Source organism: Enterobacter cloacae complex sp.6700776 (genome assembly GCF_048284255.1).
GTDB classification, from domain to species: Bacteria; Pseudomonadota; Gammaproteobacteria; order Enterobacterales; family Enterobacteriaceae; genus Enterobacter; species Enterobacter intestinihominis.
The window spans coordinates 586,533-643,146 of the sequence record NZ_JBLVYK010000001.1 but is presented as its reverse complement, the minus strand read 5'-3'; the positions used below and the strand labels follow the sequence as shown (position 1 = coordinate 643,146).

General features: G+C 53.3%; 53 protein-coding genes and 4 pseudogenes (2 of these 57 only partly in view). 30 read left to right on the top strand and 27 right to left on the bottom strand.

Annotated features, from left to right (window positions below):
* Positions 1 to 914, top strand: partial view of a bestrophin family protein gene (locus ACNQ0T_RS03215; protein ID WP_003857155.1) — the 3' portion only. Its footprint begins 1 nt before the window's first position; 914 of the gene's 915 nt are visible here — the last part of the coding sequence; the start codon is cut by the window's left edge — 2 of its three bases fall inside, at positions 1 to 2; it ends in the stop codon at positions 912 to 914.
* Here ACNQ0T_RS03215 and ACNQ0T_RS03210 read toward each other — a convergent pair.
* Positions 902 to 1,450 (bottom strand): GNAT family N-acetyltransferase, encoded by a 549-nt coding sequence (locus ACNQ0T_RS03210; protein ID WP_154051264.1) that lies wholly within the window; start codon positions 1,448 to 1,450, stop codon positions 902 to 904. The genes ACNQ0T_RS03215 and ACNQ0T_RS03210 overlap by 13 nt on opposite strands.
* A 444-nt stretch (positions 1,451 to 1,894) precedes the next feature.
* Here ACNQ0T_RS03210 and ACNQ0T_RS03205 point away from each other — a divergent pair, with 444 nt between their 5' ends.
* The 9 genes from ACNQ0T_RS03205 (at position 1,895) to ACNQ0T_RS03165 (ending at position 11,616) form a co-directional block, all read left to right on the top strand.
* The gene (locus ACNQ0T_RS03205) at positions 1,895 to 2,227 is read left to right on the top strand and encodes a hypothetical protein (RefSeq protein ID WP_074134676.1); all 333 of its coding nucleotides are present in this window, start codon (positions 1,895 to 1,897) and stop codon (positions 2,225 to 2,227) included.
* Positions 2,228 to 2,724: 497 nt separating this feature from the next.
* A complete protein-coding gene (locus ACNQ0T_RS03200; protein WP_417929553.1) occupies positions 2,725 to 3,369 on the top strand; it encodes a CPBP family intramembrane glutamic endopeptidase in 645 nt (214 codons plus the stop codon).
* Between the two features lie 14 nt (positions 3,370 to 3,383).
* Entirely contained in the window at positions 3,384 to 4,637 is a 1,254-nt protein-coding gene (locus ACNQ0T_RS03195) for an HlyD family secretion protein (RefSeq protein ID WP_032624257.1), read from the top strand.
* Positions 4,637 to 6,844 (top strand): peptidase domain-containing ABC transporter, encoded by a 2,208-nt coding sequence (locus ACNQ0T_RS03190; RefSeq protein ID WP_417929551.1) that lies wholly within the window; start codon positions 4,637 to 4,639, stop codon positions 6,842 to 6,844. Before ACNQ0T_RS03195 ends, ACNQ0T_RS03190 begins: the two co-directional genes overlap by 1 nt.
* Positions 6,845 to 6,855: 11 nt before the next feature.
* On the top strand, positions 6,856 to 7,083 hold the full coding sequence (locus ACNQ0T_RS03185; protein WP_254909581.1) for a GNAT family N-acetyltransferase: 228 nt from the start codon (positions 6,856 to 6,858) through the stop codon (positions 7,081 to 7,083).
* 134 nt (positions 7,084 to 7,217) lie between these two features.
* On the top strand, positions 7,218 to 8,213 hold the full coding sequence (locus ACNQ0T_RS03180; protein ID WP_417929549.1) for an alpha/beta fold hydrolase: 996 nt from the start codon (positions 7,218 to 7,220) through the stop codon (positions 8,211 to 8,213).
* A 44-nt stretch (positions 8,214 to 8,257) separates the two neighbouring features.
* On the top strand, positions 8,258 to 8,998 hold the full coding sequence (locus ACNQ0T_RS03175) for a response regulator (RefSeq protein WP_022648124.1): 741 nt from the start codon (positions 8,258 to 8,260) through the stop codon (positions 8,996 to 8,998).
* A complete protein-coding gene (locus tag ACNQ0T_RS03170) occupies positions 8,995 to 10,290 on the top strand; it encodes an ATP-binding protein (protein ID WP_417929547.1) in 1,296 nt (431 codons plus the stop codon). The genes ACNQ0T_RS03175 and ACNQ0T_RS03170 overlap by 4 nt, the downstream gene beginning before the upstream one ends.
* A 135-nt stretch (positions 10,291 to 10,425) precedes the next feature.
* The gene (locus ACNQ0T_RS03165) at positions 10,426 to 11,616 is read left to right on the top strand and encodes a cytochrome c biogenesis protein/redoxin (protein WP_417929546.1); all 1,191 of its coding nucleotides are present in this window, start codon (positions 10,426 to 10,428) and stop codon (positions 11,614 to 11,616) included.
* A gap of 6 nt (positions 11,617 to 11,622) precedes the next feature.
* On the opposite strand, the gene tam is transcribed toward ACNQ0T_RS03165, so the two are convergent.
* A complete protein-coding gene (tam, locus tag ACNQ0T_RS03160) occupies positions 11,623 to 12,381 on the bottom strand; it encodes a trans-aconitate 2-methyltransferase (protein ID WP_276170223.1) in 759 nt (252 codons plus the stop codon).
* An 84-nt stretch (positions 12,382 to 12,465) separates the two neighbouring features.
* On the bottom strand, positions 12,466 to 13,050 hold the full coding sequence (locus ACNQ0T_RS03155; RefSeq protein WP_058676643.1) for an NUDIX domain-containing protein: 585 nt from the start codon (positions 13,048 to 13,050) through the stop codon (positions 12,466 to 12,468).
* 86 nt (positions 13,051 to 13,136) lie between these two features.
* Between ACNQ0T_RS03155 and ACNQ0T_RS03150 the strand changes: the two genes are divergently transcribed.
* Together ACNQ0T_RS03150 and ACNQ0T_RS03145 are read left to right on the top strand one after the other, a co-directional pair.
* Entirely contained in the window at positions 13,137 to 13,895 is a 759-nt protein-coding gene (locus ACNQ0T_RS03150) for a DeoR/GlpR family DNA-binding transcription regulator (RefSeq protein ID WP_022648129.1), read from the top strand.
* Between the two features lie 104 nt (positions 13,896 to 13,999).
* Positions 14,000 to 15,290, top strand: a pseudogene (locus tag ACNQ0T_RS03145) (glycoside hydrolase family 28 protein).
* A gap of 367 nt (positions 15,291 to 15,657) precedes the next feature.
* Here ACNQ0T_RS03145 and ACNQ0T_RS03140 read toward each other — a convergent pair.
* Together ACNQ0T_RS03140 and ACNQ0T_RS03135 are read right to left on the bottom strand one after the other, a co-directional pair.
* Positions 15,658 to 16,422 carry an SDR family NAD(P)-dependent oxidoreductase gene (locus tag ACNQ0T_RS03140; protein WP_045308118.1) on the bottom strand — a complete coding sequence of 255 codons (765 nt, stop codon included), beginning with the start codon at positions 16,420 to 16,422 and terminating at the stop codon, positions 15,658 to 15,660.
* Positions 16,423 to 16,517: 95 nt separating this feature from the next.
* Positions 16,518 to 17,540 carry an alpha/beta hydrolase gene (locus ACNQ0T_RS03135; protein ID WP_417929544.1) on the bottom strand — a complete coding sequence of 341 codons (1,023 nt, stop codon included), beginning with the start codon at positions 17,538 to 17,540 and terminating at the stop codon, positions 16,518 to 16,520.
* 340 nt (positions 17,541 to 17,880) lie between these two features.
* On the opposite strand from ACNQ0T_RS03135, the gene ACNQ0T_RS03130 reads away from it, so the two are divergent.
* The 3 genes and pseudogenes from ACNQ0T_RS03130 (at position 17,881) to ACNQ0T_RS03120 (ending at position 19,772) form a co-directional block, all read left to right on the top strand.
* Complete coding sequence (locus ACNQ0T_RS03130; RefSeq protein ID WP_125392124.1) at positions 17,881 to 18,780, top strand: LysR family transcriptional regulator; 900 nt, start codon at positions 17,881 to 17,883, stop codon at positions 18,778 to 18,780.
* Positions 18,781 to 18,872: 92 nt separating this feature from the next.
* Positions 18,873 to 19,055, top strand: a pseudogene (locus ACNQ0T_RS03125) (helix-turn-helix domain-containing protein); the annotation flags it as partial.
* A 15-nt stretch (positions 19,056 to 19,070) separates the two neighbouring features.
* Positions 19,071 to 19,772: a LysR substrate-binding domain-containing protein gene (locus tag ACNQ0T_RS03120; protein ID WP_417929631.1), complete on the top strand. Its 702-nt coding sequence runs from the start codon at positions 19,071 to 19,073 to the stop codon at positions 19,770 to 19,772.
* 230 nt (positions 19,773 to 20,002) lie between these two features.
* Here ACNQ0T_RS03120 and ACNQ0T_RS03115 read toward each other — a convergent pair.
* Positions 20,003 to 20,990 (bottom strand): annotated as a pseudogene (locus tag ACNQ0T_RS03115) (ISNCY family transposase).
* 461 nt (positions 20,991 to 21,451) lie between these two features.
* Here ACNQ0T_RS03115 and ACNQ0T_RS03110 point away from each other — a divergent pair.
* The gene (locus ACNQ0T_RS03110) at positions 21,452 to 21,637 is read left to right on the top strand and encodes a DUF4225 domain-containing protein (protein WP_417929542.1); all 186 of its coding nucleotides are present in this window, start codon (positions 21,452 to 21,454) and stop codon (positions 21,635 to 21,637) included.
* Between the two features lie 51 nt (positions 21,638 to 21,688).
* Here ACNQ0T_RS03110 and ACNQ0T_RS03105 read toward each other — a convergent pair whose 3' ends face one another.
* Positions 21,689 to 22,018 carry a hypothetical protein gene (locus ACNQ0T_RS03105; protein WP_417929541.1) on the bottom strand — a complete coding sequence of 110 codons (330 nt, stop codon included), beginning with the start codon at positions 22,016 to 22,018 and terminating at the stop codon, positions 21,689 to 21,691.
* A gap of 132 nt (positions 22,019 to 22,150) precedes the next feature.
* On the opposite strand from ACNQ0T_RS03105, the gene ACNQ0T_RS03100 reads away from it, so the two are divergent.
* The gene (locus ACNQ0T_RS03100; protein ID WP_063149949.1) at positions 22,151 to 22,720 is read left to right on the top strand and encodes a hypothetical protein; all 570 of its coding nucleotides are present in this window, start codon (positions 22,151 to 22,153) and stop codon (positions 22,718 to 22,720) included.
* Positions 22,721 to 22,745: 25 nt separating this feature from the next.
* Here ACNQ0T_RS03100 and ACNQ0T_RS03095 read toward each other — a convergent pair whose 3' ends face one another.
* From ACNQ0T_RS03095 to ACNQ0T_RS03085, 3 genes are all read right to left on the bottom strand, one after another.
* Positions 22,746 to 23,231, bottom strand: a complete 486-nt coding sequence (locus ACNQ0T_RS03095) for a GNAT family N-acetyltransferase (protein ID WP_063137753.1) — start codon at positions 23,229 to 23,231, stop codon at positions 22,746 to 22,748.
* The gene (locus ACNQ0T_RS03090) at positions 23,219 to 23,485 is read right to left on the bottom strand and encodes a DUF1778 domain-containing protein (protein ID WP_003857131.1); all 267 of its coding nucleotides are present in this window, start codon (positions 23,483 to 23,485) and stop codon (positions 23,219 to 23,221) included. The genes ACNQ0T_RS03095 and ACNQ0T_RS03090 overlap by 13 nt, the downstream gene beginning before the upstream one ends.
* Before the next feature lie 63 nt (positions 23,486 to 23,548).
* Entirely contained in the window at positions 23,549 to 24,478 is a 930-nt protein-coding gene (locus tag ACNQ0T_RS03085) for a LysR family transcriptional regulator (RefSeq protein ID WP_417929539.1), read from the bottom strand.
* 129 nt (positions 24,479 to 24,607) lie between these two features.
* Here ACNQ0T_RS03085 and ACNQ0T_RS03080 point away from each other — a divergent pair.
* Positions 24,608 to 25,302, top strand: a pseudogene (locus ACNQ0T_RS03080) (MFS transporter).
* Here ACNQ0T_RS03080 and ACNQ0T_RS03075 read toward each other — a convergent pair.
* The 6 genes from ACNQ0T_RS03075 to ACNQ0T_RS03050 all read right to left on the bottom strand — a co-directional run bounded on the left by ACNQ0T_RS03075 (position 25,281) and on the right by ACNQ0T_RS03050 (position 31,573).
* A complete protein-coding gene (locus tag ACNQ0T_RS03075; RefSeq protein WP_417929537.1) occupies positions 25,281 to 25,838 on the bottom strand; it encodes a hypothetical protein in 558 nt (185 codons plus the stop codon). The pseudogene ACNQ0T_RS03080 and the gene ACNQ0T_RS03075 sit on opposite strands and share 22 nt — an antisense overlap.
* 120 nt (positions 25,839 to 25,958) lie before the next feature.
* Positions 25,959 to 27,095, bottom strand: a complete 1,137-nt coding sequence (locus ACNQ0T_RS03070) for a type 1 fimbrial protein (protein ID WP_063149945.1) — start codon at positions 27,093 to 27,095, stop codon at positions 25,959 to 25,961.
* A 23-nt stretch (positions 27,096 to 27,118) separates the two neighbouring features.
* Positions 27,119 to 27,697 (bottom strand): fimbrial protein, encoded by a 579-nt coding sequence (locus ACNQ0T_RS03065; RefSeq protein ID WP_063849052.1) that lies wholly within the window; start codon positions 27,695 to 27,697, stop codon positions 27,119 to 27,121.
* On the bottom strand, positions 27,697 to 30,279 hold the full coding sequence (locus tag ACNQ0T_RS03060) for a fimbria/pilus outer membrane usher protein (protein WP_417929536.1): 2,583 nt from the start codon (positions 30,277 to 30,279) through the stop codon (positions 27,697 to 27,699). The genes ACNQ0T_RS03065 and ACNQ0T_RS03060 overlap by 1 nt, the downstream gene beginning before the upstream one ends.
* Before the next feature lie 38 nt (positions 30,280 to 30,317).
* Positions 30,318 to 31,001 carry a fimbria/pilus periplasmic chaperone gene (locus tag ACNQ0T_RS03055; protein ID WP_022648148.1) on the bottom strand — a complete coding sequence of 228 codons (684 nt, stop codon included), beginning with the start codon at positions 30,999 to 31,001 and terminating at the stop codon, positions 30,318 to 30,320.
* A 44-nt stretch (positions 31,002 to 31,045) separates the two neighbouring features.
* The gene (locus tag ACNQ0T_RS03050) at positions 31,046 to 31,573 is read right to left on the bottom strand and encodes a fimbrial protein (protein ID WP_022648149.1); all 528 of its coding nucleotides are present in this window, start codon (positions 31,571 to 31,573) and stop codon (positions 31,046 to 31,048) included.
* A 367-nt stretch (positions 31,574 to 31,940) separates the two neighbouring features.
* Between ACNQ0T_RS03050 and ACNQ0T_RS03045 the strand changes: the two genes are divergently transcribed.
* The 4 genes from ACNQ0T_RS03045 to ACNQ0T_RS03030 are packed head-to-tail and all read left to right on the top strand — an operon-like array spanning position 31,941 to position 36,918.
* Positions 31,941 to 32,552 carry a fimbrial protein gene (locus ACNQ0T_RS03045; protein ID WP_417929534.1) on the top strand — a complete coding sequence of 204 codons (612 nt, stop codon included), beginning with the start codon at positions 31,941 to 31,943 and terminating at the stop codon, positions 32,550 to 32,552.
* Between the two features lie 59 nt (positions 32,553 to 32,611).
* Entirely contained in the window at positions 32,612 to 33,280 is a 669-nt protein-coding gene (locus ACNQ0T_RS03040; protein ID WP_023300135.1) for a molecular chaperone, read from the top strand.
* Between the two features lie 44 nt (positions 33,281 to 33,324).
* A complete protein-coding gene (locus tag ACNQ0T_RS03035; RefSeq protein ID WP_417929533.1) occupies positions 33,325 to 35,829 on the top strand; it encodes a fimbria/pilus outer membrane usher protein in 2,505 nt (834 codons plus the stop codon).
* Positions 35,830 to 35,844: 15 nt separating this feature from the next.
* Complete coding sequence (locus ACNQ0T_RS03030) at positions 35,845 to 36,918, top strand: fimbrial protein (protein WP_276349542.1); 1,074 nt, start codon at positions 35,845 to 35,847, stop codon at positions 36,916 to 36,918.
* Positions 36,919 to 36,921: 3 nt separating this feature from the next.
* On the opposite strand, the gene ACNQ0T_RS03025 is transcribed toward ACNQ0T_RS03030, so the two are convergent.
* From ACNQ0T_RS03025 to ACNQ0T_RS03015, 3 genes are read right to left on the bottom strand one after another with little or no spacing between them, the layout of a single operon-like run.
* On the bottom strand, positions 36,922 to 37,917 hold the full coding sequence (locus ACNQ0T_RS03025; RefSeq protein WP_417929532.1) for a DUF2891 domain-containing protein: 996 nt from the start codon (positions 37,915 to 37,917) through the stop codon (positions 36,922 to 36,924).
* Positions 37,918 to 37,926: 9 nt separating this feature from the next.
* The gene (locus ACNQ0T_RS03020; protein WP_038416071.1) at positions 37,927 to 38,913 is read right to left on the bottom strand and encodes a DUF979 domain-containing protein; all 987 of its coding nucleotides are present in this window, start codon (positions 38,911 to 38,913) and stop codon (positions 37,927 to 37,929) included.
* The gene (locus tag ACNQ0T_RS03015) at positions 38,910 to 39,632 is read right to left on the bottom strand and encodes a DUF969 domain-containing protein (RefSeq protein ID WP_022648156.1); all 723 of its coding nucleotides are present in this window, start codon (positions 39,630 to 39,632) and stop codon (positions 38,910 to 38,912) included. Before ACNQ0T_RS03015 ends, ACNQ0T_RS03020 begins: the two co-directional genes overlap by 4 nt.
* Positions 39,633 to 39,856: 224 nt before the next feature.
* Between ACNQ0T_RS03015 and ACNQ0T_RS03010 the strand changes: the two genes are divergently transcribed.
* Complete coding sequence (locus tag ACNQ0T_RS03010) at positions 39,857 to 40,405, top strand: winged helix DNA-binding protein (RefSeq protein WP_022648157.1); 549 nt, start codon at positions 39,857 to 39,859, stop codon at positions 40,403 to 40,405.
* Here ACNQ0T_RS03010 and glgX read toward each other — a convergent pair.
* The 3 genes from glgX to treZ are packed head-to-tail and all read right to left on the bottom strand — an operon-like array spanning position 40,402 to position 46,745.
* The gene (gene glgX, locus ACNQ0T_RS03005; protein WP_417929530.1) at positions 40,402 to 42,477 is read right to left on the bottom strand and encodes a glycogen debranching protein GlgX; all 2,076 of its coding nucleotides are present in this window, start codon (positions 42,475 to 42,477) and stop codon (positions 40,402 to 40,404) included. The two genes, ACNQ0T_RS03010 and glgX, sit on opposite strands and share 4 nt — an antisense overlap.
* A gap of 15 nt (positions 42,478 to 42,492) precedes the next feature.
* Entirely contained in the window at positions 42,493 to 44,961 is a 2,469-nt protein-coding gene (treY, locus tag ACNQ0T_RS03000; RefSeq protein ID WP_417929529.1) for a malto-oligosyltrehalose synthase, read from the bottom strand.
* Entirely contained in the window at positions 44,958 to 46,745 is a 1,788-nt protein-coding gene (gene treZ, locus ACNQ0T_RS02995; RefSeq protein WP_417929528.1) for a malto-oligosyltrehalose trehalohydrolase, read from the bottom strand. Before treZ ends, treY begins: the two co-directional genes overlap by 4 nt.
* 131 nt (positions 46,746 to 46,876) lie before the next feature.
* Between treZ and ACNQ0T_RS02990 the strand changes: the two genes are divergently transcribed.
* The 4 genes from ACNQ0T_RS02990 (at position 46,877) to ACNQ0T_RS02975 (ending at position 50,395) form a co-directional block, all read left to right on the top strand.
* Complete coding sequence (locus tag ACNQ0T_RS02990) at positions 46,877 to 47,404, top strand: GNAT family N-acetyltransferase (RefSeq protein WP_022648161.1); 528 nt, start codon at positions 46,877 to 46,879, stop codon at positions 47,402 to 47,404.
* A gap of 111 nt (positions 47,405 to 47,515) precedes the next feature.
* Entirely contained in the window at positions 47,516 to 48,400 is an 885-nt protein-coding gene (locus tag ACNQ0T_RS02985) for an SDR family oxidoreductase (protein WP_022648162.1), read from the top strand.
* A gap of 107 nt (positions 48,401 to 48,507) precedes the next feature.
* Positions 48,508 to 49,485, top strand: coding sequence for an MBL fold metallo-hydrolase (locus ACNQ0T_RS02980; RefSeq protein ID WP_417929526.1), 978 nt, complete (start codon positions 48,508 to 48,510; stop codon positions 49,483 to 49,485).
* Position 49,486: 1 nt separating this feature from the next.
* Positions 49,487 to 50,395 (top strand): LysR family transcriptional regulator, encoded by a 909-nt coding sequence (locus ACNQ0T_RS02975; RefSeq protein ID WP_045622684.1) that lies wholly within the window; start codon positions 49,487 to 49,489, stop codon positions 50,393 to 50,395.
* Here the strand turns inward: ACNQ0T_RS02975 and ACNQ0T_RS02970 are convergent.
* Positions 50,386 to 51,270, bottom strand: a complete 885-nt coding sequence (locus ACNQ0T_RS02970; protein ID WP_154051282.1) for a LysR substrate-binding domain-containing protein — start codon at positions 51,268 to 51,270, stop codon at positions 50,386 to 50,388. The genes ACNQ0T_RS02975 and ACNQ0T_RS02970 overlap by 10 nt on opposite strands.
* Positions 51,271 to 51,381: 111 nt before the next feature.
* Between ACNQ0T_RS02970 and ACNQ0T_RS02965 the strand changes: the two genes are divergently transcribed.
* The 3 genes from ACNQ0T_RS02965 to ACNQ0T_RS02955 all read left to right on the top strand — a co-directional run bounded on the left by ACNQ0T_RS02965 (position 51,382) and on the right by ACNQ0T_RS02955 (position 54,577).
* Positions 51,382 to 52,863, top strand: a complete 1,482-nt coding sequence (locus ACNQ0T_RS02965; RefSeq protein ID WP_063200225.1) for a UbiD family decarboxylase — start codon at positions 51,382 to 51,384, stop codon at positions 52,861 to 52,863.
* Between the two features lie 129 nt (positions 52,864 to 52,992).
* Positions 52,993 to 53,280, top strand: coding sequence for a VF530 family DNA-binding protein (locus ACNQ0T_RS02960; protein ID WP_417929524.1), 288 nt, complete (start codon positions 52,993 to 52,995; stop codon positions 53,278 to 53,280).
* 7 nt (positions 53,281 to 53,287) lie between these two features.
* A complete protein-coding gene (locus tag ACNQ0T_RS02955; protein WP_022648168.1) occupies positions 53,288 to 54,577 on the top strand; it encodes a glycoside hydrolase family 10 protein in 1,290 nt (429 codons plus the stop codon).
* Positions 54,578 to 54,615: 38 nt separating this feature from the next.
* On the opposite strand, the gene dsbG is transcribed toward ACNQ0T_RS02955, so the two are convergent.
* The 4 genes from dsbG to ACNQ0T_RS02935 form a co-directional block, all read right to left on the bottom strand.
* Entirely contained in the window at positions 54,616 to 55,392 is a 777-nt protein-coding gene (dsbG, locus tag ACNQ0T_RS02950; protein WP_045308134.1) for a thiol:disulfide interchange protein DsbG, read from the bottom strand.
* Positions 55,393 to 55,433: 41 nt separating this feature from the next.
* Positions 55,434 to 55,991 (bottom strand): RNA polymerase sigma factor, encoded by a 558-nt coding sequence (locus tag ACNQ0T_RS02945; RefSeq protein ID WP_173651615.1) that lies wholly within the window; start codon positions 55,989 to 55,991, stop codon positions 55,434 to 55,436.
* A gap of 5 nt (positions 55,992 to 55,996) precedes the next feature.
* Positions 55,997 to 56,410, bottom strand: a complete 414-nt coding sequence (locus ACNQ0T_RS02940) for a hypothetical protein (protein WP_045622692.1) — start codon at positions 56,408 to 56,410, stop codon at positions 55,997 to 55,999.
* Positions 56,411 to 56,601: 191 nt separating this feature from the next.
* Positions 56,602 to 56,614 carry the end of a methyl-accepting chemotaxis protein gene (locus tag ACNQ0T_RS02935; protein WP_417929523.1) on the bottom strand. The gene runs 1,538 nt beyond the window's last position, so the window shows 13 of its 1,551 coding nt (coding positions 1,539–1,551); its start codon lies beyond the right edge, outside the window; it ends in the stop codon at positions 56,602 to 56,604.

Here is a 56,614-nt window from a genome sequence, read left to right as displayed (position 1 = left end):
TGATTGTTCGTCCTCAACAGCACTGGCTGCAACTGATTTTTGTCTGGCATGGTTCGGTACTTCCCAAAATTTATACCCGACTGCTGCTTAACTTCCTGCTTTCCATCGCCGTGATTGTCATGCTGCCGTGGTACACCTCGCTGGGTATCCGGTTTACCGTCGCGCCGTTCAGCATTCTGGGTGTGGCTATCGCCATCTTCCTGGGGTTTCGCAATAACGCCTGTTATTCGCGCTACGTTGAGGCGCGTCTGCTTTGGGGGCAGTTGATGATAGCGGCGCGCTCGCTGTTTCGCGAGGTAAAAAACACCTTGCCGGATGATAAACATCTTGGTGAGTTTGTCCGCCTGCAAATCGCGTTTGCTAACTGTCTGCGAATGACCCTGCGCAGAGAAACCAATGCCGATCAGCTGTCCCGCTATCTGGCTCCAGACGATTTACGCAAAGTGATGGACGCCAACTCGCCGGCGAACCGTATCCTGCTGATCATGGGGGAGTGGCTGGCCGTGCGGCGGCGTAGCGGGCACCTTTCAGACATTCTGTTTCACAGCCTCAACAACCGCCTGAATGATATGTCCATCGTGCTGGCTGGCTGTGAGCGTATCGCCAATACGCCAGTCCCGTTTGCCTATACGCTGATCCTGCACCGGACGGTGTATCTGTTCTGCATCATGCTGCCGTTTGCGCTGGTCGTTGATCTGCATTACATGACGCCCTTTGTCTCTGCGCTGATTTCCTACACCTTTATCTCGCTGGACACGCTGGCGGAAGAGCTGGAAGATCCGTTTGGGACGGAAGATAACGATCTGCCGCTGGACGCCATCTGCAACATGATGGAGCGCGATCTGTTGCAGATGAACGATGAAGAGAACATCCCTGAAAGGCTAATGCCGGATAAGCATTATCAGCTGACCTGACGGGCATTCCACTCGTCGCGGGTGATTTCCCACAGCTCCGAATCCAGCAGGCCGCTGACATAGGCTTTCTTCTCTGTCCTGATGAGTCGCATGCCGCTGCTGTCTGAAATACGTCGGGAGCGGCTGTTGGCCGCCGCTTTCGGCGCGCGTAACACCGCTTTGTTAAGCGTATTGAACCAGTAATCCGTTGCCGCGATACTCGCCTCACGCATATATCCCTGGCCCTGAAATTCCGGCGCGAGCCAGAACCCCCTGTTGTTGTCCTCCACGTCATACAGGCAAATCAACCCCATCAGTTCGTCAGGCGCTTCGCGACGGCGAATCGTCCAGAACCACGCAATCCCTTTGGCCATGTCGGGCAGTGCAACGTTGTTGACATAATTTTCTGCACCGTTTTCCGGGTAGGGCCAGGGGACTGAAGCCACCATATAGCGGACAATTTCCCAGCGCGGATAGCGTTGCTGGATCTGGACGGCATCGGCGGCAACAAGGGGTTTAAGTAATAAGCGTTCTGTCGTAAACGTGGGTATCGTCATCCGGTGATCTCCATATTTGAGCGTTATCATTTGTTTGGGTTCTGATATTTCATCAATATCACATTCCAGTTGGTCGTGCTTTTGTTATTCAGATTTATCCATAAAGGAGTATGTAATGCCAAGAAAAGCCAGGCCCGAAGAAGCCGAAACACTCTGGCACGTCCGTAACGAAGCGATGCGCCATGGCTGTAAAATCTGTTACGACGCAGAAGTGATTGCGCGCTGGACGTCAGAAAAGATGCCTGAACATTACCGTACCTCCAGGTCGATTTCGTGTTATAGGCCTGCCCATGCAGGAGCTGAACTGCTCCCAAATGGAGCTACGGTTTACGAAGTTCAATAGCTTATTTACATTTGCTTACATAAATACACTTTCTTTACATTAAGTAATGTAAGATATTTTTTTAGCACAAAATGCAAAACTAAATTAAATGGAGATGATTTATGTCGAATATAAGAGCAATAAGCCTTAATGAGATAGCATTAGTAAGTGGCGGCAATGGAAGCGGTAATTATGAAGGTGCCGGTAGTCGTAACACCAGCTCTAAATCTGGTAATTCAAAAGGAAACAATGGCTCTATTTACAAGGGCGTTGACTCATGCGGCGCAGGAATCATCGGTGGTCTAATCGCCGGCTCTCCTGGGGGGCCAGTGGGTATGACCGCTGGGGTAATTGGTGGAGCTATAGCTGGCCAGTGCACAAAAGATAGTTTTTCAGATCGTGGTAGTAAAGATAAAAGTAATAATTACAACGGCCCCGGACAATGCCGTTGGTAAGTAATTTGAGTTGTGTGTGATAATAATTTAAAAGCTCATTATAACTGAATGTTATTCTAGGTGTTTCGATATTTAATGATTATTCGAAGTAGTCATGATTAGCTATTATTTTTGATAAAGTTAATGTAATCACAAGTATCGGGTTAAGCATGAAACAATTTTTAAATTTCCTAATTTACTTATTTTTTTTCATTATCGCATTTACCCTTTTGAAATACGCTGAAGTTCTTGAGTTTGACGAAGTATCACGGCCAGGGATTATATCAAGGTTTCTTATTGCGTTGATTGTATTAATAGCAGTAACTCGATGGGGCGTTAACTTGATGAATAGGTTTAAAAGTAAATAAAGTACACTCCGATAAAAATTGTTGTGTTGCAGAATGGAATCATTACAAATGTTCACTGAAGTTAAAGTGCATGATATCAAAAAATGATTACGATATCATAACCATATTTGTTGATTCTTATATAAAATATGAATTAATAATAGGTTGAACATGATAATCTTTAGGCATGTCTATCCATTCATTTATAGTAAGAAAAACGTAATTGTTCTTTTTATTGCGTCTGTTATCTCAATAATAATTACGTTATCGCCATCCATAACCCTCCGCTATCTTACTCTCGATGTGTCATTTTTCTTATTGTTTATTGCGGAATTTTCAATTGCATTTTTCTTGTATATTTTTTACTTAAGGAAGTTGGATGGTTTTAAATTACGCCCAAGTAGAGATTTAACTTCAATAAAATTTTCTATTGTTGTGTTGTTTGTCATTTTGCTGGTTCAGTATAATGTTTATCTTTACAGGGATAATTTATATCATTATGGACCTTCCCATATTAGTTTTATAGCATTTATAATAGCCACCTTCGTAGTCCCATATTATGAGGAGATTATATACAGGGGCTGTATCTTCGGTGTTTTCCACTCAATTTTTAATAAAAAGTATATTATCCCATGTATATTGACTTCATTGTCTTTTTGTCTGATGCATGGACAGTATTATAACATTTTAGATCAATCCATTCTTTTTTTGGTGTCAATATTGCTATTAATAGTTAGAATAAGAAGCAAAGGGCTTTTTTATCCTATTATAATTCATTCGTGCATGAATGCTTTTGTTTTGTCGTTAAATTTTTGAAGGGTATTTGGGATATGAATATCTTCAGGGAAGAGGCTTTAAATCATCAAACAGATTCTGATTATGGTGAGATTGTCTTACCTGCGTCATTCGGTTTATCAGTAAGCGCACTCACAACGTTATTCATATTTCTGTGCCTGATACTCTTTATTCTTTATGGTAGCTATACACGTAAGGCTCACCTTTCCGGAATCGTTATGCCCTCATCCGGGCTGGTAAAAATCACTCCTCAATATGCTGGCTACGTAACCAAATTGACCGCCTCAGAAGGTCAACACATTATTGCCGGTGAGACTCTTTATCATATCAGCGGTGAACATTTCAACGAACAGGGGGCAGGTACACTCGCTGCTATAAGACTTTCCCTACAAACTCAGTTTACAATGCTGACTTCTCAACAGACCCTGGAATTGCGTGACAACAGTCAGCAGCAGCATGCCATACAACAGCGAATAGTTTCCCTGAAACCTCAGGTTAAAAGTGCAGAAAAGCGTCTGTCACTTGCCGTGCATCAGGCTGCGCTGGCCGTGTCTGTTATGGAGCGCTATAAGAAACTTGCTGATACGCATTACGTATCAGATATCGAATACCAGCAGAAGCAGATTGACGTTTCAACGTCACAGCAAAACGTTGAGGATCAGCGTCAGGGGCTTCTGCAACTGCACACCGCGATGGAGGCTGCTAAAGACGACCTTGACCATCTCATCGTTCAGGGTGAAAGCCGGAAGGCTGAAATGGACAGGCAGTTGCAGGTGATCAGGCAACAGCAGGACGAACTGGCAGGTAAGGAAAATTTCACGCTGACTTCACCGGTATCCGGAACCGTTGCTGCCGTGCTGGTCAGACAGGGACAGTCTGTCAGGGCATCTGAACCTGTCATGACCCTCATTCCCGACAATGCCCGTTTGCAGATAGAACTCTATGCTACCAGTCAGAATGCTGGCTTTATTCAGGCGGGGCAGCGTGTTGCCCTGCGGTTCTCTGCCTTCCCCTATCAGAAGTTTGGTGTGCAGTACGGGACTATCCGTGAAATAAGCCATACAACGCTGACATCTTCTGATTTACTCTCCGTATCTCCTGTGACCTGGAAGGAGAATGAAGGTCATTACCGCGTCATCGTTGAACCTGAAAATACTTTTATTCTGGCTTATGGGAAACAGGAAGCCCTGCGCCCCGGCATGGTTCTTGAGGGGGATGTCAGCCTGGATACCCGCAATTTGTGGGAGTGGCTGACTGAGCCGCTCTGGAGCCTGAAAGGAAAGCTGTGATGGATACACTCAAATGGACCGGGAGAAAACAGCTTCCTCTCACCCGACAGACAGAGTCAGCGGAATGTGGTCTGGCATGCCTGGTCATGATGGCCTGCTGGCATGGTCTGCAAACAGACTTACCCACACTGCGCGAACGTTTCAGTATCAGCTCACAAGGGATGACCCTGCAGAGACTGACTGAATGTGCGGCCGGTATCGGATTATCCAGCCGGGCAGTTCGGCTGGAGCTTGAGGACCTAAGATCCCTTTATCTCCCGTGTATTCTCCACTGGAACATGAATCATTTTGTTGTGCTACATAAAGTTCGCGGAAGCAGGCTGGTTATTCATGATCCGGAAAAGGGAAAAGTAACGCTCTCCCTACAGGATGCTGGAAAACATTTCACCGGCGTCGCGCTGGAGCTGATGCCAGCCAGTGATTTTACCGCTCGGGATGAAAGGAAAAAAATCCATCTGCGCCAACTGACAGGTAAAACACCGGGTCTGTTGTCGGCAATGTCGCGAATTATCGTTTTTGCCGTGGCACTCGAAATCCTGACACTGGGAAGCCCGCTTCTCAACCAGCTGGTGATTGATGAAGTCCTGGTGGCTGCCGACCAGAGTTTGTTGACCGTCATTATTATTGCGCTTCTGCTGATGTCACTGACCCAGATGCTGCTGTCACTGGCCCGCCAGTGGGCGAGTATTACACTGTCCGTCAATTTTAACATGCAGTGGACAGCACGGGTTTTCCATCATCTGGTCCATCTTCCTCTGGCCTGGTTTGATGCACGCAGTAAGGGGAGTATTAATGCTCGTTTTGAGGCGGTAGATACCATCCAGCAGGCGCTGACTACGCAAGTGCTGGAAGGTATTCTGGATGTGTTGCTCGTGGTGACTGCGCTTTGCATGATGCTGCTGTACAGTCCTGAAATGACATTGATCGCCGTACTTGCAGCCATTTTCTATGGTGTGTTGAGGGCACTGTGGTATCCGTCCCTTCGACAGTCGGCAGAAGATGCCTGGGATGCAGGTGCCAAGGAGTCCGGGCATTTTCTTGAAACACTCAACGGGATCCTCAGCCTGAGAATTAACGGTGTGACGGCACATCGTGAGGCCGCCTGGCTGAATCTCAACGTTGCCCGCAGAAATACGCAGTTGCGTCAGAGCCGTCTGCTGATGTGCTATGACATTGCTCACACTCTTACCGGCAGCGTGGTATCAGCAATCATTTTGTGGAAAGGCGCCGGGGAGGTATTGAATGGTACCTTCACCGTCGGCATGCTGGTTGCTTATTTATCCTTTCAGACGCGTTTTTCTTCCAGTATCAGTAGCCTGACTGATAAGTTTTTTTCCTGGCGTATGCTCGATGTTTACAACGAACGACTGGCTGATATTGTACTGACCCCGACAGAAGGCCTTCAGCAACAGCCTTTTCGTGAGCATAACAACGCTTCGCACATTCCTTCTGTATCCCGCAGGGAGATGGATGAATATGCTCATGCTCCTCTAGTACTTGAGCACATCATCTTCAGCCACAAGGGAGGGGAAAATCCGATAATCGGCGGGGTGTCGCTGACACTCAATCCCGGAGAAGTCGTTGCCATTACAGGTAAATCCGGATGCGGGAAAACGACACTGGTGAAGCTTATCCTTGGGATCCACATCCCTGATGAGGGCAGGATCAGGGCATTTGGCATATTGCATACGCATCCGGATTATTTTCAGGTTCGTCAGCGTATCGGTACCGTACTGCAGGATGACCATCTTTTCAAAGGTTCTGTAGCAGATAACATTATTTTTTTCAGTGATGACCGAAATTATGAACGAATGATCCAGTGCGCAAGACTGGCACTTATCGACAGCGATGTTATGGCAATGCCGATGGGGTATCAGACGCTGATTGGTGAAACCGGCGGAGGGCTTTCCGGAGGACAAAAACAACGCATTCTGCTGGCAAGGGCGTTGTACAAGAAACCGGGATTCCTGTTACTGGATGAAGCGACCAGCCACCTTGATGTTGAGAGTGAAATCCGGATAAGCCAGACCTTACGTCAACTGGGGCTTCCTGTTCTGCTGATAGCCCATCGCCCGGAAACCATAGCCTCTGCAGACCGGGTTTTGTATCTGGCAGACGGCTACTTAACGGAGCTGAATCTCCAGCATACAGTCAATAATGGCGAGTCTGTTTGTGAATATACTAATGACGTGATGGCAAAAAATTAACCTTAACGTACATAATTTTCGATATCCAAACTTACCCCTATCTGGAAGATCTATTTGTTGACGCTGCCGAACGTGGCGCAGGGGCGGGTAAAGCGCTTATCGACGCCCTGATCGATGAGGGTAAGCGGGAAGGGTGGTCAAAACTCTACTGGGTAACCCGCATGCACAATCCGGCGCGTAAGCTGTATGACCACTATGGTGAAGCCGACGATTACGTCCGGTACCGAATCACCCCTTAACCGGGTTTGTATCACACTGTATCTGCGTCTGTGATACATACACAGGTATGCAATAAAACCGCATCCGCACACATCCTTTATACAAACGCATGGTGTTATATCTCCGTCAACTGAACTTACCCGGAGATAACATCATGTTTAATAAACTCGCATACTCAGCCGTCGCCCTGACCGTATCACTTGGCACTGTGATGTCCTGCCAGGCAGAAGCGACGGGTAAGGATTACGCGTCGGCCTTTAACCAGGTTAAACAGATTAACGCTGGCGATTTGAACGTCGGTTACGTCGATATCGGGCCGAAAGACGGGCAACCGGTGATCCTGCTGCATGGCTGGCCGTACGACATTCACAGTTATGCAGAAGTGGCCCCCGCGCTGGCCGCGAAGGGGTATCGTGTCATTGTGCCATCCCTGCGCGGGTACGGCACCACGCGCTTTATTTCTGATAAAACGCCGCGAAACGGCCAGCCTTCGGCAATGGCGAAAGACATCGTCAACCTGATGGACGCCCTGAATATCAAACAGGCGGTGTTTGCCGGTTATGACTGGGGGGCGCGTACGGCGGATATCGTTGCGGCGCTCTGGCCGGATCGAGTGAAATCGCTGGTCTCGGTAAGTGGCTACCTGATCAGCAGCCAGGCGATTGGCAAACAGCCTTTACCGCCGAAGGCAGAGGTTCAGTGGTGGTATCAGTTCTATTTCGCCACGCCGCGCGGTGCGGAAGGCTATGCTAAAAATACGCACGATTTTGCCCGGCTGATCTGGTCCCAGGCTTCGCCGGACTGGAAATTCAGCGATGCCACCTTCAATGCCAGCGCCAAATCCCTCGATAACCCGGACCACGTTGCCGTCACGCTCAGTAATTACCGCTGGCGTCTGGGTCTGGAAAAAGGGGAGCCTAAATATGACGCCTATGAACAAAAACTGGCGACGCTGCCGAACATTACGGTGCCGACCATCACCATCGAAGGCGGTAATAACGGGGCGCCACACCCTGCACCTGCGGCCTATGCCGGGAAATTTACCGGAAAATATGAGCACCGTACTTTCGGCGCAACGGTGGGCCACAACCCGCCGCAAGAAGATCCGCAGGACTTTGTTAAAGCAGTTGTCGACGCGGATAAGCTCTGATATGTGCTATTTTCAATCCGTTACCTCTTAATCAGGAGCCTGCGGTGGAGCATATTGATCACATCCTTGTCGTCGATGACGACAGGGATATTCGTGAACTGATTGTCGATTACCTCGTGAAATCCGGCTATCACGCCTCTGGTGCGGCGAACGGAAAAGAGATGCGCATGGTGCTCGACAAACAGCATATCGACCTGGTGGTGCTGGACGTGATGATGCCCGGTGATGATGGCCTGACGGTGTGTCGACAGCTGCGCAGCAGCAGGCATAAGGATCTGCCGATCCTGATGCTCACCGCGCGCAACGAGGACATGGACCGGATCCTGGGGCTGGAGATGGGCGCCGACGATTATGTGGTAAAACCGTTTGTGGCCCGCGAACTGCTGGCGCGTATCAAAACTATCCTGCGCCGTTTTCGTACTATGCCGCCTAATCTTCAGGTGACCGAGGCAGGGCGCCTGGTGGTGTTCGGTGAATGGCAGCTGGATACCGTGGCGCGTCATCTGATTGATAACGAGGGGATGGTTGTGGCGCTCAGCGGGGCGGAATATCGCCTTCTGCGTGTATTTCTCGATCATCCTCAACGGGTGCTGACCCGCGATCAACTGCTGAACCTGACGCAGGGACGTGATGCCGAGCTGTTTGAGCGTTCGATTGATCTCCTGGTGAGCCGCGTGCGACAGCGCCTGAATGAAGATGCCCGCTCGCCAGCCTACATTAAAACCGTTCGCAGCGAAGGCTACGTTTTTACTATGCCGGTGACCATCGTCGAGGCCAATGAATGACGCTGTGGCCCCGCACCTTACTGGCCCGGCTGCTGATCATTGTGCTGCTTGGACTCTTGCTGGCTAACGCGCTCAGCCTGACGCTGGTCATGGTTGAGCGAATGCACAGCGCGCGCACGGTTATGCTGGGCAATCTTGAGAATGACGTGGCGACCAGCGTGGCCATTCTCGACCGGCTTCCGGCCAAAGAGCGGCCAGAGTGGCTGGAACGGCTCGGTCGCGGTAATTATCGTTATATCCTTGGTCCCGGCGAGGCAGGCGCTGCGCCAACGGACAAGCGCTCGCGGGATGCGATTCGCACCCTGAAAGAGACGCTTTCAGTTCAATATCCGCTCCAGTTTACGGCAGTGCCGGGGCCTGTTTCCCACATTCAGGCCCATCTGACGCTCCGCGACGGCGCACCGCTCACTATCGATCTGATCCCGCGCATGCCGCCAGTCGCCAGCTGGTTACCCGTGGTGCTGGTTCTTCAGTTGTTACTTGTCGCGCTCTGCTCCTGGATTGCCGTGCGCCAGGTTGTCCGGCCTTTCCTGCAATTCACGCGCGCGGTTGATTCCCTCGATCCTGCGGCCCATTCTCCTATGACTGAAAAAGGTCCGGTTGAGGTGCGACAGGCGGCGCAGGCTTTTAATGAGATGCAGTCGCGGATACAAACTTATCTGCGTGAACGCGCGCAGATTCTGGCGTCCATTTCTCACGATCTTCAGACGCCCATCACGCGTATGAAGCTGCGGGTCGAAATGGCGGATCAGCCCGAGCTCCACGATAAGTTGTTGAGCGACCTGGATAATATGTCGCGCCTGGTACGGGAGGGGATTGCCTATGCCCGGTCATCAGAATCACTGGAAGAGACCACGCTGAAGCTGGAGCTGAACGCGTGGGTTAACAGCATCGCCAGTGATTATCAGGACATTGGTAAAAACGTGCAGTTTCATGCACGCAATGCGCGTCTGCCGATCGTTACTCGTCCACAGGCATTACGCAGGGTAATGACCAACCTGCTGGATAATGCGCTGAAGTTTGGCGATAGCGCGGTAATAGAGATTGATGAAGATGAAAGGCAGGTCGCGATCCACATTATGGATAACGGCCCCGGCATCCCGGAGGCAGAACTGGAGGCGGTGTTACAGCCGTTCTACCGGGTTGAAACGTCGCGCAACCGCGAAACGGGCGGCACCGGGTTAGGCCTCGCCATTGCCGCGCAGCTCACCGCCCAGCTTGACGGGAAATTGCATCTTGCAAACCGGGCAGAGGGCGGGCTGGCCGTAAGCGTGACTCTTCCGCGCGGTTAATTGTACGCCTGTGTATCTGCACCCCGTGCCGATACGCAGGCAGACAAAATTCAGCTTTTCGCACACGGCCTGAACACATTCGTACGTTGAAATGACCTCACTGCACCTTCGCAGCAACCGTATCGTGAGGTCGTTATGTTTCTGATAATCGCTTTTTTAGGCGGCATGATTAGCCTGGTCAGTCCGTGCACGCTTCCCGTCATTCCTCTGCTGTTCGCTGGCTTTCAGGGGCAGCGCAAACACATTCTGGCGCTTCTGGCGGGAATGATTGTGATGTTCACGTTGGTGGCGATGGTAGTAACGGTTGCCAGCGAGTGGATCGCTGACGCCACCGTTATCGGTCGCTGGATTGCGCTGCTGATACTGAGCATTGCCGCCCTGGCCCTGATCTTCCCGCAGTTCGCTCAGCGCATTGCCCGCCCGGCGGTCAGCGCGGGAAATGTTCTCAACACCCACAGCATGCAGCGACACGGCCTGGTTTCGGCTTTTCTGGCAGGGCTGGCCGTTGGGCTGCTGTGGTCCCCCTGTGCCGGACCGATTCTCGGGGCGATCTTCAGCATTAATATTGCGGGCCACTCGGCTATCGCAACCGGAGCGCTGTTAGCCGCTTACGGCAGTGGGTGCGCGTTGATGCTGGGGCTGCTTGTCGCGGGGGGCCGTAAGCTGATAACCCCTCTGAGAGCCAAATCCGCATTGATGGCGCGTTTGCGTCAGGGAGCGGGAGTGATGATGTTAGCTGCCGTTGCGTTCAACGCCAGCGGGATGACCTCAGCCCTGAAAGGTGCCAACGGTATTGCCGACCAGCTGGAAAACGCTCTGTTGAGCTTTGCGCAACCATCCTCCACGCAGGTGAAACTGCGACCGATCGCTGACGCAATGCCGAGCAGCCAGCTACCGACATTAAGCGGCGGTACGGGCTGGGTAAACGGTGACCCTGTCACGTCTAAGGCGTTGCGGGGGAAAGTTGTGCTTATCGATTTCTGGACCTGGGACTGTATCAACTGCCAGCATACCCTTCCGCATGTTCGAGACTGGGCGAAGAAATATGAGTCACAAGGTCTGGTGGTGATTGGCGTCCACACCCCTGAATACCCCTGGGAAAAGCCGTTATCATCGGTGAAAAACGCGGTCAACGAATGGCAGTTGCCGTACCGCGTAGTGACGGATAATAACTACAAAATCTGGAGCGCGTTCGGTAATCAGTACTGGCCAGCACATTACTATTTCGATGCGAAAGGGCAACTGCGTTACACCTCGTTTGGCGAAGGCAACTACGACAAGCAGGAGGCTGTAATTCAGCATTTGCTCAAGGAAGCGCGTTCCTGATTCGGCTTACGGAACCCGCTGAGCAACCATAAACAGGCGCGGAAAAGCCAGCAGTATCTGCCCGTTCTCCTGGAGCGGATACTGCTCTTCCAGCAGCTCGAGGTAGCGTTTCAGAAAGTTTTGCTGCTCGCTCTCGTTGAGATCCTGTAGCCACGGCCGTAACCCCGTCGCGCTGACCCAGTCAATAATCGCCTGATGAGAGCTCATCTGATGAAAGTAGGTGGTGCGCCAGATATCCACGTCGCATCCCGCGTCCGTCAGAATATCATAGTAGGCATGAATACCCGGCAGTTGCTCGCGGCCACGATCGGGGTAGCCCTGTTCCCAGGCAACTTCACGCATCAGGGCATGCGTCGGTTCAAGCCAGTTGTCAGGCATTTGTATCGCCAGCACGCCGTTTAACTGGAGCAGTGAAACCAGATGCGGCAGAAGGTGGTAATGGTCCGGGATCCATTGCAGGGAAGCATTGGCGTAGATCAGGCTGAGAGGCTGGTCAGGTTTGTAGCAACGGATATCCGCCTCAACAAAGTGGCAGTCTGGCAGGGCCTGTCGGGCTTCCTCCAGCATCGCCGGGGAGTTATCCACACCGGCTATCTGCGCTGAAGGCCAGCGTTGTTTCAGCAGCGCGGTGCTGTTGCCTGGCCCGCAGCCCAAATCCACGCCAGAGGTTATGTCAGCAAGCGGCACCCGGGCCAGTAACTCAGCGGCGGGACGTGTGCGTTCTGCGCTGTATTGTAGATATAGAGAAGGATCCCAGTCGGCCATTTTCGCATCTCCATGTTGAGGTGTTCAGCAAGAATAGCACAGGCAAATACCTGCGCAGGGGCAGGTATCCGGATAAACGTGAGATTATAAAATGCCTTTCAGGGCCACGTGATAAAGCAGCATGATGGTTTTACCGTCGACGATCTGGCCATTCTCGATGCCACGAAGCGCGTCGTCCAGCGTCATTTCCAGCACGTCGATATCTTCCCCCTCTGCTTTAACGCCGCCGCCCGCGCTGGTCCGATCCTGCGGGTGATATTCCGCCAGATAGAAGTAGAGTTTTTCGGTAACGGAGCCCGGGCTCATATAGGCCTCAAAAATTTTCTCTATGCGCGTCACCTTATACCCGGTTTCCTCTTCCGCTTCGGCCTTAATCCGGCTTTCCGGGTCAAGGTTATCGAGCAACCCGGCAGCCGCCTCAATGAGATCCTCTTCGTGACCATTGATAAACACAGGGAAACGAAACTGACGTGTAAGAATGACTGTTTTGCTGTCGCGATTATAGAGCAGGATCGTCGCGCCATTCCCGCGGTCATACACTTCACGCTCTTGCCGCTGCCAGTCACCATCGCTGCGCTGGAGGTCAAAAGTGTATTTTTTCAGGTTATACCAGTTGTCGGACAACGTTTCGCTGTTGATGATGCGTATATCTGCACGTTTTGATTGCACGTTTGGCTCTCCTCTCGTAGAGTATGCATCATAAACAGCATTTTCGTGTAATTACAATAATTATCGTGCAACATCAGGAATAATTCATGCTCACAAGTCAGCGTAAACAGTTGATTCTGGAAAAGCTGGAAGCGGAAGGCCAGGTCCAGTCAACTGCGCTCAGCCTCTTTTTCTCGGTGTCTGAGGACACTATCCGCCGGGATCTACGTGAACTGGCGGCAGAAGGGCGTTTGCAGCGTGTCCACGGCGGCGCGCTTCCGGCATCTTCAGCGATTGCGCCTTTTGCCGAGCGTCAGTCCGTTAAAATGGATGCAAAAAAACGCGTGGCACGTCGGGGCGCGCAGCTCATTTCACCGGGGCAGGTGGTGATCATTGATGGCGGGACGACCACCTCAGAACTTATTACCTTCTTGCCGCCAGATTTGCGGGTAACCGTGGTGACGCACAGCCCGGGTATTGCATTGGGGCTGGTCAACCATCCGTGCATAGAGGTGATCCTGATTGGCGGTCGTTTGTATAAACACTCCATCGTCACGGTCGGCGCGGCCGCTATTGAAGGCATCAACAATATTCATGCGGATCTGTTTTTCATGGGTGTCACCGGCGTGCATCCTGAGGCCGGGCTGACCACCGGAGATTATGAAGAAGCATGCATCAAACGTGCATTTTCCGGCAGAGCGGCGGAAACGGTGGTATTGGCCTCACCGGAAAAGATCAACACGGCCTCGGCGTTTGTGATTGGCGATTTGTCGCTGGTGAATACGCTCGTTGTTGAAAACACAACGGATGAACGCTGGGTCAACGCTATGAAAGAAAAGGGCGTTGCGGTGATCGCCAGCCAGTAAATATCCGCTTTTTTGCCAGCCTGACTGCGTGGCTGTCAAACAGACAAAGGTTATCCATCACGCGGATTCCTAGACTAAGGCTTTCATCTGTTTAAGGAAAAGCCATGAAAGCGATCTCCATTCTGGCGTATGGCGCGGACCCAACCGCGCAACGCCTGGTAACATCCGCCATTCAGCAGGCCATAAATAGTGCTCAACAGAACGATGTCATCGTTATTCCGCAAGGCCGTTTTCTGACCGGAGCGTTGTTTCTGAAAAGCGGTGTTTCACTTCGCCTGGACGCTGGCGCACAGCTCGTTGGAAGCCAGGATCTGGCTGATTATCCCCTGATAAATACCCGGGTGGCCGGCATTGATATGCGATGGCCGGCAGGCATTATTAATATCATCGATTGTGAAAACGTCAGCATTACCGGTACAGGCACGATAGACGGGCAGGGTGCAATTTGGTGGCAACGCTACTGGGGCGATGACGAGCGCAGCGGCATGGTCGGCGATTACAGCGCAAGAGGATTGCGCTGGGTTGTTGATTATGACTCAGCGCCCGCGCAATATTCTGGTCTTTGAAAGCCAGAGTATTCTGCTGCGTGATTTTACCAGTCGGGAGTCCGGATTCTGGAACATGCACCTCTGTTATTCGCGCCATATCGCGGTTGAGGGCGTGCAAATCAGCAATTCTGCGGGGCCGAGCACCGACGGGATTGACGTCGACTCCTGCGAACAGGTGCGGATTGAACGCTGCATTGTGTCCTGCAATGACGACAATATCTGCATCAAATCAGGACGAGGACGCGAAGCGGCGCAAAAAGCTCGTGCCGCGCGGGATATAGTGATTCGAGGATGTACGCTGAATAAGGGATCCGGGATCACACTGGGGAGTGAAACTTCAGGTGGCATTGAACGCGTCCTGATAGAAGATAACGCGTTTAACGGAACGGGCGTCGGGTTTCGCATTAAATCTGCTCGCAACCGGGGTGGATTTATCCGTGATATCACCGTACAAAATCTACGGCTTACGGACGTGCGTTTTCCGGTGCTGATCCAACTGAACTGGTTTCCGCAGTATAGCTATGGCGACCAGAGCAATTTATCTGATAAACCAGAACACTGGCGCAAACTGGCTGAAGGTGTTGAGGGCGAAGCCGGTCTTACTGCGGTCAGCGGACTGACGATTAAAAAAATGACGGCGCGTCGATCAGACAGCAAATGCTTTTCGCGGGCATTTTTCATCGAGGGATATCCGGAGCGTCCTGTGGTTGGGTTAACGCTGGAGGGGATTTTGATTGACGCGTCAGAGTTCGGGAAAATTTCTGGTGTGGATGGGCTGCGCTTTAAGGATGTACAGGTGACTGCCGTGGAGATCACGCAAGACCGTAACGACAGTTATGAACGTTGATGGCACAGAACAGAGGTACATGATGCGCGGAATGAGCAGAACAAGGATGGGTCTGAACTGGCTGGATTTACTCGTATTCAATCTATGTCAAAGCTCACTGGAATTGTCTAATCACTGGCTCGTTAGAAATGTCTATATGTTGAAAAGTCTGCTTAGTGCCCCGATTAATGCAGGAGAGTTATGAAAGCGAAGGTTTGTTGCGTTTAGTAGTAAGGTTACGGCAATAATCCCTTTGAAGGGTAAGGGCTTAAAAGGGAAGGATGACCGCACACGCAGTTTTATGAGAAAAGTTGAAAAAGCCCTGATAAACAGGGCAGTGTTTCAATGAGGAAAAACAAACAAAGGGTAATAATCAGGGCATCCATGCTTAGCGCATGGTCAGGCCACCATCAATCGAAATTGACTGACCTGTTACGTAGGACGACGCATCACTGGACAACCAGAGGACCGCATCGGCGATTTCTTCCGGATTACCATGACGCTGCAACGGAACGGCTTTCACCATGGCTTCCAGGGCTTCCTTCTGACCCGATGCGACCATCGCATCGACCATTGGCGTCCAGATAAGACCCGGGCAAACTGCATTCACACGGATGTTCCGGCTGGCATATTCAAGTGCTGCACTCTTGGTCAGGCCCAGCACACCGTGCTTCGCGGCGTGGTAGTTCGCACGTTCTGCGCCGCCCACAATTCCGCCGATAGAAGAACAGTTAACGATAACACCACTCTCCTGCTTGCGCATCTGCTGAAGCTCATACTTCATACATCCCCACACGCCCCGGAGGTTCACGGCATTAACGCGATCAAAGTCCTCCACGGTGGCGTCCGCGATTTCAACAAGTTTATTCTGGACACCGGCATTATTAAAAGCGATATCCAGACGGCCGTAAGTGGAAACAGTGAACTGAACCATCGCTTCGACTTCATCAAGGTTTGCCGCATTGCAGGTAAACGATTTAGCTTCAAAACCACGGGAAATCAAATCATTTGCGGCTTTATTTACCAGCTCAGAATTAATATCCGCTAACACAACGGCAGCGCCCGCCTCGGCATAAGCACGTGCAGTTGCAAAGCCAATACCGGATGCGGCACCGGTAACCAGCGCAACTTTATTTTTCAGTGAAAGATTCATAATTTTTTCCTCTTAATATTAAGTCAGCAGAATGACCATCCGCCTAATTCAGGCCTTTATTCTGCTTGTTCACATATACCTGCGTGAGGTTATGATTAAAGGTTTTTGCTAAAGAACTCTGCCAGTTTATTTAAGGCAGGGTTAACAAATTGTGGCTTGTCATATAAATCAAAATGTGAAGCACCAGGAATAATAACCAGCTCCTTCGGCTCTTTCGCTCTGTCATAGGCCTGCTGGCTGAATTTTCTTGTTTCAGCTTTTTCTCCGGCAATTAACAGCACCGGACGGGGGGAAATCAAATCCATATGCTCCAGTGGATAGTAGGCCATATGGAGTCCGGGGCTCGTGACGACATAACGGTTATGGGCATTCGGATGCGCGCCTCTCGGTGTCAGGTAATAATCGGTCGCCTCCCGGACAAAGTTAGGCGTACTGGCATTTAACGTATCCCGGGAAGGCAGCAACTGCTGAACCAGCACCGGCGCACCGCTGGCCTCTTTGTTCAGTTGTTCATCCACGCTTTGCATTAACTTCGTTCTGTCGCTTGCCGTAACCGGCAGGCCTTCAATACCATTGCGGGTCGCATCGCCAATGTCGTAGGTGACGACACCGGCAACAGCCCTGACGCGTAAATCATTCTGCGCTTCGTGCAGCGTATAGCCTCCACCGGCACAGATCCCCAGAGTACCAATGCGGCTGGCATCAACCTGCGGCAGACTGGCAAGATAGCCTATGGCGCTGCGGATATCCTGTACGCGATCGGACGGATTTTCCAGGTCACGCGGCAACCCACCGCTTTCTCCATAATGCGACGCATCGTAAGCCAGCGTAATAAATCCACGCTTTGCCAGCTGCTGTGCGTAAAGCCCGGACGTCTGTTCCTTCACGCCGCCCCAGGGATGAGAGACTACAATCGCCGGATATTTTCTGGCGCTGTCATAATCAGACGGGAAATATAAATTGCCCGCCATGATGATGTCGCCATTTTTAAATGTCACTTTTTGCGACCCCAAAACTTTGACACCCTCTGCAACAGTTGAAGGAATTTTTTGAGCAGCTATAACAGAGCCTGCCGCCAGCAGTGAAGCACACAAAAGAGACACCTTAATTAAGGACATAGCATTACCTCATTGATGATGATTGACAGTAGCTACTGTATAAATTGAAAACGCAACCTGAACCACATGGAATATATTCAAACACACTCGACTTTATTTTTTCAGGCGTCCATAGCCAGCCGGAGAATATCAATGGTGATATAATCTCGTGGCAGACAGATAAAAACTTTATTGAAGAGTAGCCAGTGGTTAATAATGTACATGACACGGGCTCAGTTAACCACCCAGCCTCGTTTCTTGCATTCATAAATGAAATTCATTAATGACCGTGATATCTTATCCACATAATCTGGAGACACTGTCGTCGTCCGGAGGGACACACAGCCGGTGAGAGAGGAAGATGGCAAGAGAAGGGTTCAGTGAATTAATCGCACTCATTGCAGTTGCCCAGACGGGCAGTTTTACTCGTGCAGCAGCTCAGCTGGGAGTCACACAACCTGCTCTCAGCGCAAGCATACGCGGGCTTGAAGAACGGCTGGGAGTGCGTCTTGTACTGCGCAGTACACGAAGTGTTGCGCTCACGATGGCGGGTCAGCATCTCGTCGATCGTCTGGTACCGGAGTTTGAGCAGATCACGAATGAGCTGGAATCGCTCAATGACTTACGCGACAAACCTACCGGTACGCTGCGCATTACCGCCATTGACTACGTGATACGCTCGGTTCTGTGGCCCCGGTTAACCCCTTTTCTGAAACAGTATCCGGACATTACCGTTGAGCTTATCAGCGAGTATGAAAGCGTTGATATTGCGGCCCGGGGATATGATGCCGGTGTCCGGTTTGGGGCCGATCTGGCCCAGGATATGATTTCCGTTCGTATCAGTGCAGATGTTAAGAATGCGGTTGTTGGTTCAGCAGAGTATTTTACGCGCCACCCGATCCCGCAACATCCGACCGAACTGAGCCAGCACAGCGGGGTTCGTTTACGTATGTCCACATACGGTGGGTTGTATGACTGGGAGTTTATTGAAGGCAATCGTGAGTTCAGCGTCAAAATCAACGGGCCGGTAATATGTAATAACGTTTACGACATACTGGAGGCAGTCAGACGGGGTTTCGGTCTGGCTTATCTCCCGCTGGATATGGTACAGCCATTGCTTGACAGCGGAGAACTGGTTTCTGTGCTCCAGGAGTGGTGCCCTCTCTGGCCAGGGCTGCACCTTTACTACCCAAACCGGCGACAGCATTCCAGAGCCATGAGCCTGATGGTGGAGGCTCTCCGCTTTCATGCGAATGACTGAACCGGACGTCACTGTCAGCCCTTAAAACCAGAGCAGTGGATAACCACTTCATGTTATTAAACAGATTTTCTCCAGAGAACAGGTGACGAACCATGTCAGGCGAAATATTCCGGGATCTTATCGCATTTATTACCATCGCCCGGCACAGAAGTTTTACCAGAGCGGCCGCTGAGCTTGGCGTTTCGCAATCAGCATTAAGCCATACCATTCGCAATCTGGAAGAGCGGATCGGGCTGCGTCTGTTGATAAGAACCACACGCAGCGTTTCGCCGACGGAGGCCGGTAAAAGGTTGCTGGAACGCGTGTCGCCCAGGCTGGATACGATTGCCAGTGAGCTGACCTCCATCAGGGATTTGAGCCGCACCATTGCGGGCACGGTGAGAATGACGGTCTCAGATTTTGCCTATAAGACTTTTGTATGGCCACGCCTCAGCGAAACGCTGCGCCATTATCCGGACGTCAGGCTTGAACTCTCTCTTGATGCAGCACTGACCGATATTATTACGGAGAGATTTGATGCCGGTATCAGGGACGGTGATTCGCTGGGCAAAAATATGGCATCTGTGCGTATCAGCCCGGATTTACGTTATTCAGCAGTTGCCTCTCCTGGTTATGTTCAGGATAAAGGACTGCCGCCTTCACCCGGTGATTTGGCTCAGTATTCCTGTATTAATACCCGCTTTACGCCTGGGGGAAGCACAACGCCATGGATACTGAAGGAAAATGAAACCGGGCAGATTTTCCGGCCTGCGGGCCATCTGGTCTTTAATTCATATTATGCTGCAATGGATGCGGCGCTGGCGGGTTACGGAATTGCCTTTTTACCGGAGATACTCAGCCAGCCATGGCTGGATTCCGGAAAACTTCTGCCGATCCTGCCTGAATGGTGGGCAGAACGACCGGGTTTTTATATTTATTATCCGGGGGAACGTCAGATGTTGCCTGCGCTCTCCATGATTGTTGAAACGCTGCGGTATGAGCCGCCAGTATAATTCCATTTCTGCTCAGAATCGCCTGACCCGGGAAGCAGTGAACGGCCAAGCTTATCCACCTGGCCGTTACAAAGAGCCTTCGTCCCCGGAGCACATGCCCGAAATACGCCTGATAGCCGGATGTGCAGGTGTGCGGCAGTTCCGATCAAGTCTTTCCCGACGCCACAGCACACGCTGAAGGATTATTCTGCATTCTATGGCCCGTGCAGATGTCTGCCATAGTATTCAGCTCATTTTTTTGTCCCAAAAATCTCCTCAGAACGTGATTGCAGTATCTTCAATGCTTCAAGCATATCGTCACCGTTAAGCGAACGCTGGGATTTATTCTCCGTTGGTTTTCTCCGTCTCCGCGAGGGGCCATCTCCGGCAGGGAGTGCCTGCGAACGGTTATTATCGCGTTTATCCTGAACAAGCTTGATAAATTCAAGTGTCCGCCCGAGGCGTTTGTTGTCCACGATAGCGCCCTGGTCGATTTCCTGGAGTCGATCATAGGTGGAGTAGGGAAGAACAGCGCCGTTAAGGCGGAGTTCTTTATGTCCAGCCACCGGTAGCGTTTTTATTGTTGATTCTGAAGACGCTGGCTTTATCGCTGTACAGCGCCAGGGGTTTGCCATGCTTCTCCAGATAGCCCCGCGTGGCTTCAAAATAGGTGAAAGTCGATTCCGATTTCACGAAACGGAGTTGCATCAGGCGGCTCGTCGCATCATCAACGTAGACCAGGGCAGTACAGGCAGGCGCACGGTTCTCGAACCAGTGATGGTCGCAACCTTCAATCTGGATCAGTTCGCCGCAGCAAGCCCGGCGATAGCGTGGCTGCTGAATTTTTGGCGCACGTTTCTTGCGGGGAACCCAGAGCCCGGTTTTTATCATAAGCCGTCTGAGCGTTTCCTTACCAAGAACAATACCGTGATTTTCAGCGAGCTTTTCCCGCGCCAGTGTGGGGCCAAAATCGGCATAGCGTTCACGGATGATATTCAGGGCCTGATCAGTCAATGATGCGGGAAGCAGGCGATTTCCGGTGCGGCCACGACTCTGGTTATTCATGCCCAGTGGCCCGGACTGACGATAACGTTTCAGCAGACGGCTGCAATGGCGCGGCGTGATACCGAGCATTTCGGCTGCCTGACCAGGACGCAGGTTGCGGTCGATGACATCCTGAAGGATTTTGAGGCGGTTGATTTCTTTCACGGTGAACATCCCGGTGTCATGTATAACCACAGAAAACTCCTCATCAGGAAAAGTGAGTTGTTGACTAGGCATACAGGTCTGAGAACTATAGCCTGGACATTCCTAAATGAGCCACAAATAGACATTATCATTGAGCCCCTGCACCGTAGTGCGCATAATGTATATTATGTTAAATTAGGTAGGTTTATTCTTTAGTTCATGAGTTCCTCTCTTTCAGGAGCTTACCGATGAATCAGTCGGTTGCCTAAATTTAGTTGTGGACTTACGATGACTTCATAACGCAAAAATTACGGGGCATCCGCAAAGTTCATGGCATATTCCATCTAACATTTATCGAGGAACAACCAGAGAACTCATCTCATAGTTGATGATGTGACTACCCTACCGGTTATGTTCGCCACAATTTATGGAATGAATGAACTGAGCAAGAAACATCTGGGGATTCAAGAAAACATTCTGTGTTCGCTGCGTTTCTAATAGCGGACGGCGCTATGTCCATAGCGGAATTTATGGGGTTCAGTCGCGATGTTGGCCTGGGGATCTTTAATGCAACCACGCTTGCAGCCAGCGTTTATGGGGTGTTTGGTATGACTGGTAAAGCTGAGGCCTGGCGTCTTTTCCGTTATCTTCCCGGAGACTATTACCGCAAGGTGGAAACCATGTCTCTGGGCAACTGACGATGAAGGTTATGGGATGGGGGGTGAGCGCGAAGGTGGTACTGGAACTCCTTACCCGTGATGACCGGAGTCGCTGAACTGTGTTCTCATCAGCTTCCATGATTTATAGCCAAGTCTGACCGGCATCACCAGAAGCAGAACAATTAGCAAAAAGACGACGGCAACCACACAGGAGATAACATGGCTGGCGCTGCCAAAGATCGCGGTGAACAAGGTGATGATGGCCATCCCGCCGGTGATCCAGGCTACCGACAGGAAATAACCGGCCAGATCCTTCAGAACCTTTTCCTGCGATTCCCCCGTCGCCTGATGACGTTTGATTCGCTCGATATCCTTACTGGTGAATCCTGCCGCTATGAGTTCCTGGTTTTTCACTATCATTCACGTCTCCTTTAACCTGAAAAAATAATACACTATTTATAAGATCGGTTCCTTGCTGCTTTTGTTTTAAACTTCCCGGATTGTTGTAATGGGGGGCAGTTTGGATATAGAAAATAAACACTGAGTATTTAAATGTTTAAAGTTTTAACCCGTCGCCTGCAATATTGTAATGAGGTGTCCGCCAGCATAAAAAATGCCGCCCCGAAACAGTTGCAGCAGCTGAAGACGCAGCTGGCTGATGATATGGTTAAGCCCGTGGGGCTTCATTCCATGGGTATTCCGGCAGCGGTTAGTACGCTCGGGGTGATTGTCAGTTTCGCCATTCCGCAACTGTGGCTGGGGTATGGCGTACTCACCGCGCTCGGCCAGCCAGCAGAGCGCGTTTTCGTGTGGGTTGTGCTGATCGCCCTGCTCTTTGCCGGCATCAACGGAGTGACGATGTTTATGATTGGCAAAGGTAGCATGCGCGCCGTGCGGTTACATCTTACGCTGGCGGTGCTAAGCCTGGTATTAACGGCAGCCTATCTGCTGGCTGCGCTGAGCGGTACTTCTTCTCCGGGCGTCAGCCTGACCGCGGCACTGGTAAGTATTGTCATGCTTGGGCTTAGCGGCAGCTGTATCCTCTCTACCGCTTTCTATAAGATGCTGCTATTTACTTTGCATAACAGAGTCTGGCGCAAGCTTATCAGCCAGACGGGCTGAACATTCATTCCATAAAATCCCGCCGCTACTGAGGAAGCCTGAGAAACAGTGTCCGTTCCTGAGTCTGCGATGCTTTAAAACCATGGTGGATATAAAACGCTTTGGCGTCCTCAGTGAGTGCATGAACCATGATCGCCCGCACCCCAATATTCTCTGCTACCCGATAACAGCGTAAAACCGCATCCTGGAGTAAATCGGCTCCCAACCCATTTCCGCGTATTGAGACATCGACAGCCAGACGGGCAAGAATAATCACGGGAATGGGATCCGGCATGTTACGCCGCAAATTACCTGTCGCTTCCGTATGGTTAACGCTGCCGGTAGCCAGAGAGTAAAATCCCGCGACCTGCTTTGTGCCCGTTTTACAAACGACAAACGTTCGGGCTGCGCCAAGCGCCTGGTTTTTCAGACCTCTTTGTTTTAACCATTCGTCAAGTACGGCCTCTCCACTGACGAACTCCGCCAGTTGATGGACGCTGGATAAGGGCTCTGGGGCGGTTACACGTCCCACTGAGGTTTCCTTGCCAGCAGTTTTTCTATGGCAGGATCGTCGGCGACCGGGGCATCAAGCATATCAATGAACTCTGCATACTGTTCATCGTTAAAATTGAATACACGCCGATCGAGGATCACATTTTCGGCTGCCTGACAGGCCATCTCCAGAATGAAGTCAGTACGTGATTTATGTAGGATCTCTGCGGCGGCATCGATAAGCGCCCGCTGGGATTCTTTGGCTCTAAGATTGAGTTGAACATCTGATTTCATGGGTATACCTCTTGTATAGCAATTGCTTTACAAGCATAGCATAAGCGGCGCGTATAGCAATCGCTATACAAGTCCCTTAATCATGTCTGACCTCTTCACTCTGCATATCGCAAGAATTTGCTCTCTCAGCCAGCGGTGCGCGGGATCGCGTTCCATTCTTGGGTGCCACATCTGTGATACCGTAATTTGACGGCTTTTGAACGGCAGCTCGAAAACGTGTACCTGGTCCGTTACCTGCTGATTGAGTAAATAGAGCGCGGGTATCATGGCGATAAGATCCGATGCCACCGCCACGGACAGCGCCGTCGGAAATCCCGGTACGACGCTCGCGATTTTACGTTTTGTTCCGAGTTCGGCCAGCGCATCGTCAACGGATCCGTGCAGTGCACCCTCGGGTGACGCTACCACATGGCCCCAGGCGACATAATCCTTCACCCCTATTTCTGCCTGCTTAGCCAGCGGATGCCCCTTACGCACGATGCCCACAAACCGATCCTCAAACAGTCGTTGCAGCCGTATTTCAGGCCCCATATTACTCTGGACGCCAATCTCCAGATCAACCAGCCCTTCCCGAAGATAGCGCGACGTTTTTTCCGGCTTAGGCGCAAAGCGTATACAGACGTCCGGCGCGGCGTCGGCCACAGCCGCTATAAGCGCAGGCCCAAACGCCACCACAAAACCATCGTTTGCCCTGATGGTAAAAAGTCGCGCCAGGCTTCGCGCGCTGAACGTTTCAGTTGAGGGCTGTAATACCGCCCTGGCCTCGTGCACTGCACGCCTGGCATGATCCCGGGTCGCTTCGGCCCACGGGGTCAGTACCATGTTACGTCCGGCGCGCACCAGAATCGGGTCGCCAGTGACGTCGCGTAACCTGCTTAATGTCCGGCTCATTGCCGAGGTGCTGAGGTTCAGACGACGTGCCGCGCCTGCCACGCTCGCTTCGCTCAGCAATATGTCGAGTGCTATCAACAAATTAAAATCGGGTTCGGACATCTCCTTCCTCCCTGCATATTCAGATAAGGCGTTTCATGCAACGATAAAGTGTAAATGGTGCGCCTTCCGCCCTGCAAAAGCCATCTTTATAGTTTTGTCATCCACACACTCTTCTCTAAGGACAACAAGATGAAGCTTTTTTCCAGCCAACCCGGCGACGATGGACTGCCTGGCCCGACGCGCGAACGGGTGATGGCCGCGATAATGACCACCACGTTAATGGGCGTGTTTGATGGCACCATGATCAACATTGCCCTGCCCTCCATGGCTCAGGGGATGCAGGTGCCAGCCAGTTATGCCGTCTGGTTCGCCAACGGGTATCTGCTGGCGGCTGCAATGACGCTGGCGATATTCGCGGCGCTTGCGGCCCGCCTGGGTTATCGCCCCGTATTTCTGGCGGGCCTGACGACCTTTACCCTGACATCGCTGGGTTGCGCGCTGGCGAAAACGCCCGAAGTGCTTATCGGTATGCGCGTGCTTCAGGGGATCGGCGGCGCAGCGACGCTGAGTATTGCTCCCGCGATACTGCGGTCCGTATTTCCCGGACGGTTTGCGGGATGGGATTTGGCTGCTTTCAGAGTCCCAATAACCGGGAAATGCTCTCAAACGTTAGTCGTGACTATGCGAGCTATGCATCCGGTGTGTTATCCATTATGCGCACGTTCGGGCAGTGTCTGGGGGCCGCCGCTGTGGGCGTACTGCTGGCGACAAATGAGAGAGCAATTCATGCTGCACTGTGGATCGCTGCGGCGGCTTCTGCGGTAGCGGTCATCGTCAGCGCGAGCCGACTGCGTAAAATCACTCATCCTGCGGAAACAGGTTGAGCGAGCAAAAGCTCCCGGGTCGCATCTTCAAAATTAGGGCGCGGCCCGTACACCACTTTTACATGCTGTAATTCATTAATAATTTCATTACTAATGTCGTGACCATAATCCACTGTAGAGGCGCTATCTTTATTGAAAACGACCGAATAGTGATGATCTATTCTGTATTTTTCAACGGTATCAGATATGACTCGCTGGCTTATATGCCGCAGGCGACCCTGCTCTGCCCGCAGTTGCGTGTTTTTACTCATATCATCGATCGCTTTCATTTCACGGCGCAAGGGTTCTGGCAGAGCATAATATTTTTTCTCAACTTTAAGCGCGGATTTTTTAGCTAATGCGAGAAGTATTTCGTTCTGCTTTTTTTCCTGTGCCAGTAACGGTGATTCACGCAGGATCCGCTTATAAGAAATACATGCAACCCCTTTTTGTCCGGCGTGAGGCTTAAGGTGACCGTTAAAAGAATATAATCCTACAAGACACACAAAAATTAACAGAATGACTGAAAAGCGTGGCTCAGACCGTTTAGTAATCATTGTCAGTTCCACCGAATAAATAGGGTCGCAGAGGAAATGTACACGACAGAAACACATAACGGTAGTGCAGAGGTGTACAAAAATAAACCGCAGCGCTACCCCCTGTCATGATCAAAGGTATCAATTATATTTAAGGGTGATTGTCCCGGTGGCATTTGCTTGCCCTGGCGTGACAACGTCACTGGTTTTGTAATACCACGCTTTGAAACGTAAGGTTTCAGACTCTCCGGCCCCGCCTGCATTTGCCGGATCGCTATAGGTTGTTGCGGAGCCGATATCAGCAAGCGCGGTACCATCGGCAGCAAGACCACTGCCTTGTGATGCGGCTTTTACACGACTGGAATTAAAAGCTTGCACCTCCTGACCAATGGCCCAGTAGGTAAAACTGCGTAGCGCCGGTTGATAGGCTGATATCACGACCCCCACACCGGTCGCCGTCTTACCCGATTCAGACTGGTCTAAGGCAATCACTGAGCCATTATCATTGTCGCCCTCGGCAAGCGGCCCGTTGATGGTCATGGTCACGTTGGTGCCTGGCTGACAGCTCAGACCAACATCCTGTTCGGGTCCTTCCACCATCTTAAGATTATCAAACGCAGAGGTATCCACATCGCCCATATTAAACAGCAGGGAAGAAACGGATGCTGAGCATCCCATCGCATAGACTTCTATCTGCGTATTTGATAAATAGACTTCTGACGCATTATCACCGTTATCCGAACTGCTTTGCCCTTCACGAAATTCCACCGTCGCCAGTTTGCCGCTCTCGAGGGCCAGATTACCGCCCGGGATAGTACCCCCCGTCGCAATCAACTGCACACGATAGGCCGAGCCCGCCAGCGTATGGCTGCTCTCGCCATCGCCGGACTGCCATGAGTTATCAACCGCACGTTCATAATCATACGGACCGGCCTGGTTAAGCGTGTAGGTCTTAATGCCGATACCCGGTATCGTGGTCGGGTAGATATTATCTCCCACCGGCGACGCCGACGCTAAATGAGTCGGGTTATAATGAAATCCTACGTAATAATCCCTGCTACAGTTTTTAATCGTGACATCCCCATCCGTCCCGCTGATATATCCAGAATCGTATAACACTTCGCCAAAGGTATAATTTTTCGCACTGACCAACAGTTTCGAGGGTAATGGGATCGTCGTAACGGTAACATCATCGCCGTTATCCCGGTTACAGGCTGCATGACTTAATAGTGGGACTGGCCCCAGCAATAACACCAGATAATATAAATATTTTGACATGAAATTAGTCTGCTCACTTAAGCTCAGTTATAAACAACATTCAATGTAATCGCACTGCTGAATGCACCCGGTGTTGGGGTCCCATGTGGGGTATACATTCGGGCAGTAAAAGTCATCGCGCCGGTTTGGTTTTCGAGCGCAACCGGGTAGCTCACGCCGTTGGCCAGCGCGACACCGCTGATGGGATGTTCGTGATCACGGATAAACAACTGAAGGCCGACATCGGTCGCGCCGCCTGCATCTGCCGCTACCTGATTGGCGTAAATGACAGAAGCATAAGCCGGATCTTCAGCGTAAGGTGCGCCTGTAAAGGTAACCGTTGCCTGGCTTAACCCTGCGGTGCAGCTGTCAAACGCGATGGTCACTGGCACATTTCCTGTGTTCCCCCCCGCTACGGCAAAGTCTTTCCAGTAATATTTCCCGAGGTCGACTGCCTCCGGTTTGGTGACGTTACATGAGCCATCAATAATGTTTCCGGTGACATGGAACTCAATATCATTGCGATCGGTGTACGCCATTGCCGGGGACACGCTCAGCATGAATACCATTCCCGGGCCGATGAGCGATTTAAGGCCGGAACGGAGAAAAATGAAGCGTGACATTAATTTGCTCCCGATACGGGATGGCAAACCCCGTTGATGAATAAAATATCGGCCTCTGTTTTTGCGCCGGCAAGTGTGTAATCAACGGCGCACTGCTTGTTCGCCGCCTCCCCCCACTTAACAATTAACCGCCCTTTCTCGGCGAGCCCGACGAGATACACTTCCCCGCCGTCGCCAACAATACTGCTGCGCGTGTCATCCGACTCGCCGCTGGTTTGTGTTACTACTGCGCCAAACGGCACCGGTTTACCGTTGTAGGTCAGCGTCATCATCGCCTTTTGTCCAATCCAGGTGTTGTACTTCACGCGTACTACCGCCCCTTTGGTCGGCACCACGGTTTTGGCGATGTTATCAATGGCCGCAGAAGTATCGCTGGCATCCACTGTGTTGAGTGAGATCGAGTTGCTGTGATACGGACGAACGTACGGCACAATGGCGTTACCGAAATAATCGGTATGAACGTTCGTCTGCCCGTTGATCGGCATACCGGAAACACCCGGTGTTTCAACCAGCGCTACGCTATCGTTCAGCTGACGCGCCAGGGTGATACCGTCGCGATGCAGCACCATGCCCCCGCGCAGGCTGTAATTCACTCGTCGGCTGTAATCGTCGTAGCTATAGCCTGCGGACATATCGGCATAAGTACTTTGATAACCCACAGTGACATTGCCGTTAGTAGCTTCAGAATCGGCGTTATAGCCTTCTGAAACCTGCCAGTTCAGCTGGTTTTCCTGCATCGCGGTACCGGAAATTCCGATGTTGTGCGTGGTATCGCCGTTTTTACTACTGTTCATCGAATAGTTAGCCGAAACAGACCGGGCCGCTTCACTGTGGCTGAAGGCGCTGAACGGTACGCTCAGGTTAAGCGAGAAGACGTTATCGTCGTCGTAGTTATCGGAATCGTTATTGTAACCGCCATTGACGTTTTTAGAGTGGGCATAGTTCAGCGAGTACGACACCGGTCCAAGCGTGCTGCTGAAGCCCAGGTTCATGGAGTCCGCATGTTCACTGTTCCAGTAAGAGGCGTCGTACATGCTCAGTGACAGGGTGCCGAAAGGCAACGTCTGTGAGATTGTCACATCAAAACGGTTTCGCTCCCGGCCATTATCAATAGTGCTATTGCCCGGATCCCAGTCATTGAGGAAGTCCTGAAACGAAAGATAACCCCGGGTTGAAAATTTATAACCGGCGACGGCAATATCGGTGTTGGTCTGCTGAAGCGTCTTACTGTAGCGCACGCGATACGACTGGCCGCTATGGTGTTCCTGTTGTCGCATGTTGTCCGGCTGCGGGATATCCGCCCACGACTGGGAAATATCAAATGAGAGCGCTCCGGCGCTGCCCATATTAAAACCGGTTCCGGCAATCAGGTTGGAATAATTGTCTTCCGCCTGAATATAGCCGCCGTAAAGCGTGATCCCTTTTCCGACGCCCCAGGCCGCTGATCCCTGAATAAAGTTAAAATCCTCTGCACGTGAACCCGACCCGTCCTGACGGGTTTTGCCCGCCACCAGGCCATACTGCACCTGACCTTCACGTTGCAATACCGGCAGCGTGGCGTAAGGCACAATAAAGCTACTTTGCGTACCGTCGGACTCTTTGATCACCACCTGCAGATCGCCGGAGCTGCCGGTCGGATACATATCGCTGAATTCAAACGGTCCCGGCGGCACGGTAGCCTTATAAATGCTGTGACCGTTCTGGTATACCGTCACTTCGGCATTGCTGCGGGCTATACCGCGTATTACAGGGGCGAAGCCTTGCATGCTGTCCGGCTTCATATCGTTATCCGAGTACATCTGCACCCCGGTGAAACCGACGCTATCAAAAATGCCGCCGCGCGTGGTTCCTTGTCCCAGCACCAGCTGGCTTTTAAGAGATTTAATATCCCGTGAGGCGTAGGTATACACGGAATCCCAGTCATTTTCGGATTCGGAATGGGTATAGGTGGAATAGTTGCGAAAGCGCCAGGCGCCTACGTTCAGCCCCGGTTGCAGGCTAAGAAACTGATTACTGCTGTCGGTGCCGTTGCGTTGATGCAGATCCTGTTGACCTGAGACGCTGTAATTAAGTAAACCCGCCGTGATCCCTTCATCCCAGCGCTCCGGTGAAACATAACCCCTTGCGGTGTTAAACAAAGCAACCTGCGGCAGGATCAGGTCGAAACGCTGCTGCGCCAGATCGATTTTTTCGTCCGCGCCGGGGATGGTAAACAGATCCACACATTCGCTGGCTTTTTCCTGTTCGCCAAAATAGTTATCGACACGAACGTTCCAGGCTTTCAGCTGAGTGACGTTTAAGCATGCCCCTGTGCGGTCTGACGTAGGGGCACTTTTCAACCGTCGAAAAGAGAGGGTTTTACTGTCTACCAGATTGCCGTTGATAAAAATGTCGACGTTATAGTCCCCGGGCGGCACCTCATCTTTGGCAAACAGACTGAGATCCATTGCTGGCACTTCTGCGCTGTCTGTTTCCAAAAGATGAGGGTTGAAATGTTCCTGCGCACGTGCGCTGAAAGAACTAAAGACAACACTGAGCCCGAGCCCTAAAGAAAGGACGTAGGTTTGTTTCACTTTTTCCATTGTAACCCTGTATCCGTGCGGGAGACTTACGGTGTCGATTAATATGAGGTGACTTTGTCCGGGCCTTTCACGCCATAATCATTAATAAGCGACCAGGTTACTTTGCCGTGAGGTGACATAACACCTTCAGAAATACTCAACGTGGAGAATGGCGCGACAAAATACTGTCCGCTTAACGCCTGGTGATTAATTTCAATTCGTGAGAAGTTCATATAAAAAGGTGTCGGATTATTGACCTGTAAACCCTTCGCGGTCAGGTTCCACTTAAGCTTTTCCGCACTGGATTCTGGCGTCTGCCCCTGTAATGCTGCCGGACGGTAGATCAGCTTAATCTTTGAGTTGATGGCAATTTGCATCGTATTTTTACCTTCACTACCGTCGGTAGCGGGGATCCCTTTCACGTTCAGCCATAACAGCGATTCACGATCTTCCGGAACAGGTAAACCTGAACGCACAATACGAATTGACGCTTTTTTCCCGGCTTCCAGACGGAATAGCGGTGGCGTAATAATCATATTTTCTTTTTTTAACGGGCTGCCTTTAGCCGGGCTAATCCACGACTGTACCAGGTTAGTAACCTTGTCAGAGTTTTCAACGGACAAAGAGGCGGCCTGGCGGGAGCCGTCAAAAATAACCCGCGTACTCCCGGTAACAATACTGGCGGACGCGTTCAGGCTGGCGGCGCTGGCCACGCAAAAAATAACAGCGGCGATGGGTTTCATAATGCACTCACAAACTAAAAAGGAGGGTTTCCCCTCCTGCGGAATCAGTTATAACGGACGTTGTAGGTAATAACAGCGTTAACATCGCCGGCAACGGCCTGCCCGGTGGCAATCATCTGCGCGGTATAGGTTTGACTCGCTGTGCCATCGGTGAAAGTAATAGGATCGTTATCTGCATTATTTTTGACGATGGTACCATTTGAGCCGCCCTGCTTGAGCTGAACGGCCACGTTGGTTGCCGCACCCAGCGTAGCAGTGTTTGCAAAATAGGATGGATCGGCTGCAACAGCATCAACAGGGCCTGAGAAGACAATATTTGCAGTCGTGCTGGTTGGGCAGTTATTCAGGTCGAACACAAACTGTTTTGGCGCGCCAAGGTCGCCTTTTGTAGCGAGGTCGGTTGCCGCCGTTGAGCCCAGATCAACGGTCGCATTTGCCGTGCCGCCATCAACGGCAATATCACAACCCTGATCGAGCACCGTTCCATTAAATGTGATAGTGTTAGAAGCCGTCGCCGCGCTCGCGCCACAGAAAGTCAGAATAAGCGTCGCACCAATTTTAGTCAGTTTCATTCGTTGATATCCCAATAGAAATAATAAATATCTTCATTTTTATTCCTGCCAGGACGAGACAATAACAAAGTAGCTCCACTGAGCTCACAATGAATAATGCACCGTTTGTGACAAGGCAAATATAAACCCTCAGGCAGGAATTAGATTCGCAACATCAATAAACGACATCAGCAAACCCGAAGTAAGGTTACAAGAAAGTTACGGAGTTTCGTAAAATAAAGTAATTTAATTTTAGACAACCTTTTGTTATGGCCTGGATTGGCATTTTGTTAGCATTCGCGCTGTTTTTTCTGAGCAATAACGCCACCGGCAGTGTTGCTAGCAGCATATCCAGACTGACATATTTGAGCGAATGAGAACAATAGGCATGATCAACAAAAAAAACATGATCGCGTTAACCCTTTGTGGCCTGATGATGGCAAGTGGCAGTGCGCTGGCGGGCCTTCCTTCTGGTGACAGCGACAATAATATTAATACCAACCCAGAGAACGATGCGGGGACTCAGGGCACGGGCGGCGTAGTCCATTTTACCGGTAAGATTACCGATGCATCCTGTAATATCTCCACCGACTCAGCAGGGCAAACCGTTGAATTAGGCACCTGGGCTGCAAGCTACTTTGCCACCCAAAAAGAGACCACGCGCACGCCTTTCCAGATCTCAGTTGAAGGTTGCCCGGATTCCGTTAAAACCGTTGCCGTGTTGTTTGATGGTAACAAAGATGCGAATGATAATACCCTGCTGGGTTTAAATTCCTCTGTGGACAGCGATGGCAATACGGCGACTGGCGTTGCCGTTAAACTCTATGAAAGCGACCGTAACACGCAGATTAAAATTGGTGATATTTCTCAGAGTATCGACCTTGCCGAAGGGGAAGATTCAAAAACACTCAATTTCTACGCCAATTATAATGCCACCACCGATGTCGTCAGCACCGGAGAAGCCGACGCAGATGCCAATTTCCTGATGGTTTATAACTGATCGACTGATGATAAGCAGAGCTTTCTCTGCTTATCTTTTTCCTCTACGGGGATCTGAAAATGAAGAAACTCACCGCGGCCCTGTTCTTTTATTCGCTCGGCATGAGTCTGTCAGCACACGCGGGGGTTGTGATGGGCGGTACGCGTGTTGTTTACCTTGAGGGGCAAAGAGAAGTGGCATTTTCCATTACCAATATGGAAAAAGAAACCCCTTATCTTATTCAGTCGTGGATTGAAAATATTGACAGTAAGAATAAAACCGCTCCGCCCTTTATCGTGACGCCTACGTTATTTCGTTTAGATGCGGAACAGAAAAACTCGCTGCGCATCAATTATCTTGGAACGCCATTACCCACTGACCGGGAATCTGTTTTTTGGCTTAACATCAAAAATATTGCCCCGAGCAAAAAAGCAAACAGCAACAAATTGCAGATTAACGTGAAGTCAAAATTCAAGTTATTTTTCCGTCCCGCAGGGTTGAAAGGCAATGCCGAACTTGCCTACAAAAAATTAAAATTTACCTGTCGTAATAATACGCTTAGCGCACACAACCCCTCGCCCTGGTTTGTATCGTTTTACAAGGTCAGCGTTGGGAACACCGACGTTGAAATGCCGGGAATGATTGACCCCTTCTCCGATCGTCAATGGCACATTCCCTGCTCGGGGACCATTCGCTGGCAGGCGATCAACGATTACGGCGGGCTGACGAGAGTCGCCACGCAATCCTGACGCTGTGACAACACGCCTTTGGCGAATGTAGCCAACGACCGCACATGCATTCTCTCGGCCCACGCAATTTACCCCGCATTTATACGCTCGCGATGCTTGCCGGTGCGGTCACGTCTGGCATTCATGTGCGCCGGGCACAGGCCGATGAGTACTTCGATCCTCAGGCGCTGGAGATCACCGCAGATCAGCAGCAGGCTAGCGACTTAAGCTATTTTTCCCGACAAGGCGGTCAGCAGCCGGGACGTTATCGTGTCGCGGTTGTTGTTAACCAGACGCAGCGGGATGAGCGCGAAATTGCATTCGTTGATACCGGGGGAACGCTCTCACCAGTCCTCAACCTGGCGTACCTCAAGAGACTTGGGGTAAACATCGCGGCCTTCTCTTCGTTCGATGCGCTGCATGACGAGGAGACATTTACGGACATCGGCAAATATATTCCCGATGCGTCGACGCATTTTGACTTCACCCATCATCAACTGGTTTTAAGCATTCCGCAGGCAGCCATGTTGCAAAAAAGTGCCGATTATATTCCTCCCGAACAGTGGGACGACGGCATCCCCGCTGCTTTTGTCGATTACAATCTTACGGGCTCGACAACCAACATCGACAATATTCATGACAACAGCAGCTATCTGAGCCTGCGATCCGGTATCAACCTGGGTGCGTGGCGTTTACGCAATTACGCCACGTTTGAATATGGTAATACCCATCACTGGCAGTCTCAGGGAACATCCCTCCAGCGGGCCATTACGCCGCTGAAGAGCGCGTTAACAATAGGGAATGCCTACACGTCTGGCGAGGTTTTTGACAGTTTTCAGTTTACGGGGCTTCAGCTTGCCTCGGATGAGAATATGCTGCCGGACAGCCAGCGCGGTTTCGCGCCCACGATCCGCGGGGTCGCTCACAGCAATGCCCGCGTCAGCGTTCGCCAGCACGGTTACACCATCTATGAAACCTATGTTGCGCCTGGCGCATTTGTTATTAGCGATCTCTTCCCCACTTCGCAAAGCGGCGATCTTGAGATCACGGTCCATGAAAGTGATGGCAGCGAACGCACGTTCACCCAACCCTACTCCTCGGTGGCCTTTATGCTACGGGAGAAACGACTGAAATTCAGCGCCAGCACCGGACGGTATAACAGCCCTGACGCCGAGGGCGACACCCCGCCGTTTGTTCAGGCCTCCGCCTTTTACGGATTGTCTTCAAGCCTGACGCTGTACGGCGGAGCGGAGCTTTCCGGCCACTATCAGGCTCTCGCGCTGGGATTAGGTAAAGATTTTGGCCGGTTTGGGGCACTGGGTGTGGACACCGTTGCGGCGAAAGCACACCTCAGTGATGACAGGCTGGCCCTCGGGCAGCAAATACGCGCTCAGTACCAAAAAAATCTCGCTGAGACGAACACGTCGCTCACCCTTTCGACCAGCCATTACACGACGCATGACTTTTACAGTTTCAGTGAAGCAAATGATGACAGCGACCCAGACCAGCACGTACATAACCGGCGTAACCGCACACAGTTCAGTTTGACGCAGGATCTCGGTGCGCTGGGCAATATCAGCGCATCCTTTTACCGTCAGGATTACTGGAACGCCTCGGCGGTCGATCAAACCGTCCATCTTGGCTATTACGCAAACTACAAAGGGGTGTCGTTGAGTGTTGGGTATTATCTCACCCGCTCAAGCGCTGATGATAGCGACAACGAACGGGCGATAAACCTTAGCATCAGCGTCCCACTCAGCCGCTGGTTACCCGGCGCAACAACCAGCTACAGCCTCAACAATAACCTTGATGGCCATACTACCCGGCAGGTTTCGCTGTATGGTACGGCCCTGGCCCACGATCGCCTGAACTATAACCTCCAGCAGGGCTTCGACAACCAGGCCAATACCGCGAACAGCAACCTTGCGCTGGCTTATCACGGCGGTTATGGCAGCGCCAGTCTCGGGTACAGCCACGATCGCTATAGCAACCGCGTGAACTACGGCGCGGCAGGCGGCATTGTGGCAACACAGTATGGGGTGACGTTGAGCCAAAGCCTTGGGGATACCCTGGCGCTGCTCCGCGCTGACGAGGCGTCGGACGTTCAGGTTGAAGGAGCGACCAATGTTCACACCGACTCCCGAGGTTATGCCGTGATGCCAACCTTATCGGCGTATCACAAAAACACCATTTCGCTGGATACCGAAACGCTGGCAGAAAATGTCGATCTGGACCAGAACAGCAGAACGATTGTGCCGACCAGCGGCGCGGTCGTCCTGGCGAATTACCATACCCACGTGGGCATCAGAACGCTCATCACCCTTACGGCACACGGGCGCCCGCTTCCATTTGGCGCCAGCGCGTATGTCTCGAACGGGACGTCTGCGAAATCAAGCGTCGGCATCGTTGGCGAAGCAGGACAGGTCTATCTCAGCGGCGTGCCGCTACGCGGGACCTTGCATGCCAGCTGGCGGCAGAAAGGCCAGGATATGCGCTGTAGCGCCCCATTACGCCTTCCGGATACCGCTGGCCGCACTCCGGTCACGCTTCTGAAGCTTCAGTGCCAATAACTTACTGAGATATCTGTGAACAATATCAACCGTTTAATCAATCTCCTGATGCTCGCTTTTTTGCTGATTCACGCTACGGCAAGGGCGTCTCAGACCTGCCCGCCGACCATGGGCGATGCGGTCATTAACTTTCAAAACTACTCGATCACTGATAACCCCTCGATCCCTCCGGGGTCGATGCTTTCAGGCGCTATCCTGGGCCAGGAAAACCGCTCGTTTTATAACTGTCCTGAGGGAACCGGCCCGGTAACGATGCGCTTTGTGGCCAATAACGCCTTAACCGTAGCGCCCGTCAGCGGCGTGGCGCCGAACGGTACGGGCGCCCCGGCCTCCGTTTATGACGTGCCAGATATTCCCGGCGTCGGGTTTGCGGTGGGCATTCGCGAAACCACGCACTGTGCAGCTGAACCCGTGCATTACATCGCCTCGGGGGATGACAGCGTTGCGATTTGCAGCACAAACGATCCCTCGCAAATGGCGACCCAGTTCTTCGTCGTGTTTTATAAAACCGCGCAGGAGATTGTCTATGAACAGCCGAACAGCGGGCAAATTCGCGCAGGAACGCTGATTCTGGAGGATGCTAACGGCGCGGTGATATCTGAAGCTGGCGTGACGGTGGAAGTCGCTGCCGCCGACCTGAAAGTGCATAAATCGAGCTGTTATATCTCGGATAACAACATCACCGTCAATATGGGACAAAGTAGCGTAAGCGATCTCAACAAAGGAATGGATGGGGATAAACACCGCTTCATCATCCCTCTGGTCTGTGACGCATCCCAAACGGCAGCGGTGAAGATCGGGTTCTTTGGTCCGACTGAAAAAGACGCGCGGAATCACGATGTGCTGGCGCTAAGTCAACAGGAGAGCGCCGCTACCGGCGTGGGGATCCGCATTCTGTATGGCGATAACTACGGTGCCGCCAGAGGGACAACCGTTCCTCTCAACAGCACCGGTGTCGAACCTTTTGCCAACGCTGCCCGGCAGACCGCGTTTTCCCTGGATTACGACGCACAATATGTGCGCACCGAAACCCAGGCCACCGCGGGGCTGGCAGACAGCCTGGCAACATTTAGTCTGATATACAACTAAGCGCTACTCCAGTGCCAGCAGCGCAAAACTCGCCAGCCAGTGCCCGCCGCTGTAGTGACTGCCGACAACATGCTCCACGCTTGCCGAGAGATGGCGCGCAACGGCATCGCGTAATGGCTTCCGGGCGTGATGATTTTCCGGCAGGGCGCGGGCAATGTGCTTCATACACCAGGCACGGCTGAGGTTGAGACCGTCCAGATGCGCGATTTTCGGGTCGGTGCGATCGCTCACCTCAGCCGGGTTCATGAGCGCAGAAACGGCGCCCACTTCAGGCAGAAACGCATCGAACCAGGCCGGGAAATCCTCCACCACCTTACTCATCAGCATGGCCTCGGTCAGCGCTCCGGAGATATACTCGTCGCCACCCGGCTCATAATGCGCAGGATAATGCGTGTCCGCGAGGTAAAACCGCGTTGCCGCGTCCAGGATGGCGCGCTCAAGCGTGTCATCGTTCACCGCCCGGGCATAATCCAGCCCCAGCGCGAGCGCAAACGCCGTGTTGTAGTGCGTCCCAACGCGGATCGGATAGGTAAGCTTGCTGAGGTAATCCACCAGCCGCTGGCGAATATCCCGCGTTAACGGTTGCAGCGTCTGGTACCAGCGCTCCGCCTGCGGCAGTGACGATTGTTTCAGCTCCTGGGCCAGCGCCAGCAGCCAGCCGTAGCCATAAGGTCGCTCAAACGACGCGCGGAACGGCGCGGTAAAATAGGCCAACTCCTTCGCCACCTTCTCGTCGGTCAGGTGTTCTTCGAAGAGAGTGATGATCTCTTCCCGACACGGCAGTTTGGGCCAGAGACGCAGGCAGCGCAGCAGCAGCCAGTAGCCGTGCACCGCAGAGTGCCAGTCAAAACAGCCGTAAAAGATCGGGTGCAGCTCGCGAGGCGGCAGAACGTCGCCGTCATCGTTGAGCAGATGCATAATGTGGTTCGGATATTCCTGACGTAAATAGGTCAACGGCATTCTGGCGAAGGCGTCAGCCTGATGTTGCGTTAATTCCATTGCAGCTCCTTAGCGAAACACGAGGAAATACATTAAGAACACGTTCACCACCAGCAAGGTTAACGCGGTCGGGATCTGGATCTTGATAACCTGATATTTGTCTTTTAGCTCCAGCAGCGCGGCGGGCACGATGTTGAAGTTGGCGGCCATCGGGGTCATCAGCGTGCCGCAATAGCCTGCGTACATGCCGATAGCCAGCAATGGTGCCGGGTTACCGTGATGGACGTTAATCAGGAATGGCAGAGCGATACCGGCGCTTAACACCGGGAAGGCAGCGAAGGCGTTGCCCATAATCATGGTAAACAGCGCCATCCCCACGCAATAAATGACCACCAGCATGAAGCGGCTGTCCGGGTTCACAAACAGGCTGACCACCTTTTGTACCGATTCGCCGGTATTCGCCACCACAAACACCCCGCCGAGCATGGCGAGCATCTGCGGCAGGATCACCGCCCAGCCAATGGTATCGACCAGCCGACGCGACTGACGAACCGCATGCAGCGGCGTACCTTTTGTCAGCCACCAGCCGGTGAGGATAGCTGCCACACAGGCCACGCACAGCGCCGCCAGCGTAAGCTGCTTCTGGTCGAGCAGATAGACACCGCCAATCGACACGCCTTTCAGAAACAGCGTCCCGATGACCGTCACCACCGGGATCATCAGCGCGGGCAAGAATAGCCAGTTTTTCAGCCGGTGTGATGAGGCAACCCGCTCCTCCTCGGTGGACATTTTATAATGCCCCTTCCCGACCAGCCCGAAACCGGCCAGTAGCGCAATCACGATAACGGCGCCGCCAATAATGCGATACGCCAGCGACTTACCCAGCTCCTGCACCATCAGATCGCCAAACAGGAAGATCCCGCCAAACAGAAACCAGAACAGCGCGGTGGTATAGCGTTTCGGGTTAGCGCGATCGCGAAGGGTCATCACAACCAGCAGCATCACGACAAAGCCGATCAGGTAGTACACGCGGTTAATGGTGATAAAGGTCATCATGGTGCGATCTCCTGCGTACCCTGCTCTGCTCTCCAGGCCATCACGTCGCGACGAATGCTGGCGTCGAGGCGCAGCAGACGCGTCATATGGATGATCAGTGCCGCAATAGCGGTCGGAATGGCCCACAGGCCGATATGCAGCGGTTCGATCCCCTCGATCCCGTTCTCTTTCAGGAACGCATCAATCAGCAGTACCGCGCCAAAGGCGATAAAGATATCTTCCCCAAAGAAAACCGCGATATTGTCACACGCGGCGGCATGGGCTTTGATTTTGTCGCGGATAGTCTGCGGCAGTTCGCCGTATTCATTCAGGGCCGCCCCTTCGGCCATCGGCGCCAGCAGAGGACGCACCGTTTGTGCGTGGCCGCCAAGCGACATCAGGCCCAGCGCAGCCGTCCCTTCGCGGGCAACAAAGTAGAGCATCAGGATACGCGCCGAGGTGGCGCTGGCGATCTTCGCGACCCAGGCCTGGGCGCGCTCTTTCAGCCCGTAATACTCCAGCAGGCCAATCACCGGCAGGATCAGAATGAAAGTGGCGAGCGATCGGCTATTCACGAACTTTTCGCCAAAGGTTTCCAGCAGCATACCGAAATCCATGCCAACCAGCAGGCCCGTTGCCAGCCCCGCCACCACGACAACCAGCAGCGGGTTGAAACGCAGTGCAAAACCAATAACCACCACCGGAATCCCGATAAGTGGCAACAGTGTAGAACTGTCCATAAACGTTACCCTATCCAAAGTGAGCGTTGCGCGCCGACGGCTATTTTTTATACTTCGCAGCAGAGCGAAGCCGGTGCATTACGGCGCGCGATGTTGTGTGTTGCGTGAGGCTCCACAGAACCTGCACTAAAAAGCTATATCTGAACGTCAAAAACATGTAAACAATTTATCAATAAAATGTTCTTATTTTATCGACGGGTTTACATTCTGGAGAAAGGATCGGTATGACGACAAAGAAAACGAAAACAGCGTTAAACCACGACGACATTGCGGACGGGCGTATCGTCTCCTCCCGCCATCTCGTCTCAGAGCGGTGTGCCGAACTGTCGGAGCTGGAATACGCGTTGATCATGACCAGCAATGCGTTTAACAAATGGATGGTGCGCTGCATGACCGCAGCAGGTGAACCGGATATGGGCGCTTTCGACGTCTCGCTTCTGCACCACGTAAACCACCGCAACCGCAAGAAAAAGCTGGCCGACATCTGCTTTGTGCTGAACGTGGAAGATACCCACGTGGTGACGTATGCGCTGAAAAAGCTGGTAAAGGCGGGTTACGTCACCAGTGAAAAAGCGGGGAAAGAACTCTTTTTCTCGACGACGGAGGAAGGCAAAGCGCTGTGCATGAAGTACCGGGAGGTACGGGAAGCCTGCCTGATCAACATTCATGCGGAAAGCGGCATTCCGGGCGCGTCGATTGGCGAGACCGCGCAATTACTCCGCGCGATCTCCTCCCTGTATGATACCGCCGCACGCGCGGCGGCCTCGCTTTAAGGACGGCGGAAAAGCGTTATGCTCCGCCCGGCCAGTTCATAATCGACGGATTCCGTGATGATTTCCCCTGTGGGGGCATCATCCGCCGTCGAAAGCTCCAGCACCCAGCCCCCTTCGCCAAACTGCGGGATCTGGAATGGCACCGTGCCTTCAAACGGGTTAAACAGCATCAGCACGTCGTGCCAGATGCCCTCTTCCTGCTCAAGATCAGGACGGCTGATGGCAAGACCAAGAGTGGAACCCTCGTCCCACTGTTCCGACTGCTGCGGTCCGCCACCGGCGTTAAACCAGCGGATCTCAAGCCCGTCGCGCCAGTTTTCACGGCGCAGCAGCGGCTGCTCAGCGCGCAGAGCAATCAACCGACGGGTAAAGTCGCGCAGCTTCTCGTCGTTATCAGAGAGTCCTTCCCAGTTTATCCAGGAGATCTCGCTGTCCTGGCAATAGCCGTTATTATTGCCCTTTTGCGTCCGGCCAAACTCATCACCTGCCAGCAGCATCGGCGTGCCGTGGGAGAAGAAGAGCGTGGTGAGGAAGTTGCGCTTTTGCCGCTCGCGGGTGGCGATGATATCGGGGTTCTCCGTCGGCCCTTCTTCACCGTAGTTATACGACCGGTTATCGTTATGTCCGTCGTTATTATCTTCCCCGTTATCGGCGTTATGCTTCTCGTTGTAAGATACCAGGTCGTTCAGCGTAAAGCCGTCATGCGCGGTGATAAAATTGACGCTGGCCCACGGACGACGTCCGCGCAGATCGTACAAATCACCGGACCCTAACAGACGGGCGGCAAAATCGTTAGAAACGTTATCTCCCTTCCAGTATTCACGTACCGTGTCGCGGTATTTATCGTTCCACTCGCCCCAGCCTGGCGGGAAGCCCCCCACCTGATATCCCCCTGGGCCGATATCCCACGGTTCACCGATAAGCTTCAGCTTCGACAGCACCGGATCCTGGGTCACGGCATCAAAGAAGCCGCCGCGCGGGTCAAATCCCTCCGGCTCGCGTCCGAGAATGGTTCCGAGGTCAAAGCGGAAACCGTCAATCTGCATCGATTCCGCCCAGTAACGCAGGGAGTCCATGACCATCTGCAACACGCGCGGGTGCGAGGTGTTTACGGTGTTCCCGGTGCCAGTGTCATTAATGTAATACCGGTGCTGATCCGGCATGGTGCGGTAATAGCAGAAGTTATCAATCCCCTTAAACGACAGGGTTGGCCCCAGCTCGTTGCCCTCCGCCGTGTGGTTATAGACCACGTCGAGGATCACCTCGATGCCCGCGTCATGATAAGCACGCACCATGTCGCGGAAACCCTGGATCCCCGCCGGGCCGTAATAGCGGGACGCTGGCGCAAAGAAACCGAGCGAGTTATAGCCCCAGAAGTTTTTCAGGCCGCGATCGAGCAGGTGCTGATCGTCCGGGAACCAGTGAACCGGTAGCAGCTCGACCGAGGTAATGCCGAGGCTTTTGATGTACTCCACCGAGGCTTTATGCCCCATCCCCTCAAACGTACCGCGCAGTTCAGGCGGAATAGCCGGGTTAAGCTGGGTAAAGCCTTTTACGTGGCTTTCATAGACCACGGTATGCGGCCACGGGATATCGGGCCGGCGTGAGTCCTGCCAGTCAACGGCATTGGGGTCGATGACCTTACATTTGGGCGTAAACGGCGCGCTGTCTCGCGTGTCAAAACTGAGATCCAGCTCGTCGTGTCCCAGCTCATAGCCGAAGTGGGCATCGTTCCACTCAATTTCACCTACCAGTTCACGGGCATAGGGGTCAATAAGCAGCTTATTGGGGTTGAAGCGGTGACCGTTCTCCGGATCGTAGGGGCCGTAAACGCGGTAGCCATACAGCGCCCCCGGTTTCAGGTCCGGCACATAGCCGTGCCAGACCTCATGGGTATATTCCGGCAGTTCCAGACGGGCGATTTCTGTTTTTCCCGAAGGATCAAACAGACACAACTCCACCCGCTCAGCGTGGGCGGAAAACAGGGCGAAGTTCACCCCTTTCCCGTCATAATTTGCGCCCAACTGCTGGCCATGACCGGCCCGAATTTCAAACGTTGTATCCTTTGGCATTTTTGTTCTCCTCGATTATTCGCAGGTAAGCAGAACCAACAAACATCCCTTTTCAGACGTTAAATCCAGCGTCTCTGGCAGAAGGCGACGCTCACCGGTAAACAGATCCCGGTAGTGCTTCCCGGCCAGCGCCTGGGGTATGGCCACGGTAGTATTGGCCCACAGCATCGCATTATCGGTGACGTCAAACACCAGGCGCGGCACGGCGACGATCAGCGCCTCGTCATCTTTAATGCGGGCATAAACGATCAGATTCTCCTCCCGCTCGCCGGTTACCTTCAGCGGCAGCCAGTCGCCGTAGCGGAAAAGCGCGGGGTAATGTGGCCGAAGCCGTAACAGCGTGGCGGTGACGTACTGCTTCACGCTGCCGTCTCGCCAGCGTTGCGCATCGTTAAAAACGGTGCCATCCGCTACGCTGAGGTTTTCCGCCAGTGCGGCGAAATCCGGTTCGCGGCGGTTATCCGGGTCGACGAGGCTGAAGTTAAGCCCCTCGCTGCCCTGGTAGATGTCCGGTACGCCAGGCGCAGTCAGTTTGATCACCGTCTGGCTCAGGCTGTTCATTAACCCAGCCCGAATAAACGGCTGGAGTGCGGCACTGAAATCACGCAGGAACAGGGTGTTATCCGGGGAAAGCAGATGGCGCACGTAGTCCAGGACCACGCTCTCGTAACCTTCGTTGCTGTCGATCCAGTCGGTACGCTGCTTGGCCTCGCGCAGGGCTTTCTCGATAAAGCCGAGGAAACGCTCTTCCAGTGACTTAAGGCCATCACGATCCTCAGGCGACAGGGTTGCTGGCCAGACGCCCGCCAGCGCCTGGAAGATCATCCAGGTGTCGGCGGCGTTCGGCGCGGTGCCATCGTTGAGGAATCGGACTTGTGTCTGGTTCATCTGCCGCCAGCGCGCCAGATTTTCTCCCCACAGATCTGGCGCTTCCGTCAGCGTATACAGACGAGCTCGTGCATCCTCGCCGCGTTTGGTGTCGTGGGTGGAGGTTCCCAGCAGCGCATCGGGCTGGCGGGCAAGTCGAATGCGCATCTCCTGATGAAAACGGGAAAGTGAAAACGCGCGCGGCGTCGGGTCGGCGCCGACTTCGTTCAGGGCCAGCTCCAGGTTATGGCGGAAGAACAGCGTATCCTCTACCGATTTCGCCATCAGCGGCCCGGTCAGCTGCTGAAAACGGGTGCGGAAAAGCGAGGCCAGTGCGTGGTCATGCGCCGGCAGATCGCCGGTAAGAATACGCACAATCAGACTCAGAGCGGGTTCAGAGGTGTTGACGCTGGCGACCACGCGGCTGAGCAGCGCCACATCCGGTGACGTCAGCCCCTCAGCGGTGCCGTAGGTGCGATACACCGGAAACGCGATAAGCAGCTCGCGCAGGGCATGGCGGATATCCTCATGCTCCACTTCGGCACCGTTATGCCCGGCCAGCTCACTGGCTATTTTGAGCAGCGTGGTAAATTCACCTTCAAAATTACGATCGGTCATCAGCCCTTTGGCGTTGCGAAGTTCCGCCTGCCTGTCAACGGTCGTACCCAGCGTCTCGTCGTAGAGCGTCTCCAGCCGCGAGAGGTTGGTATCATCCACCAGCACTTCCGCCAGGGAGGCGATAAACTCATAGCCCGTAGTACCTGAGATGGGCCACTCCGGAGGAAGCTGTTCCCCTTTGGCGAGGATTTTTTCCACCGTGATGTAGCAATCCGGTCCGGTCGCCGCACGCAGTCGCTGCAAATAGCCCAGCGGATCGGCAAGCCCGTCCACATGGTCAATGCGCAGGCCGTCGACAACCCCGGCGTGGACAAGCTCAAGGATCAGGCGGTGCGTGTCTGCGAATACCGCATCATCCTCTACCCGCACGCCGACCAACCCGGTGATTTCAAAAAAGCGCCGCCATGAAAGCTGTTTCGGCGCTTCCCGCCAGGACATCAGCCGCCAGCTTTGCGCCTCGTGGATCTCAGCGATGCTCTTGCCTTCGGCATACGTGCCGGGATTAAGCGGATAGGCGGTATCATAGTAAACCAACGCCGCGTTGTCGGTGACACTGTCACGTTTTAGGGTGATAGCCCCCCGCTCCAGCTCGGCTTCAAAGGTGTCGCCAAGAAACGGCAACGTCAGGGGTCGGGACCAGTCGATATCAAAATATGCCGCATAGCGGCTCTGCCGACCGTGCTCGATAACATCGCGCCACCAGCGGTTTTCCAGCGAGGTCGCCATATGGTTAGGAACGATATCCAGAATCAGCCCCATCCCCGCCTGTTTCAGCGCTGCCGCCATGCGGTCAAACCCTTCCCGCCCGCCAATCGCCGGGTCGATTTCGTTGGGGTCGGTCACGTCATAGCCGTGGGTGGAATCCGTGGTTGCGGTGAAAACAGGCGACGCGTAAAGATGGCTAATTCCGAGGTCTTTCATATACGGAATCAGGTCCACCACGCGATCGAAGGTCATGCCGTTGCGAAACTGAATTCGGTAAGTAGAGGAAGGGATCATAGCGCTGCTTCTCCATCAGCAAAGCGAACAACAATGCTGTTCGGCGGCAGGTTTTCGACTGCCTCCGGCCAGCTAAAGATCGTTTTTCCGGGCAGGTCCGCTAAGGCGAGGGGCTTTTTGCCGATATTCAGCGCCAGCGACAGCGTACCGGACGGAAAACGCCAGCTCACGGCAACCATGCCGAGCGCCGTTTGCAGGACGTTACCCTCCACGGCGCCCCGCTGTTTCAGTAACGGGACGATAAAGCGTTGACGCAGCGCAATCAGTTCGCGCGTAACGTGCAGCCACGCCCTGCCTTCCTCCGTGTCTGCCTTGTTCCAGTCAAGCTTCGACCGCATAAAGGTATTTACGTCATTGGGATCCGGTACGGTTTCATCGTGCCCGGCATGGCCGGTAAACTCTTTCGCGCGCCCCTCCCGCACGGCTTTCGCCAGGTCGCCGTGGAAGTCGGTGAAAAAGAGGAACGGATGCGTTTCGCCATACTCCTCACCCATAAACAGCAGCGGGATATGTGGCGACAGGAGCAGCGCCACGAATAGCACGCGCGTTTTCTCCGCCCCAGCCAGAGAGATAAGCCTCTCCCCCTGGGCACGGTTGCCGACCTGGTCGTGATTCTGAATAAAATCGACAAAAAACTGCGGTGGTTGCTCGCGACACTCTACCCCGCGCGATTTCCCGGTCTGAAGCGAGATTTCCCCTTGGTAGACAAAGCCCTCTGCCAGCGCCCGCGCCAGCTTTTTCTCCGGCTCAAAGGCAAAATCCTGATAATAGGCGTGTGATTCCCCGGTCGCGAAGACATGCGCGGCGTTGTGAAAATCATCATTCCATTCGGCGGTGAAAAGCGGCGTCTGACCATGCTCATCGCGCGGATGCAGGAAAATCACGTTGCGACTGTCTTCGGTTGTCAGATGGATATGCCGATCCGGAAAGGCGTCGCGGATCCGTTGCGCTATCTCGGGAAGAATATGGGTCTCAGCGTTGTCATGGATCTGGTCGATGGCGTCGAAGCGCAGACCGTCAAGATGATACTCCGAGAGCCAGAATAACGGCGCCTCAGCGATGTATTGCCGGACGGCTTCAACCTCATAGGCTATACCGTTGCCCCACGGGGTCATACGATCCTGATGGAAAAACGCCGGCGAGAGCAACGGCAGGTAGTTCCCTTCCGGGCCAAAGTGGTTGAGTACAATATCCAGCACCACGGAAAGCCCGAGCGCGTGGGCGGCATCGATGAAGGCATGAAAATCATCCGGTGTGCCATAAGCTGAGTGCGGGGCATACAGCAGTACGCCATCATACCCCCATCCGCGCGCGCCCCCGAACTGGGACACGGGCATCACTTCCAGTTGCGTAATACCCAGTTCGGCCAGATAAGGCAATTTATCGATGGCCGCCCTGAAGGTTCCTTCCCCGGTGAAGGTGCCGATATGCATCTCGTAGATCACCGTCTCTTCCCATGGCCGCCCTTGCCATTCCCGCTGTGCGGGCAGGTTGTGACGCGGGTCGATTACCACCGACGGGCCGTTGACGTCAGCCTGTTGCGCGCGGGAGGCCGGATCCGGCACCGCCATTCCATCCTGTAAAACAAACTGATACGGCGTACCGTGTCTGACGCCGGGCACGTCAACCTGAAACCAGCCGTCGCCCACCGCCGCCATCGGAATGTCGGTGTCGGTTAAACGCAACGTGAGATCTTTCTGCCCTTCTGCCCAGACGCGAAAACGTACAACGTCATCGGAAATAAACTCAGCACCCCAGTGCCTGCGACATGTTCTGAATTCCATTCATTGTCCTCGAATGACCACATTTTACGCGGAACGAAATACAAGCTTAGACCAGGATGAACAGAGTGTTATGCCAGCAGGGTATGCCGCTTCGTCTATTATCTATTTATAACTCCCACTTAAGGAATACTATGCATATTCGAAAAGGATTAAGCACCGACCTCGCCCGTCTTGAATGTTGTGATTTTTCTTTTACGGTCGATGAGATTGCCAGAGAACCTTTTCTCAATGGTGATTTGCATATCGAGGCGCTAACCGATCCTTATCATAAAACCTATGAACTGGATCTCCAGACGCTGGAAAATCATTGCGTTAATCCCGATTCAATATTTCTTATCGCCGAAACGGATGACGGTGAAATCGCCGGTTTTATTACCGCGTCCTGCAACTGGAATAAATTTATTTCGGTGGATTACATTGCCGTGGAGCGTTCAAAACGCCGAACGGGCGCGGCGCACAAGCTGATGTCTGCCACCCACGTCTGGGCGCGAAGCCTCAATGCGCCCGGCTTACGGCTGGAGACGCAGAACGTTAATGTTTCTGCCTGCCTTTTCTATCGTCACTATGGGTTTATTCTGGGCGGTTACGATCGTTACCTTTACAACGCCCTGCCGGAAAAAGATGAGGTCGCCCTTTTCTGGTATTACATGCTGGCTTGAGAAAATATTTTATATCCGCCACTGGAATATAGATTTGTCTGAATTTGTCAATTTTGCCCGCTTACGTTTAATTAACGACTAATCTTGGAATTCACTATTAAGGAGGCCGGTATGTCTACAGGAAATAATCACACGCTGCATTACCCTCGTCCACCGTTTGCAGAACAACCGCAAAGGGCTCCCGGGCTGGCATCGGAAATGAAGCCAATACCGGATCATGGTGAAACAAGTTATATCGGGTCAGGAAAACTGGCAGGAAAAAAAGCGCTGATTACCGGCGGTGATTCCGGCATTGGTCGCGCGGTAGCCATCGCCTATGCCCGTGAAGGTGCAGATGTCGCTATTGGCTATCTGCCGGAAGAGGAGTCCGATGCGGCATCGGTCATTGCGCTGATTCAGGCCGAAGGCCGTAAAGCGGTCGCCATTCCCGGCGACATTCGCGTGGAGTCCTTCTGCGACACGCTGGTGGAAAAAGCCGTTGCCGAACTGGGCGGCCTGGATATCCTGGTGAATAACGCCGGACGCCAGCAGTACTGTGAATCTATCGACGATCTCACCACGGCAGATTTTGACGCGACGTTTAAGACCAACGTCTATGCCCCCTTCTGGATCACCAAAGCTGCGCTGCGCCATTTGCAGGAAGGTGCCGTGATCATCAACACCACTTCCGTTCAGGCGTTTAAACCGAGCGCGATCCTGGTGGACTATGCGCAGACCAAAGCCTGTAACGTGGCCTTTACCAAGTCTCTGGCCCAGCAGCTGGGACCGCGTGGTATTCGGGTAAATGCCGTCGCGCCAGGTCCATACTGGACGCCTCTTCAGTCCAGCGGCGGTCAGCCGCAGTCCAAAGTTCAGAAGTTCGGGGAAGATACGCCCCTGGGGAGACCGGGTCAGCCGGTTGAAATCGCACCGCTGTATGTGCTGTTTGCCTCCGATTCCTGCTCATACGCTTCCGGGCAAGTGTGGTGTTCTGACGGCGGTACCGGCGTGCTGTAAAGCATCCTCTCAGACCTATCCATTTCATGGATAGGTCACATTCACTCCCCTGCTGTTCTCAAAAATCGCAGTTGAACTATGATGAACTTACTATTAAGGAGCCCATCATGTTTACTGTGAAAAAACTTGCGATATCAACCCTGTTGACCGGTTCAGTTTTATTCTTTCCAGCGATCCACGCGGTGGCCAGCGTTCCGCAGCATGTGGTGAAACAGCAGGCTGGCGGCTACAGCGTTCAGGTTGGCGACACGATTATCACCGCCTTTACGGACGGCAGCGTGCCGCAGGATCTGCACGCCTTACTGCGCCGGACGACGGCGGAAAATACCGATGCGTTACTGGCCAAAAACTTCCAGGCCAATCCGGTGGAAGCATCGATTAACGCGTTTTATATCGCCTTGCCCGGTCACAAAATCCTGGTGGATACCGGTTCCGGTCAGCTCTTTGGCCCCGGCAAAGGCGGGCGGCTAATTGAAAGCCTGGCGACCCAGGGCATCAAACCCGAAGATATTACCGATGTTCTAATCACCCATGCGCACTCCGATCACGCCGGTGGTCTGGTCAAAGACGGTCAGCGCGTGTTTACCCACGCGCAGGTCTATGTCGGCAAACCGGATATCGATTTCTTCTTTAACGTCGAGAACCAGAAAAAATCGGGCTATGACCAGAACTACTTCGATGTCGCGCACAAGACATTAAAGCCTTATCTGGATGCCGGAAAAGTGAAGACTTTCTCAGGCACCGAACAGCTTCTGCCGGGCATCAGCGGTACGGTTCACCCGGGCCACACCCCAGGTTCCGCGTTTTACACGCTGGAGAGCAAAGGTGAAAAAATTACCTTTGTCGGCGACATCATCCACGTCGCCGCAGTTCAGTTCCCGCAGCCCAACGTGACGATTGCTTACGATGAGGATCAGGACGGCGCCGCCCGGGTGCGCAACGCAGCTTTCGCTGAGTTTGTGAAAAACAAAGATCTGATTGCGGCGCCACATCTGCCTTTCCCCGGGATCGTCTATGTGACGAAAGGTGAGCGGGAAGGCTACGCGTGGGTCCCGGTGACCTATACCAACCGTGACGCAAAATAAGATGTCCCCCTCCGATATGGATATGGACCTGATCCTGACGCTGGATGCGTTACTCAGGGACCAGAATATCACCCATGCGGCCGCGCGGCTGGGCATCAGCCAGCCAGCAATGTCTGCCCGCCTGGCACGCCTGCGCGTGTTGTTTGGTGAGCCGCTGTTTGTCCCTTCGCCACACGGACGTGGGGTGTTACCGACGCCGCGCGCCGAAGCGTTAAGGCCGCAGGTCGCGACGGTTTTGCAGGGCATAGCGGCGATGCTTGAACCCACCACGTTCAACGCGCAGAACAGCAACCGCACCTTTGTTATTGCCCTGCACGAAAACCCGGCGCTAATGCTGGGGGCAGAGTTGCAGAATCAGATTAGCAGTGCGGCACCAGGTATCCGCCTGCGTTTTGCGCTCCCGGAAACCCAGCTGCTGTCAGCGCAGATGGAAAATGGCGATGTGGATATTTATATCGGCGTTAACGCGGGGGCGCACGATGCATGGGTCAGACGCAAACTGTTTGACGATGAATATGCCACAGCCCAGCGGAAAGGCCATCCGCGCGGTACGGGGCCGGTGGATCTGGAAAGCTATTGTAGTCTTTCACACCTGGTGGTTTCATCCGAGGGCGACCCGTTCGCGGGCTTTGTCGATCAGCATCTGGCGGGGCTTGGCCACCAGCGTAACGTGGTGATGTCGACGCAAAGCTATGCGATGGCGCCTGCGATTGTTGCCGGTACCGATTTGCTCTGCACCCTACCCAGACGCATGTTGCTACGCTTTACGCAAACGCTTGATATTTTTCCGCCACCGCTGGATCTCCCGCCGATCGTCATCGGTATGTACTGGCACCCGAAAAACAGTCAGGATCCGGCTAATCGCTGGCTGCGAGAACAGCTTCTTCAGGCCGCCGGACGTCAGGTATGATCGAGGATACTCAGCAATTTTTTCAGGACCTCAGAGCGAATAATCCGGTGGCAAACCAGCGTCAGCTCGCTCTCCCGGAGTCGGTCAAGAATATCCACAAAGACGACGTTTTCTACGCATATCGCCTTCGCTGAAGCTGGCAGCATGGCGATGCCAAACCCTGCCGAGACAAGGCTTATCACCGTGGGGACATCGGTGGCATTTTGCACAACGTCAGGCTGTATGCCCGCGCTGTGGCAGGCATCATAGAAATATTGCTCCAGCCCCATCCCCTCCGGGTCGCGCAGGGCGATCCACTTCTCCTCTTTCACCGACGCAAGCGTCAGCGCGGCGGAGCCCGCCAGACTGTGTTGACGAGGTAAGGCCAGCACGGCTTTTTCCGTTGTGAAAGGACGACTTTGAAGATCGTCAGGCAGCAGCGGTAACGGGGCACGAATAATGGCCACATCCAGCTGGTTGCTTTGCACGCCGGTATAAAGGGTTTGCACGTTTCCCGTCATCATGGAAAGGCTGATGGCTGGCCATTTCTCATGTAAAAGCCGCAGCGCGTCGGGCAGCTTACTGTCGAATATCGCGCTTGAAACGCATCCGAGATTCAGCACGCCCTGTTCCCCTCTGGCCGTCTGTCTGGCATCCAGAATCGCCTGATCGGTCATAAAAATCGCCACTCTGGCTTTACTGAGAAACGCCTCACCGGCTGGCGTCAGCGTCAGGCGACGATTCGCCCGGCTAAAGAGCACTACCCCCAGACGATCTTCAAGCGTTTTGATTTGCTGGCTTAGTGCCGGTTGCGCCATGTTAAGGCGCTCCGCCGCACGATGCATGTGAAGCTCTTCCGCCACCACGATAAAATTGCGCATCAGTCGAAACTGCATACTGTGCCTTCATTATTGATAATAAAATTCATATTAAAATAGCATAAATGATGCAATTGATAGCCTTCTTCGTCCGGTTAAGAATGGATGCAATCATCCGAGGGGGAAAATATGGAAAACCACATCAACGATCTCAGAAGTGCTATCGAACTGCTCAAACGCCATGAAGGTCAATACCTTGAAACCAACCATCCGGTCGATCCTGACGCGGAGCTGGCGGGTGTGTACCGGCATATTGGTGCTGGCGGCACGGTAAAACGTCCGACGCGCATCGGCCCGGCCATGATGTTTAACGCTATTAAGGGGTATCCCGACTCCCGTATTCTGGTCGGTATGCACGCCAGCCGCGAGCGGGCGGCGCTCCTGTTGGGCTGCGAGCCCTCTGAACTGGCAAAACATGTCGGCCAGGCGGTGAAAAACCCGATTGCTCCCGTTGTGGTCCCGGCGGCCCAGGCGCCGTGTCAGGAGCAGGTGTTTTATGCCGACGATCCGGACTTCGATCTGCGTAAATTGCTTCCGGCACCGACCAACACGCCGATAGATGCCGGTCCGTTCTTCTGTCTGGGGCTGGTGCTGGCAAGCGATCCGGAAGACGCCTCGCTGACCGATGTCACTATTCACCGTCTTTGCGTTCAGGAGCGCGATGAGCTCTCCATGTTCCTTGCCGCGGGCCGCCATATTGAAGTGTTCCGTAAGAAAGCCGAAGAGGCGGGCAAACCCTTGCCGGTCACGATCAATATGGGTCTCGATCCCGCTATCTATATTGGCGCCTGTTTCGAAGCCCCTACCACGCCCTTCGGCTACAACGAGCTGGGTGTCGCCGGCGCGTTACGTCAGGCCCCCGTCGAGCTGGTGCAGGGTGTGGCCGTACAGGAAAAAGCGATTGCGCGTGCGGAAATAATCATCGAAGGCGAACTGCTGCCGGGCGTGCGCGTAGAAGAAGATCAGCATACCCACACCGGGCACGCGATGCCGGAATTTCCCGGCTACTGCGGGGAGGCTAACCCCTCCTTACCGGTAATCAAAGTGAAGGCCGTCACGATGCGTCATCAGGCGATCCTGCAAACCCTGGTAGGACCGGGCGAAGAGCACACCACGCTGGCCGGTTTGCCAACGGAGGCCAGCATCCGGAATGCGGTGGAAGAAGCCATCCCCGGTTTCCTGCAAAACGTCTATGCGCATACCGCTGGCGGGGGCAAATTCCTTGGGGTATTGCAGGTTAAAAAACGCCAGCCTTCTGACGAAGGGCGTCAGGGTCAGGCGGCCCTCATCGCGTTAGCCACCTATTCCGAGCTTAAAAATATTATTCTCGTCGACGAAGACGTGGATATTTTCGACAGCGACGACATTTTGTGGGCGATGACGACCCGTATGCAGGGCGATGTCAGTATCACCCATCTGCCGGGGATCCGCGGTCACCAGCTCGATCCGTCTCAGGCGCCGGACTACAGTCCCTCCATTCGTGGCAACGGGATCACCTGCAAAACGATTTTCGACTGTACGGTGCCCTGGGCGCTGAAGTCCCGCTTTGAGCGTGCACCCTTTATGGAGGTAGACCCGACGCCGTGGGCACCTGAACTGTTTAAAAAATAGTATTAACCGGAAATCCTCTTCACCCTTTACGGGTGAAGAACCTCACGCTGAAATTGCCGCGTCCCCTGCTTTCTTGTAACCTTTGAGCGTTTATCACATCCCCATAAAAAATGAGACTACCGGACGCCTATGACAGCACATATTTCCAACGATCCTTTGCATGGCGTAACGCTTGAAATGCAGGTTAACGCGCTGATTGCGCGATATGGCTGGAATGAACTGGGCAACCGAATCAAAATCAACTGTTTTCGCAAGGACCCGAGTGTTAAATCGAGTCTGAAGTTCCTGCGCCGGACCCCATGGGCGCGGGCGGAAGTTGAAGCCCTCTACCTCGACTCCCTTCACGATGACGGTAACGAGGAACAGGACGAACCGGCGTTTAATCCCTGGACGGATGGCCGGACACCCAGGAGCTAACACGCAAATGATGCGACACGTAAAACGGACTGGCGCGCTGCTTGGCTGCGCGCTTTTACTGGTAAGTTGCACTTCCAAACCACCCAAATCACTCGTTACCCCGCTGCCGCAGGCGAAACCTGTACAGCAGACTAACGAACCCATGCGCGGGATCTGGCTGGCGACCGTCTCCCGTCTCGACTGGCCCCCCGTGTCATCAGTGAATGGCCGCAGCGCGGACCAGCGTATCGCCCAGCAACAGAAGGCGCTGACGGACAAGCTCGATAAGCTGAAAAAGCTTGGGATCAACACCGTCTTCTTTCAGGTAAAACCGGACAGTACGGCGCTGTGGGCCTCTGAAATACTGCCATGGTCAGATACCCTGACCGGGACTATCGGGGAAGACCCCGGTTACGATCCGCTCCAGTTTATGCTGGATGAAGCGCACAAGCGCGGGATGAAGGTTCACGCCTGGTTCAACCCTTACCGCGTCTCCACCAACACGAAGCCCTCGACCATCGCCGCGCTTAACCGTACCTCGTCGCTTCATCCCTCCAGCGTCTATGTCCAGCATCCGGAGTGGATCCGCACCTCGGGGGATCGTTTTGTTCTCGACCCGGGCATTCCCGAGGTGCGGGACTGGATAACCCAGGTGGTGATGGAAGTGGTGAATCGCTACCCTGTCGACGGCGTTCAGTTCGATGACTATTTTTACACCGAGACGCCGGGCTCAACCCTGAACGATGCCTGGACCTTCAGGCGCTACGGCGAGGGATTTGCGTCGAAAGCTGACTGGCGTCGGCACAATACGCAGCAGCTGATTGTGCAGGTATCAAGGGCGATCAAGCAGGCAAAGCCTGAGGTTGAATTTGGCGTCAGCCCGGCGGGTGTATGGCGCAACCGCTCCTTCGACCCGGCAGGATCGGACACACGCGGTGCCGCAGCCTACGATGAATCCTACGCTGACACGCGAAAATGGGTACAGCAGGGTTTACTGGATTACATTGCGCCGCAGATCTACTGGCCCTTCGCCCGCGACGCGGCACGATACGATGTGCTGACAAAATGGTGGGCTGACGTGGTGAAACCGACCCATACCCGCCTGTATATCGGGATCGCGTTCTACAAAGTGGGCGCGCCTTCCAGAAACGAACCGGACTGGACGGTGAACGGCGGCGTACCGGAGCTGAAAAAACAGCTCGACCTCAACGATTCACTGCCAGACGTAAAAGGCACCATCCTGTTCCGTGAAGACTATCTTAACCAGCCGCAGACGCAGGAGGCCGTAAATTACCTCCGGGGGCGCTGGGGTAGTTGACTGACAAAAGGCAGAAACGTCCTGTTTCTGCCTTTTTTTTACGGCTTCGGCCCGAACATCGCCTCAAGCTGTTTTGCGTCTGGCATGCCCACGACCTGCTGCAGTTCGTTTTGCTCATTCAGGTAATAAATAGCCGGTGTGGCATTTGCGCCGAGACTGTCCATAAGCGTCTGGTGATTTTGCAGGATCTCAACGGTTTCCCGCGAAGCCACCCCTTCAGGTTTAGGCAGCTTTTTACCGCCGGACAGCTCGTACTCTTTCCAGGCCGACACCGGATCTTTGGCATTCAGGATCGCGGAGGCGTTACGCCCGCTGTTCGGGTTAAGAAACGCAACCAGCAGCGTGTTGAGCTGGACCTTGCCGGCCTTCACCCACGGCTGCGCTTCAGCCCAGAACTGCTTGCAGTACGGGCAGAACGGGTCGGCAAAAACAAAGACTTTGCGCGGGGCGCTCTCCGCGCCCTCTTTCAGCGGATGCGCCGCATTGAGCTTTTTCCACATCTCGCGGCCCATCGGGGCGTAGATCTCTTTCTGGAAAAAGGCCTCGCTGAGGTTGGTTCCCTTCTCATCATACAGATAGCCAGACACCACGTGCTTTCCGTCAGGGGTCAGAAAGAGCGTCACGCCCATGTCCTGATACTGCCCCAGCCACGCTGGCGCGCCGCCGGGGGCATCAATTTTCTTAATGATTTTGATATCCTGCTGCTCACTGAAGTGCTTTACCACATCCGGAAGCGACTCCTCTGCCCTGACCAGCCCTGAAAACAGCAGAGCAGAGAGTAACAGCATCTTTTTCTTTGCTAACAGTTGAAGCATAACGACCCCTCTAAGATATTGTTTTTCAGAGTGGTCGAACTTTATTGCCCTGTCAACGCTTCATAAATATCCTTGAGGCGACTACGCAAAAATCGCACAGCTTTGTGTTTGCGGGATAATAACGCCTGCACGCTGTCGCCCGTTTCCTCCGCCAGCACCTTCATGGTGTATCCCTCAAATTCCGTTTTTTCAAACACCTCGCGCTGTGGTGGCGGCAGTTCCGACAGGGCTTGCCCCAACTCTTCCCACAGCAGCATGTTGAGATACTCCTCCTCCGGCGTTTGCGGTACGCCGAATAACGTTTCTGCAATCTCCTGCTCCGGAAAGTCCTCATCATCTGCCGTCAGGTACCCCGGTAGTGAAACCTCATGCTTTTTTCGCGCCCGGTCGATCATCTCATTCCGCGCGGCGCGAAACAGCCAGGCGGCGACGTTCTCCACCGGTTGTTCCACTTTCATCAACTGCCAGGTCACTTCCTGAAGAATATCATCGACATCATCACGAACCGCAGTCCGTCCGCGAATGAAGGCTTTTAGCCGTGCGCGGCAGGCATTGAGTGCCGAGATCAGTAATGATTCCCCCGCCTCACCGGCTTTCATATCGCTCACTCGGCTTCCGGCGCTTTCGCAGCGTTATCATCTCGCTTCTCATCCCGGTCATCGTGCCACCGGCAATGACCATGACGCCCAAATCCCGCCCGACGCTGCTGAATGAAGGCCTCACGTTGTTCGGGGGTCATATTCATCCATTGTGCGTGCATACGGCGGTGTGCACCGAACATGCCTGGACGAAAACCCAGCCCACCGAAAAGAATGCGGCTCAGCAGCAGGATCCCCAGCGCCTGCCAGAAGCCAATGGCTTTAACCCCCAGGATGGCCGGGAGCAACGCGTTCCACAGGGACATGACCAGCAGGCCAAGCACCACGAACAGGACTGCGCCTATCACGATGCCCTTGTACATACGATGGCGGCCCAAACCACGTCCGTGACCTTTTCCGTGCATATCAAAATTTCTCATGTGAACCTCGTTTATGTTGAATGATTATGGTCTCTGATGAGGTAGACGGATGAGGAACAGAAATATTGCCGGGGAAAGATAAAATTTATGTGATAGCGGCTTTGTACGGATAACAGTAATGGCTGAAGGAGATTGTGCAGCGGCTGAATGCAGACATTAAAAAGGCTCCAACAGGAGCCTTCCTCATTTAATCACGCAATTGCC

Excerpts from the sequence above, each read along its gene's own strand:
- ACNQ0T_RS03040 (WP_023300135.1), top strand. The coding sequence starts at position 32,612 with ATGAAGAAACTCACCGCGGCCCTGTTCTTTTATTCGCTCGGCATGAGT.
- ACNQ0T_RS02980 (WP_417929526.1), top strand. The coding sequence starts at position 48,508 with ATGTTTACTGTGAAAAAACTTGCGATATCAACCCTGTTGACCGGTTCA.
- ACNQ0T_RS03035 (WP_417929533.1), top strand. The coding sequence starts at position 33,325 with ATGCATTCTCTCGGCCCACGCAATTTACCCCGCATTTATACGCTCGCG.
- ACNQ0T_RS02965 (WP_063200225.1), top strand. The coding sequence starts at position 51,382 with ATGGAAAACCACATCAACGATCTCAGAAGTGCTATCGAACTGCTCAAA.
- ACNQ0T_RS03190 (WP_417929551.1), top strand. The coding sequence starts at position 4,637 with ATGGATACACTCAAATGGACCGGGAGAAAACAGCTTCCTCTCACCCGA.
- ACNQ0T_RS03085 (WP_417929539.1), bottom strand. The coding sequence starts at position 24,478 with ATGTCCGAACCCGATTTTAATTTGTTGATAGCACTCGACATATTGCTG.
- dsbG (WP_045308134.1), bottom strand. The coding sequence starts at position 55,392 with ATGCTTCAACTGTTAGCAAAGAAAAAGATGCTGTTACTCTCTGCTCTG.
- ACNQ0T_RS03195 (WP_032624257.1), top strand. The coding sequence starts at position 3,384 with ATGAATATCTTCAGGGAAGAGGCTTTAAATCATCAAACAGATTCTGAT.
- ACNQ0T_RS02975 (WP_045622684.1), top strand. The coding sequence starts at position 49,487 with ATGTCCCCCTCCGATATGGATATGGACCTGATCCTGACGCTGGATGCG.
- glgX (WP_417929530.1), bottom strand. The coding sequence starts at position 42,477 with ATGCCAAAGGATACAACGTTTGAAATTCGGGCCGGTCATGGCCAGCAG.
- ACNQ0T_RS03090 (WP_003857131.1), bottom strand. The coding sequence starts at position 23,485 with ATGAAATCAGATGTTCAACTCAATCTTAGAGCCAAAGAATCCCAGCGG.
- ACNQ0T_RS02955 (WP_022648168.1), top strand. The coding sequence starts at position 53,288 with ATGATGCGACACGTAAAACGGACTGGCGCGCTGCTTGGCTGCGCGCTT.
- ACNQ0T_RS03165 (WP_417929546.1), top strand. The coding sequence starts at position 10,426 with ATGTTTCTGATAATCGCTTTTTTAGGCGGCATGATTAGCCTGGTCAGT.
- ACNQ0T_RS03200 (WP_417929553.1), top strand. The coding sequence starts at position 2,725 with ATGATAATCTTTAGGCATGTCTATCCATTCATTTATAGTAAGAAAAAC.
- ACNQ0T_RS02990 (WP_022648161.1), top strand. The coding sequence starts at position 46,877 with ATGCATATTCGAAAAGGATTAAGCACCGACCTCGCCCGTCTTGAATGT.
- ACNQ0T_RS03045 (WP_417929534.1), top strand. The coding sequence starts at position 31,941 with ATGATCAACAAAAAAAACATGATCGCGTTAACCCTTTGTGGCCTGATG.
- ACNQ0T_RS02945 (WP_173651615.1), bottom strand. The coding sequence starts at position 55,991 with ATGAAAGCCGGTGAGGCGGGGGAATCATTACTGATCTCGGCACTCAAT.
- ACNQ0T_RS03050 (WP_022648149.1), bottom strand. The coding sequence starts at position 31,573 with ATGAAACTGACTAAAATTGGTGCGACGCTTATTCTGACTTTCTGTGGC.
- ACNQ0T_RS03055 (WP_022648148.1), bottom strand. The coding sequence starts at position 31,001 with ATGAAACCCATCGCCGCTGTTATTTTTTGCGTGGCCAGCGCCGCCAGC.
- ACNQ0T_RS03075 (WP_417929537.1), bottom strand. The coding sequence starts at position 25,838 with ATGATTACTAAACGGTCTGAGCCACGCTTTTCAGTCATTCTGTTAATT.
- ACNQ0T_RS03020 (WP_038416071.1), bottom strand. The coding sequence starts at position 38,913 with ATGATGACCTTTATCACCATTAACCGCGTGTACTACCTGATCGGCTTT.
- ACNQ0T_RS03130 (WP_125392124.1), top strand. The coding sequence starts at position 17,881 with ATGGCAAGAGAAGGGTTCAGTGAATTAATCGCACTCATTGCAGTTGCC.
- ACNQ0T_RS03110 (WP_417929542.1), top strand. The coding sequence starts at position 21,452 with ATGTCCATAGCGGAATTTATGGGGTTCAGTCGCGATGTTGGCCTGGGG.
- tam (WP_276170223.1), bottom strand. The coding sequence starts at position 12,381 with ATGGCCGACTGGGATCCTTCTCTATATCTACAATACAGCGCAGAACGC.
- ACNQ0T_RS03170 (WP_417929547.1), top strand. The coding sequence starts at position 8,995 with ATGACGCTGTGGCCCCGCACCTTACTGGCCCGGCTGCTGATCATTGTG.
- ACNQ0T_RS03025 (WP_417929532.1), bottom strand. The coding sequence starts at position 37,917 with ATGGAATTAACGCAACATCAGGCTGACGCCTTCGCCAGAATGCCGTTG.
- ACNQ0T_RS03015 (WP_022648156.1), bottom strand. The coding sequence starts at position 39,632 with ATGGACAGTTCTACACTGTTGCCACTTATCGGGATTCCGGTGGTGGTT.
- ACNQ0T_RS03060 (WP_417929536.1), bottom strand. The coding sequence starts at position 30,279 with ATGGAAAAAGTGAAACAAACCTACGTCCTTTCTTTAGGGCTCGGGCTC.
- ACNQ0T_RS03210 (WP_154051264.1), bottom strand. The coding sequence starts at position 1,450 with ATGACGATACCCACGTTTACGACAGAACGCTTATTACTTAAACCCCTT.
- treZ (WP_417929528.1), bottom strand. The coding sequence starts at position 46,745 with ATGGAATTCAGAACATGTCGCAGGCACTGGGGTGCTGAGTTTATTTCC.
- ACNQ0T_RS02940 (WP_045622692.1), bottom strand. The coding sequence starts at position 56,410 with ATGAGAAATTTTGATATGCACGGAAAAGGTCACGGACGTGGTTTGGGC.
- ACNQ0T_RS02960 (WP_417929524.1), top strand. The coding sequence starts at position 52,993 with ATGACAGCACATATTTCCAACGATCCTTTGCATGGCGTAACGCTTGAA.
- ACNQ0T_RS03140 (WP_045308118.1), bottom strand. The coding sequence starts at position 16,422 with ATGAATCTTTCACTGAAAAATAAAGTTGCGCTGGTTACCGGTGCCGCA.
- treY (WP_417929529.1), bottom strand. The coding sequence starts at position 44,961 with ATGATCCCTTCCTCTACTTACCGAATTCAGTTTCGCAACGGCATGACC.
- ACNQ0T_RS03010 (WP_022648157.1), top strand. The coding sequence starts at position 39,857 with ATGACGACAAAGAAAACGAAAACAGCGTTAAACCACGACGACATTGCG.
- ACNQ0T_RS03135 (WP_417929544.1), bottom strand. The coding sequence starts at position 17,540 with ATGTCCTTAATTAAGGTGTCTCTTTTGTGTGCTTCACTGCTGGCGGCA.
- ACNQ0T_RS03100 (WP_063149949.1), top strand. The coding sequence starts at position 22,151 with ATGTTTAAAGTTTTAACCCGTCGCCTGCAATATTGTAATGAGGTGTCC.
- ACNQ0T_RS02970 (WP_154051282.1), bottom strand. The coding sequence starts at position 51,270 with ATGCAGTTTCGACTGATGCGCAATTTTATCGTGGTGGCGGAAGAGCTT.
- ACNQ0T_RS03180 (WP_417929549.1), top strand. The coding sequence starts at position 7,218 with ATGTTTAATAAACTCGCATACTCAGCCGTCGCCCTGACCGTATCACTT.
- ACNQ0T_RS02985 (WP_022648162.1), top strand. The coding sequence starts at position 47,516 with ATGTCTACAGGAAATAATCACACGCTGCATTACCCTCGTCCACCGTTT.
- ACNQ0T_RS03150 (WP_022648129.1), top strand. The coding sequence starts at position 13,137 with ATGCTCACAAGTCAGCGTAAACAGTTGATTCTGGAAAAGCTGGAAGCG.
- ACNQ0T_RS03105 (WP_417929541.1), bottom strand. The coding sequence starts at position 22,018 with ATGATAGTGAAAAACCAGGAACTCATAGCGGCAGGATTCACCAGTAAG.
- ACNQ0T_RS03205 (WP_074134676.1), top strand. The coding sequence starts at position 1,895 with ATGTCGAATATAAGAGCAATAAGCCTTAATGAGATAGCATTAGTAAGT.
- ACNQ0T_RS03065 (WP_063849052.1), bottom strand. The coding sequence starts at position 27,697 with ATGTCACGCTTCATTTTTCTCCGTTCCGGCCTTAAATCGCTCATCGGC.
- ACNQ0T_RS03070 (WP_063149945.1), bottom strand. The coding sequence starts at position 27,095 with ATGTCAAAATATTTATATTATCTGGTGTTATTGCTGGGGCCAGTCCCA.